General features: G+C 71.9%; 54 protein-coding genes and 7 tRNA genes (2 of these 61 running past the window's edge). 44 read left to right on the top strand and 17 right to left on the bottom strand.

Annotation, left to right across the window (positions count from 1 at the left end; genetic code table 11):
- The 4 genes in view from argH to ACI2L3_RS30370 are tightly spaced (at most 57 nt apart) and all read left to right on the top strand, a layout consistent with a single transcriptional unit that may run on beyond the window.
- Positions 1-557, top strand: partial view of an argininosuccinate lyase gene (gene argH / locus ACI2L3_RS30385; protein ID WP_404755573.1) — the 3' portion only. Its footprint begins 874 nt before the window's first position; 557 of the gene's 1,431 nt are visible here — the last part of the coding sequence; the start codon falls outside the window, past its left edge; the stop codon is at positions 555-557.
- Positions 558-614: 57 nt separating this feature from the next.
- Positions 615-1,589 (top strand): aldo/keto reductase, encoded by a 975-nt coding sequence (locus ACI2L3_RS30380; RefSeq protein ID WP_404755572.1) that lies wholly within the window; start codon positions 615-617, stop codon positions 1,587-1,589.
- 56 nt (positions 1,590-1,645) lie between these two features.
- Complete coding sequence (locus ACI2L3_RS30375; RefSeq protein WP_404755571.1) at positions 1,646-2,197, top strand: TetR/AcrR family transcriptional regulator; 552 nt, start codon at positions 1,646-1,648, stop codon at positions 2,195-2,197.
- Positions 2,194-3,744, top strand: coding sequence for an MFS transporter (locus tag ACI2L3_RS30370; protein WP_404755570.1), 1,551 nt, complete (start codon positions 2,194-2,196; stop codon positions 3,742-3,744). The genes ACI2L3_RS30375 and ACI2L3_RS30370 overlap by 4 nt, the downstream gene beginning before the upstream one ends.
- A gap of 580 nt (positions 3,745-4,324) precedes the next feature.
- On the opposite strand, the gene ACI2L3_RS30365 is transcribed toward ACI2L3_RS30370, so the two are convergent.
- On the bottom strand, positions 4,325-4,945 hold the full coding sequence (locus tag ACI2L3_RS30365) for a lysophospholipid acyltransferase family protein (protein ID WP_365358127.1): 621 nt from the start codon (positions 4,943-4,945) through the stop codon (positions 4,325-4,327).
- Between the two features lie 436 nt (positions 4,946-5,381).
- On the opposite strand from ACI2L3_RS30365, the gene ACI2L3_RS30360 reads away from it, so the two are divergent.
- From ACI2L3_RS30360 to ACI2L3_RS30350, 3 genes are all read left to right on the top strand, one after another.
- Positions 5,382-6,575 carry a glycerophosphodiester phosphodiesterase gene (locus ACI2L3_RS30360; RefSeq protein WP_404755569.1) on the top strand — a complete coding sequence of 398 codons (1,194 nt, stop codon included), beginning with the start codon at positions 5,382-5,384 and terminating at the stop codon, positions 6,573-6,575.
- Positions 6,576-6,649: 74 nt separating this feature from the next.
- Complete coding sequence (locus ACI2L3_RS30355; RefSeq protein ID WP_404755568.1) at positions 6,650-7,177, top strand: RNA polymerase sigma factor; 528 nt, start codon at positions 6,650-6,652, stop codon at positions 7,175-7,177.
- A 37-nt stretch (positions 7,178-7,214) separates the two neighbouring features.
- Positions 7,215-7,727: a GNAT family N-acetyltransferase gene (locus tag ACI2L3_RS30350; protein WP_404755567.1), complete on the top strand. Its 513-nt coding sequence runs from the start codon at positions 7,215-7,217 to the stop codon at positions 7,725-7,727.
- Positions 7,728-7,872: 145 nt separating this feature from the next.
- Here ACI2L3_RS30350 and ACI2L3_RS30345 read toward each other — a convergent pair whose 3' ends face one another.
- Both ACI2L3_RS30345 and ACI2L3_RS30340 read right to left on the bottom strand, forming a co-directional pair.
- Complete coding sequence (locus tag ACI2L3_RS30345; RefSeq protein ID WP_404755601.1) at positions 7,873-8,319, bottom strand: hypothetical protein; 447 nt, start codon at positions 8,317-8,319, stop codon at positions 7,873-7,875.
- Between the two features lie 46 nt (positions 8,320-8,365).
- On the bottom strand, positions 8,366-8,725 hold the full coding sequence (locus ACI2L3_RS30340; protein WP_404755566.1) for a hypothetical protein: 360 nt from the start codon (positions 8,723-8,725) through the stop codon (positions 8,366-8,368).
- Between the two features lie 92 nt (positions 8,726-8,817).
- On the opposite strand from ACI2L3_RS30340, the gene ACI2L3_RS30335 reads away from it, so the two are divergent.
- The 10 genes from ACI2L3_RS30335 to ACI2L3_RS30290 all read left to right on the top strand — a co-directional run bounded on the left by ACI2L3_RS30335 (position 8,818) and on the right by ACI2L3_RS30290 (position 22,173).
- Positions 8,818-9,465, top strand: coding sequence for an HAD family hydrolase (locus tag ACI2L3_RS30335; RefSeq protein ID WP_404755565.1), 648 nt, complete (start codon positions 8,818-8,820; stop codon positions 9,463-9,465).
- Between the two features lie 453 nt (positions 9,466-9,918).
- Positions 9,919-10,977: a methionine ABC transporter ATP-binding protein gene (locus ACI2L3_RS30330; protein WP_404755564.1), complete on the top strand. Its 1,059-nt coding sequence runs from the start codon at positions 9,919-9,921 to the stop codon at positions 10,975-10,977.
- Entirely contained in the window at positions 10,974-11,720 is a 747-nt protein-coding gene (locus tag ACI2L3_RS30325; protein ID WP_404755563.1) for a methionine ABC transporter permease, read from the top strand. Before ACI2L3_RS30330 ends, ACI2L3_RS30325 begins: the two co-directional genes overlap by 4 nt.
- A gap of 86 nt (positions 11,721-11,806) precedes the next feature.
- Positions 11,807-12,640 carry a MetQ/NlpA family ABC transporter substrate-binding protein gene (locus ACI2L3_RS30320; protein WP_404755562.1) on the top strand — a complete coding sequence of 278 codons (834 nt, stop codon included), beginning with the start codon at positions 11,807-11,809 and terminating at the stop codon, positions 12,638-12,640.
- A gap of 2 nt (positions 12,641-12,642) precedes the next feature.
- Positions 12,643-13,461 carry a MetQ/NlpA family ABC transporter substrate-binding protein gene (locus ACI2L3_RS30315; RefSeq protein ID WP_404755561.1) on the top strand — a complete coding sequence of 273 codons (819 nt, stop codon included), beginning with the start codon at positions 12,643-12,645 and terminating at the stop codon, positions 13,459-13,461.
- Positions 13,462-13,614: 153 nt separating this feature from the next.
- Positions 13,615-14,295, top strand: a complete 681-nt coding sequence (locus tag ACI2L3_RS30310) for a GNAT family N-acetyltransferase (protein ID WP_404755560.1) — start codon at positions 13,615-13,617, stop codon at positions 14,293-14,295.
- A 106-nt stretch (positions 14,296-14,401) separates the two neighbouring features.
- The gene (cbiE, locus tag ACI2L3_RS30305) at positions 14,402-15,610 is read left to right on the top strand and encodes a precorrin-6y C5,15-methyltransferase (decarboxylating) subunit CbiE (RefSeq protein ID WP_404755559.1); all 1,209 of its coding nucleotides are present in this window, start codon (positions 14,402-14,404) and stop codon (positions 15,608-15,610) included.
- A gap of 355 nt (positions 15,611-15,965) precedes the next feature.
- On the top strand, positions 15,966-19,862 hold the full coding sequence (cobT, locus tag ACI2L3_RS30300; protein WP_404755558.1) for a nicotinate-nucleotide--dimethylbenzimidazole phosphoribosyltransferase: 3,897 nt from the start codon (positions 15,966-15,968) through the stop codon (positions 19,860-19,862).
- Between the two features lie 171 nt (positions 19,863-20,033).
- Positions 20,034-21,266, top strand: a complete 1,233-nt coding sequence (cobA, locus tag ACI2L3_RS30295; RefSeq protein ID WP_404755557.1) for a uroporphyrinogen-III C-methyltransferase — start codon at positions 20,034-20,036, stop codon at positions 21,264-21,266.
- Positions 21,267-21,354: 88 nt separating this feature from the next.
- Positions 21,355-22,173 (top strand): TrmH family RNA methyltransferase, encoded by an 819-nt coding sequence (locus ACI2L3_RS30290; RefSeq protein ID WP_404755556.1) that lies wholly within the window; start codon positions 21,355-21,357, stop codon positions 22,171-22,173.
- A gap of 14 nt (positions 22,174-22,187) precedes the next feature.
- Here ACI2L3_RS30290 and ACI2L3_RS30285 read toward each other — a convergent pair whose 3' ends face one another.
- On the bottom strand, positions 22,188-23,534 hold the full coding sequence (locus tag ACI2L3_RS30285; protein WP_404755600.1) for a protein kinase: 1,347 nt from the start codon (positions 23,532-23,534) through the stop codon (positions 22,188-22,190).
- Between the two features lie 196 nt (positions 23,535-23,730).
- Between ACI2L3_RS30285 and ACI2L3_RS30280 the strand changes: the two genes are divergently transcribed.
- The 4 genes from ACI2L3_RS30280 to ACI2L3_RS30265 all read left to right on the top strand — a co-directional run bounded on the left by ACI2L3_RS30280 (position 23,731) and on the right by ACI2L3_RS30265 (position 26,487).
- Positions 23,731-23,997, top strand: coding sequence for a hypothetical protein (locus tag ACI2L3_RS30280; RefSeq protein WP_404755555.1), 267 nt, complete (start codon positions 23,731-23,733; stop codon positions 23,995-23,997).
- Positions 23,998-24,207: 210 nt separating this feature from the next.
- Positions 24,208-24,411: a hypothetical protein gene (locus ACI2L3_RS30275; RefSeq protein ID WP_055569527.1), complete on the top strand. Its 204-nt coding sequence runs from the start codon at positions 24,208-24,210 to the stop codon at positions 24,409-24,411.
- 735 nt (positions 24,412-25,146) lie between these two features.
- Positions 25,147-26,103, top strand: a complete 957-nt coding sequence (locus ACI2L3_RS30270; RefSeq protein ID WP_404755554.1) for an aminoglycoside phosphotransferase family protein — start codon at positions 25,147-25,149, stop codon at positions 26,101-26,103.
- Positions 26,104-26,172: 69 nt separating this feature from the next.
- Positions 26,173-26,487, top strand: a complete 315-nt coding sequence (locus ACI2L3_RS30265; RefSeq protein WP_404755553.1) for a zf-TFIIB domain-containing protein — start codon at positions 26,173-26,175, stop codon at positions 26,485-26,487.
- A 59-nt stretch (positions 26,488-26,546) separates the two neighbouring features.
- Here the strand turns inward: ACI2L3_RS30265 and ACI2L3_RS30260 are convergent.
- From ACI2L3_RS30260 to ACI2L3_RS30240, 5 genes are all read right to left on the bottom strand, one after another.
- Positions 26,547-26,621 (bottom strand) — tRNA-Val (locus ACI2L3_RS30260).
- 45 nt (positions 26,622-26,666) lie between these two features.
- Positions 26,667-26,738, bottom strand: a tRNA-Val gene (locus ACI2L3_RS30255).
- Between the two features lie 49 nt (positions 26,739-26,787).
- Positions 26,788-26,859 (bottom strand) — tRNA-Val (locus ACI2L3_RS30250).
- A gap of 1 nt (position 26,860) precedes the next feature.
- Positions 26,861-26,934, bottom strand: a tRNA-Cys gene (locus ACI2L3_RS30245).
- A gap of 40 nt (positions 26,935-26,974) precedes the next feature.
- Positions 26,975-27,047 (bottom strand) — tRNA-Gly (locus tag ACI2L3_RS30240).
- A 187-nt stretch (positions 27,048-27,234) separates the two neighbouring features.
- Between ACI2L3_RS30240 and ACI2L3_RS30235 the strand changes: the two genes are divergently transcribed.
- From ACI2L3_RS30235 to ACI2L3_RS30225, 3 genes are all read left to right on the top strand, one after another.
- Positions 27,235-28,260, top strand: a complete 1,026-nt coding sequence (locus ACI2L3_RS30235; protein WP_404755552.1) for a chorismate-binding protein — start codon at positions 27,235-27,237, stop codon at positions 28,258-28,260.
- Complete coding sequence (locus ACI2L3_RS30230) at positions 28,257-29,078, top strand: aminotransferase class IV (RefSeq protein ID WP_404755551.1); 822 nt, start codon at positions 28,257-28,259, stop codon at positions 29,076-29,078. The genes ACI2L3_RS30235 and ACI2L3_RS30230 overlap by 4 nt, the downstream gene beginning before the upstream one ends.
- A 62-nt stretch (positions 29,079-29,140) precedes the next feature.
- Positions 29,141-29,965 (top strand): GNAT family N-acetyltransferase, encoded by an 825-nt coding sequence (locus tag ACI2L3_RS30225; protein ID WP_404755550.1) that lies wholly within the window; start codon positions 29,141-29,143, stop codon positions 29,963-29,965.
- On the opposite strand, the gene ACI2L3_RS30220 is transcribed toward ACI2L3_RS30225, so the two are convergent.
- The gene (locus ACI2L3_RS30220) at positions 29,962-30,489 is read right to left on the bottom strand and encodes a DsbA family protein (protein WP_404755549.1); all 528 of its coding nucleotides are present in this window, start codon (positions 30,487-30,489) and stop codon (positions 29,962-29,964) included. The two genes, ACI2L3_RS30225 and ACI2L3_RS30220, sit on opposite strands and share 4 nt — an antisense overlap.
- Before the next feature lie 207 nt (positions 30,490-30,696).
- Here ACI2L3_RS30220 and ACI2L3_RS30215 point away from each other — a divergent pair, with 207 nt between their 5' ends.
- Both ACI2L3_RS30215 and ACI2L3_RS30210 read left to right on the top strand, forming a co-directional pair.
- Positions 30,697-31,143, top strand: coding sequence for a hypothetical protein (locus tag ACI2L3_RS30215; protein ID WP_404755548.1), 447 nt, complete (start codon positions 30,697-30,699; stop codon positions 31,141-31,143).
- 256 nt (positions 31,144-31,399) lie between these two features.
- Complete coding sequence (locus ACI2L3_RS30210; RefSeq protein WP_404755602.1) at positions 31,400-31,651, top strand: hypothetical protein; 252 nt, start codon at positions 31,400-31,402, stop codon at positions 31,649-31,651.
- Here the strand turns inward: ACI2L3_RS30210 and ACI2L3_RS30205 are convergent.
- Both ACI2L3_RS30205 and ACI2L3_RS30200 read right to left on the bottom strand, forming a co-directional pair.
- Entirely contained in the window at positions 31,640-32,200 is a 561-nt protein-coding gene (locus ACI2L3_RS30205) for a CGNR zinc finger domain-containing protein (protein ID WP_404755547.1), read from the bottom strand. The two genes, ACI2L3_RS30210 and ACI2L3_RS30205, sit on opposite strands and share 12 nt — an antisense overlap.
- Positions 32,201-32,417: 217 nt before the next feature.
- Positions 32,418-32,831 (bottom strand): SsgA family sporulation/cell division regulator, encoded by a 414-nt coding sequence (locus ACI2L3_RS30200; RefSeq protein WP_003959770.1) that lies wholly within the window; start codon positions 32,829-32,831, stop codon positions 32,418-32,420.
- 191 nt (positions 32,832-33,022) lie between these two features.
- On the opposite strand from ACI2L3_RS30200, the gene ACI2L3_RS30195 reads away from it, so the two are divergent.
- Together ACI2L3_RS30195 and ACI2L3_RS30190 are read left to right on the top strand one after the other, a co-directional pair.
- The gene (locus tag ACI2L3_RS30195; RefSeq protein ID WP_404755546.1) at positions 33,023-33,457 is read left to right on the top strand and encodes a TIGR02611 family protein; all 435 of its coding nucleotides are present in this window, start codon (positions 33,023-33,025) and stop codon (positions 33,455-33,457) included.
- Positions 33,458-33,523: 66 nt separating this feature from the next.
- Positions 33,524-33,595 (top strand) — tRNA-Val (locus tag ACI2L3_RS30190).
- 140 nt (positions 33,596-33,735) lie between these two features.
- On the opposite strand, the gene ACI2L3_RS30185 is transcribed toward ACI2L3_RS30190, so the two are convergent.
- Entirely contained in the window at positions 33,736-36,207 is a 2,472-nt protein-coding gene (locus ACI2L3_RS30185; protein ID WP_404755545.1) for an SCO7613 C-terminal domain-containing membrane protein, read from the bottom strand.
- A gap of 94 nt (positions 36,208-36,301) precedes the next feature.
- On the opposite strand from ACI2L3_RS30185, the gene ACI2L3_RS30180 reads away from it, so the two are divergent.
- Positions 36,302-36,748, top strand: a complete 447-nt coding sequence (locus ACI2L3_RS30180; RefSeq protein WP_404755544.1) for an SRPBCC family protein — start codon at positions 36,302-36,304, stop codon at positions 36,746-36,748.
- A gap of 39 nt (positions 36,749-36,787) precedes the next feature.
- Positions 36,788-36,859: transfer RNA gene (locus ACI2L3_RS30175), tRNA-Val, on the top strand.
- 62 nt (positions 36,860-36,921) lie between these two features.
- Here the strand turns inward: ACI2L3_RS30175 and ACI2L3_RS30170 are convergent.
- Positions 36,922-37,647, bottom strand: coding sequence for a 3'-5' exonuclease (locus tag ACI2L3_RS30170; protein ID WP_404755543.1), 726 nt, complete (start codon positions 37,645-37,647; stop codon positions 36,922-36,924).
- A gap of 168 nt (positions 37,648-37,815) precedes the next feature.
- Between ACI2L3_RS30170 and ACI2L3_RS30165 the strand changes: the two genes are divergently transcribed.
- From ACI2L3_RS30165 to thrS, 3 genes are all read left to right on the top strand, one after another.
- The gene (locus tag ACI2L3_RS30165) at positions 37,816-38,382 is read left to right on the top strand and encodes a DUF4365 domain-containing protein (RefSeq protein WP_404755542.1); all 567 of its coding nucleotides are present in this window, start codon (positions 37,816-37,818) and stop codon (positions 38,380-38,382) included.
- On the top strand, positions 38,379-39,623 hold the full coding sequence (locus tag ACI2L3_RS30160; RefSeq protein WP_404755599.1) for a hypothetical protein: 1,245 nt from the start codon (positions 38,379-38,381) through the stop codon (positions 39,621-39,623). The genes ACI2L3_RS30165 and ACI2L3_RS30160 overlap by 4 nt, the downstream gene beginning before the upstream one ends.
- A gap of 111 nt (positions 39,624-39,734) precedes the next feature.
- Complete coding sequence (thrS, locus tag ACI2L3_RS30155; RefSeq protein ID WP_404755541.1) at positions 39,735-41,714, top strand: threonine--tRNA ligase; 1,980 nt, start codon at positions 39,735-39,737, stop codon at positions 41,712-41,714.
- Between the two features lie 2 nt (positions 41,715-41,716).
- Here thrS and ACI2L3_RS30150 read toward each other — a convergent pair whose 3' ends face one another.
- Positions 41,717-42,451, bottom strand: coding sequence for a potassium channel family protein (locus ACI2L3_RS30150; RefSeq protein ID WP_404755540.1), 735 nt, complete (start codon positions 42,449-42,451; stop codon positions 41,717-41,719).
- 67 nt (positions 42,452-42,518) lie between these two features.
- Between ACI2L3_RS30150 and ACI2L3_RS30145 the strand changes: the two genes are divergently transcribed.
- The gene (locus ACI2L3_RS30145; RefSeq protein WP_398310906.1) at positions 42,519-43,082 is read left to right on the top strand and encodes an HIT family protein; all 564 of its coding nucleotides are present in this window, start codon (positions 42,519-42,521) and stop codon (positions 43,080-43,082) included.
- Between the two features lie 50 nt (positions 43,083-43,132).
- Here ACI2L3_RS30145 and ACI2L3_RS30140 read toward each other — a convergent pair whose 3' ends face one another.
- Positions 43,133-44,800, bottom strand: a complete 1,668-nt coding sequence (locus ACI2L3_RS30140; RefSeq protein ID WP_404755598.1) for a hypothetical protein — start codon at positions 44,798-44,800, stop codon at positions 43,133-43,135.
- A gap of 169 nt (positions 44,801-44,969) precedes the next feature.
- The gene (locus tag ACI2L3_RS30135; RefSeq protein ID WP_404755539.1) at positions 44,970-47,177 is read right to left on the bottom strand and encodes an elongation factor G-like protein EF-G2; all 2,208 of its coding nucleotides are present in this window, start codon (positions 47,175-47,177) and stop codon (positions 44,970-44,972) included.
- Between the two features lie 258 nt (positions 47,178-47,435).
- Between ACI2L3_RS30135 and pgsA the strand changes: the two genes are divergently transcribed.
- From pgsA to ruvB, 10 genes are all read left to right on the top strand, one after another.
- Positions 47,436-48,119 (top strand): phosphatidylinositol phosphate synthase, encoded by a 684-nt coding sequence (pgsA, locus tag ACI2L3_RS30130; RefSeq protein WP_404755538.1) that lies wholly within the window; start codon positions 47,436-47,438, stop codon positions 48,117-48,119.
- A complete protein-coding gene (locus tag ACI2L3_RS30125; protein ID WP_404755537.1) occupies positions 48,116-49,042 on the top strand; it encodes a phosphatidylinositol mannoside acyltransferase in 927 nt (308 codons plus the stop codon). The genes pgsA and ACI2L3_RS30125 overlap by 4 nt, the downstream gene beginning before the upstream one ends.
- Complete coding sequence (locus tag ACI2L3_RS30120) at positions 49,039-50,199, top strand: glycosyltransferase family 4 protein (RefSeq protein ID WP_404755536.1); 1,161 nt, start codon at positions 49,039-49,041, stop codon at positions 50,197-50,199. The genes ACI2L3_RS30125 and ACI2L3_RS30120 overlap by 4 nt, the downstream gene beginning before the upstream one ends.
- An 86-nt stretch (positions 50,200-50,285) precedes the next feature.
- Positions 50,286-50,831: a hypothetical protein gene (locus ACI2L3_RS30115; RefSeq protein WP_398310893.1), complete on the top strand. Its 546-nt coding sequence runs from the start codon at positions 50,286-50,288 to the stop codon at positions 50,829-50,831.
- A 146-nt stretch (positions 50,832-50,977) separates the two neighbouring features.
- Complete coding sequence (gene pdxS / locus ACI2L3_RS30110) at positions 50,978-51,892, top strand: pyridoxal 5'-phosphate synthase lyase subunit PdxS (RefSeq protein ID WP_362999327.1); 915 nt, start codon at positions 50,978-50,980, stop codon at positions 51,890-51,892.
- Positions 51,892-52,497: a pyridoxal 5'-phosphate synthase glutaminase subunit PdxT gene (gene pdxT, locus ACI2L3_RS30105; protein ID WP_404755535.1), complete on the top strand. Its 606-nt coding sequence runs from the start codon at positions 51,892-51,894 to the stop codon at positions 52,495-52,497. Before pdxS ends, pdxT begins: the two co-directional genes overlap by 1 nt.
- Positions 52,498-52,585: 88 nt before the next feature.
- The gene (locus ACI2L3_RS30100) at positions 52,586-53,338 is read left to right on the top strand and encodes a YebC/PmpR family DNA-binding transcriptional regulator (RefSeq protein WP_362999325.1); all 753 of its coding nucleotides are present in this window, start codon (positions 52,586-52,588) and stop codon (positions 53,336-53,338) included.
- A 130-nt stretch (positions 53,339-53,468) separates the two neighbouring features.
- Complete coding sequence (ruvC, locus tag ACI2L3_RS30095; protein WP_404755534.1) at positions 53,469-54,044, top strand: crossover junction endodeoxyribonuclease RuvC; 576 nt, start codon at positions 53,469-53,471, stop codon at positions 54,042-54,044.
- The gene (ruvA, locus tag ACI2L3_RS30090; protein ID WP_398310878.1) at positions 54,041-54,652 is read left to right on the top strand and encodes a Holliday junction branch migration protein RuvA; all 612 of its coding nucleotides are present in this window, start codon (positions 54,041-54,043) and stop codon (positions 54,650-54,652) included. Before ruvC ends, ruvA begins: the two co-directional genes overlap by 4 nt.
- Before the next feature lie 54 nt (positions 54,653-54,706).
- Positions 54,707-55,312: the 5' portion of a Holliday junction branch migration DNA helicase RuvB gene (gene ruvB / locus ACI2L3_RS30085; protein ID WP_404755533.1), read on the top strand. 492 nt of this gene lie beyond the right edge of the window; only the first 606 of its 1,098 coding nucleotides appear in the window; the start codon lies at positions 54,707-54,709; its stop codon lies beyond the right edge, outside the window.

Raw genomic sequence — 55,312 nt, 5'->3', positions numbered from 1 at the left:
AGAAGAACCCGGACATCGCCGAGCTGGCGCGCGGCAAGTCGGGCCGCCTCATCGGCAACCTGACGGGCCTGCTGGCGACGCTCAAGGCCCTCCCGCTCGCGTACAACCGCGACCTCCAGGAGGACAAGGAGCCGGTCTTCGACTCCTGCGACCAGCTGGAGATCCTGCTCCCCGCCTTCACCGGCATGATGGCGACGCTCACCGTCCACCGCGAGCGCATGGAGGAGCTCGCCCCGGCAGGCTTCTCGCTCGCCACCGACATCGCCGAGTGGCTGGTCAAGCAGGGCGTGCCGTTCCGCGTCGCGCACGAGGTCGCGGGCGAGTGCGTGAAGGTCGCCGAGGCCGAGGGCAAGGAGCTCGACGACCTGACCGACGACCAGTTCGCCGCGATCTCCGAGCACCTCACCCCCGAGGTGCGCACCGTCCTCAACGTGCCGGGCGCGCTGGCCTCCCGCAACGGCCGCGGCGGCACCGCCCCTTCGGCCGTCGCCGACCAGCTCGCCGACGTCAAGGCGGACCTGTCGGTGCAGAAGGAGTGGGTCAACGCCCGGAAGTGACAAAGGGGCGTCGCGGGTTACGTTGACGGGGAGATCCCCAACGACAAGGAGCCCGCGATGCCCTTCGCCCGGCTGGCCGAAGCCACGTCCCCGACCGCGCACCTGGGGCTCGGCCTCGCCGCCGTCGGCAGGCCCGGCTACATCACCCTCGGCCGCGACACCGACCTGCCGCCGTCCCGCAGCGTCGAGGCGCTGCGCGAACGCACCTTCGAACTCCTCGACGCGGCGTACGCCTCGGGCGTCCGCTACCTCGACGTCGCGCGGTCGTACGGCCGCTCCGAGGAGTTCCTCGGCGACTGGCTGCGCGCCAGGCCCGACATCCGCGACGTCGTCGTCGGCAGCAAGTGGGGCTACACGTACACGGCCGGCTGGCGCACCGAGGTCGAGGGCCCGCACGAGGTCAAGGACCACAGCGTGGCGGCGTACGACCGCCAGCGCGCCGAGACCGCCGAACTCCTCGGCGACCGGCTCGACCTCTACCAGATCCACTCCGTGACACCGGAGAGCCCGGCGCTCACCGACAAGGAACTGCACGCCCGCCTCGCCGGGCTCGCGGCCGAAGGCGTCACGGTCGGCCTCTCGGTGAGCGGCCCCGAACAGGCGGCGGCGATCCGGGCCGCCCTCGCCGTGACCGTCGACGGGGAGCCGCTCTTCCGGACCGTCCAGGCGACGTACAACATCCTGGAGACCTCCGCGGGGCCCGCGCTCGCCGAGGCGCACGACGCGGGGCTCACCGTGCTCGTCAAGGAAGGCCTGGCCAACGGCCGCCTCGCCGGTCCGTACGCGCCACCCGCGCTGCGTGAGGTCGCCGAGGAGACGGGGCTCGGCTGCGACGCGGTGGCGCTGGCCGTCCTGCTGGCCGAGCCCTGGGCGGGCGTGGTCCTGTCCGGCGCGGCCACCTCGGTCCAGCTCGTCTCCAACCTGCACGCCGCCGCCGTCGACCTCGACGCCGGGCAGGTGGAGCGGCTCGTGGGACTCACCCAGGACCCCGCCGCGTACTGGGAGGGCCGCGCGCGGCTGCCCTGGAACTGACGGCACGCCGAACGGCGCTTGAGACGCCTCTGTCTCAGTAGGCTTATGGTTGTCTCATGTCTGTCGATCGCGACCAGGTCCTGCGCACCGCCGCGGCCCTGCTCACCCGCAAAGCCACCGCCACCATGGACGAGGTCGCCCGCGCAGCCGGCATCAGCAGGGCGACCCTCCACCGCCACTTCGCCGGCCGCGACGCGCTCGTACTCGCCCTGGAAGAGCTGGGCCTCCAGGAGTGCGAGGCCGCCCTCGACCGCGCCGCGCTCGGCGAAGGCAGCGCCGGTGACGCCCTGCGGCGCCTGGTGAAGGAGATCGAACCGGCCGCCGGGCTCCTCGCCTTCCTCTACACGGAGAACCAGCTCTTCGAGGGCGACGCGCAGCACGAGGGCTGGTCCCGCATCGACGACCGGCTCGCCGCGCTCTTCCGGCGCGGCCAGGAGAGCGGCGAGTTCCGCATCGACCTGACCCCCGCCTGGCTGACCGAGGCGCTGTACGGCCTCATCGGCTCCGGAGCCTGGGCCGTGCAGGACGGCCGGGTGGCCGCCAACGACTTCTCGTACATGATCGCCGAGCTGCTGATCGGCGGCGTACAGCGGAGAGTGGAATCATGACCAGCACCCACCGGCCGACAGCGGCACCGGAGGCGGAGCGCAGCCCCGGCCGCTGGCTCGCCCTCGCCGTCCTCGCCCTGGCCGTACTCCTGGTCGCCGTCGACGCGACCGTGCTCGGCCTGGCGACGCCGTACATCAGCGAGGACCTGAAACCGTCCGGCACCCAGCTGCTCTGGATCGGTGACGTCTACTCCTTCGTCATCGCGGGCCTGCTCGTCTCCATGGGCAGCCTCGGCGACCGCATCGGCCGCAAGAAGCTGCTGCTCACCGGAGCCGTCGCCTTCGGCGCGGTGTCGGTCCTCAACTCCTACGCCACCAGTCCCGAGCTGATGATCCTGGCCCGCGCGCTGCTCGGCGTCGCGGGCGCGACACTGATGCCGTCGACGCTGGCGCTGATCCGGAACATCTTCCACGACCCGCGCGAGCGCAGCCTCGCCGTCGGCATCTGGGGCGCCATGGCCTCCGCGGGCGCGGCCGTCGGGCCCGTCGTCGGCGGCTTCCTGCTCGAACACTTCTGGTGGGGCTCGGTCTTCCTCATCAACCTGCCGGTGATGGCCGTGCTCGTCCTCGTCGGCATCAAGTTCCTGCCCGAGTCCAAGAACCCGGCGCCGGGCCCCTGGGACCTGACCAGTGTCGCGCTGTCCCTCATCGGCATGATCGCGGTCGTGTACGCCATCAAGGAGGCGGCCGCGCACGGACTGCGCTGGGACGCCGTGGCGGCCGCCGTCGTGGGTGTCGCCGCGCTCTTCTGGTTCGTACGCCGCCAGCTCACGCTTCCCGCGCCGCTCCTGGACATGCGGCTGTTCCGCAACCGCGGGTTCTCCGGGGCGGTCCTCGCCGACCTGCTGACCGTCCTCGGCCTCTCCGGCCTGGTCTTCTTCCTCTCCCAGTTCCTGCAACTCGTGCAGGGGAGGCGGCCGTTCGAGGCGGGCCTCGCGGAACTGCCCGCCGCGGTGGGCGCGGTAGGGGCGGGCCTCATCGCGGGCATGGTGGCCCGGCGGTTCTCGGTACGGATCGTGGTCGCCGGCGGCCTCGCGGCGGTCGGCCTCTCGCTCGCCGCGCTCACGGGGCTGAGCCAGCACACGGGCTACCCCCTCCTCGGCGCGTCGCTCCTCGTCGTCGGCATCGGCGCGGGCTTCTCGTTCACCGTGACCGCCGACGTCATCCTCTCCAGCGTCCCCAAGGAGCAGGCCGGCGCGGCCTCCGCGGTCTCCGAGACGGCGTACGAACTGGGCGCGGCGCTCGGCATCGCCCTGCTCGGCTCCATCGTCACCGGTGTCTACCGCGACTTCACCGCCCCACCCGGCACGCCGCCCGAGGTGGCCTCAGCCGCGCACGAATCGCTGGGCGGTGCGGTGGAGTCCTCGGCGGCGCTTCCGTCCGCCCAGGCGGATGTGCTCCTCTCCGCCGCGCAGTCCGCCTTCGTGGACGGGTTGCGGCTTGCGGCGGGTGTCGGGGCGGGGGTTCTCCTTGCGACGGCGGCGGTGGCCTGGTTCCTCCTGAAGGACCAAAAACTGGAAGAGGGCCCCGCCCTTACCGAGCACTGACCGCTGCGCGGGGCCGGGTTCCTTACGTGCGGGCCGGTGGGGGCGGGGCGCGCAGTTCCCCGCGCCCCTGGGGTGGCTGGTCCTCGTCGCTTGCTGCGGGCTGAGTGTGGCCGTTCGCGCAGTTCCCCGCGCCCCTGAGGGAGTGGCTGTTCGTCGTCTGTTGCGGGCCGGTGGGGGTTGGTTGCGCAGTTCCCCGCGCCCCTGAAGGGGTGGCTGTTCGTCGTTTGCTGCGGGCCGGTGGGGGCTGATCGCGCAGTTCCCCGCGCCCCCTGGTGGGGCCTGCTCGGCGTTGTCTGTTGCGGGTTGTGTGTGGCTGGTCGCGCGGTTCCTCGCGCCCCTGGTGGGGGCGTTCGCCGTTGTCCGCTGTGGGGGACGGCTCTCTCCCGAACCCTGACGGGGGGCGTGGGCTTTTAAGGGGCGCGGGGAACTGCGCGACCAGCCCCCACCGGGCCGCAGGCGAGGGACAGGTCGCCCCGCCGGTGCCGGGCAACGGAAAAGCAGAACGCCCGCCCCGGCGCGCCGGGGAAAAACCCTCGGCACCGGTGCGGGCGCACAGACGAACCGCTCAAGCCCCGCAGGGCTACGCCGCCTTCGCCTTAGTCGCGTACATATCCACATACTCCTGCCCCGACAGCAACATGACCTCCGTCATCACGGAGTCCGTCACCGCCCGCAGAACGTACCGGTCGCGGTCCATCCCGTCGTAGCGGGAGAACTCCATCGCCTCGCCGAAGCGGACCGTGACCTTGCCGGGCCGCGGCAGCCCCTTGCCGCCCGGCTGGAGCTTGTCCGTGCCGATCATCGCGAAGGGGACGACGGGCGCGCCGGTCATCAGGGTGAGGCGGGCGATGCCCGTACGGCCCCGGTACAGCCGCCCGTCGGGAGACCGCGTGCCCTCGGGGTAGATGCCGAACACCTTGCCGTCGTCGAGAACGCGCCGACCGGTCATCAGCGCGGCGACACCCCCGCGGCCACCGTCACGGTCGACGGGAATCATGCCGACGCCCGTGAAGAACCACGCCATGAGGCGGCCCTTGAGGCCCTTGCCGGTGACGTACTCGTCCTTGCCGATGAAGAACACCGGCCGGTTGGCCACGAGCGGCAGGATCATCGAGTCGATGAACGTCAGGTGGTTTCCGGCCAGGATGACGGGCCCGGTCCCCGGGATGTTCTCGGCGCCTTCTACCCGTGGGCGGAACATCAGGCGCAAGATCGGTCCGAGCACTGCCTTGATGAGCGCTAGACGGGACAACAGGCCCTCCGGTGTCAACGGGTCGACGACGAGTAAGTGCAGGTGAGTACGGTACTCGCGGGCCACTGCCGTTTGCACATCGGGTTCTTGCCCCCGATACGCGCTGTTGACCTGATTTCGTGCGGTGTCGCCCGGGGTCGTCACGTGTGGGACGACCGTATCCGGGCGGGGACGCTGTGGCCCGAATCAGTGGTTCTTGTCACGCACGCCGTTCGCTCTGCGTGGTGGCCGCGCGGCACGCACCACCCACCCCCATGGTGCGCCCACTCGCCACACCCCGTCACCCCGCCGTTCCTTCCAGGGTCTCCCACAGGTCACTTGCGGCCACCTACGATCAGTCCCGCTTTGTCAGGTGCAAGGCAGCGGTACATCGGGAGGAGCGCCAATGGCGACGCAGGAGTCGGGTCAGCAGCAGTCGGGGACGAGCCGGGGGCGTCGGGCGGTACTGGGGGCGGCGATCCTCGGCGCGGGCACCGCCGCGGTAGGACTGCCCGGCGTGGCGAGAGCCGACGAGCGGGACGGCGGCAGGCACGGCGGCAAGCACGGCGGACATGGCGGATACAAGTCGCTTCCCGTGCCGACGGTCGTGGCCCACCGGGGCGCCAGCGGCTACCGGCCGGAGCACACACTCGGCTCGTATCAGCTGGCTCTCGACATGGGCGCGCACGTCATCGAGCAGGACGTCGTGCCCACCAAGGACGGCCACCTCGTGTGCCGTCACGAGAACGACATCACCGGGACGACGGACGTCGCCGCGCACCCCGAGTTCGCGTCCCGCAAGACCACCAAGTCCGTCGACGGCGCCAAGCTCACCGGCTGGTTCACCGAGGACTTCACGCTCGCCGAGCTGAAGACGCTGCGCGCCAAGGAGCGCATCCCCGGCACCCGTCAGCACAACACGCTCTACGACGGCCGCTGGGACGTCCCCACCCTCGAAGAGGTCTTCCGGTGGGCCGAGAAGGAGGGCCGCAAGCGCGGCCGCCCGGTCTGGCTGCACATCGAGACCAAGCACCCCACGTACTTCCGCAAGCTGGGCCTCGGCCTGGAGGAGCCGCTCGCCAAGCTCCTGCGCCGCTACGGCCGCCACCAGAAGAACTCGCCGAACTTCCTGCAGTCCTTCGAGCCCAGCAGCATCCAGCGCCTGGCCAAGCTGGTCTCCGCGCCGCGCGTCGTGCTGCTCTCCGGCGCGAGCTCCCGCCCCTGGGACTTCGTCGAGGCGGGCGACCCGCGCACCGTCGCCGACCTGATCAAGCCCGAGGGGCTGCGGTGGATGGCGCGCTTCGCGCAGGGCATCGGCCCGACCCTCGACCTGATCATCCCGAGGAAGGCCGACGGCAGCCTCGGCACGCCGACCACGCTCGTCGAGGACGCGCACGCGGCGGACCTGATCCTGCACCCGTACACGATGCGCAACGAGAACACCTTCCTGCCCGCGAACTTCAGGAAGGGCACCGACCCCGCCGCCTACGGGGACGCCTTCGGAGCCTTCAAGACCTACTTCGAGACGGGCATCGACGGCATCTTCTCCGACAACCCGGACACCGCCCTGCTCGCCGCCGCCGACTTCGTCAACCGGTGAGGTTCAGGCCCCGGTTGGGGTGAGAGGCGGCCGCTCCGGAAACCCGGCACCGGAGCGGCCGCGTCCCGCCGTGCATGACGTACGACCTCATCCCCACGCTCATCCCGACCCTGGGCCCCCTGCTCGCCGCCGAGGCGTCCGCGGCGGCGCTCGGCTCCGGCACCGACCCCGGCGACCTCGAACAGGCCGTGTGGCTGCGCCTGTTGGAGCGCCTGGAGTCCGACGGGCCGCCCGCCGACCCGGCGCTGTGGCTGCGCGGCGCCGTCCAGGCCGAGGCGCGCCGCACCCGGCGCACGAGCCGCCGGGAAGCGGCGTACGCGACCGAACCCGCCGACGACACCGAGCGCGGGCCCGAACAGCGCGCCCTGACCGCCGACCGGGACCGCACCCTGCACGCCGCGGTGCGCAGACTGCCCGGCCGCTGCCCCCGCCTCATGGCCGCGCTGTTGTCCCCCAAGGACCTCACTTACCGGGAAATCGCAGGAGAGTTGGGAATGTCACAGGGGAGTCTGGGGCCGGAACGTTCCCGATGCCTGGGATGCCTGCGCAGAATGCTGGCGGCGGAGGTTGCGGCTCCAGCCCCGTGGGGAATGGAGCGTTAGACAACCGGTGGAGCAGGTGAGCGGGAGGCATGCACACATGGGCATGAGCGTGACCATCTCGGCGGCGGCGGCCGACGACCAGGACGCCGCCGAACAGATCCTCAAACTGCAGTACCTCTGCTACCAGAGCGAGGCCGAGCTCTACGGCGACTACTCGATCGAACCCCTGACCCAGTCCCTCGACTCCATCAGGGCGGAACTGGCTGCGGGCACCGTCCTGGTGGCCCGGCTCGGCGGCGAGGTGGTGGCCTCCGTGCGTGGCACGGTCGACACCGACGGCACGGCGCGGATCGGCAAGCTCATCGTCCACCCCAGGATGCAGCGGCACGGCCTCGGCGGCCGGCTCCTCGACGCGATCGAGCAGCGGCTCGGCGAGGGCGGCACCGCGAAGTGCTTCCAGCTCTTCACCGGCCACCGCAGCGAACAGAACCTCCAGCTCTACCGCAAGCACGGCTACGCCCCCGTGAAGACCCAGCGAATCAACGACCGCCTCACCGTCGTCACCCTCGCCAAGGACGCCGACACACGCGCGTACGTAGCGAGCGCCTAGCGACGCCACTGCCCCACGCCATCGGCCGGCCGGCACGAACACCCTCGAACAAGGGGGTGTGCGCGCCGGCCGGTGGCATGTGTGCGCCGCCTCGAATCGCTGCCGCCACGCGCGGCGTAGGGCCGCTATGCGCGGCCCTACCTGCTCAGCGCCCCGCCCGCCGCGCCTTCAGCAACCAGAAGATCGCCGTCACCGGCAGAAGCACCGGGATGAAGAGGTAGCCCATCCCGAAGTCCGACCACACCGTGGAGTCGGGGAAGGCGGACGGTTCCACCAGCGTCCAGGTGCCCACGCCGAGTACGCCGACGAGCTCGGCGGCGCAGCACACCAGCGCCGCCGTGCGGGCCGCGGCCCCGCCCCGCACCAGCGAGTACGTGATGAAGCCGTAGACGAGGCCCGCGAGCGCGGAGAGTGAGTACGCGAGGGGGGCCTTGCCGAAGTCCGTGGAGATCTGCACCGCCGAGCGGGACACGGCGCCGACGACCATCACGCCGTACAGCCACACCAGCAGGATGCCCGGGCCGGTGATCCGCTTCTGGCGGGTGTCGTTTCGGGTGTCGTTCCGGGGGTCGTTCGGGGTCTCGTCCCGGATGTCGTTCCGGGTGTCGCGGGGCTCGTTCTCTTCCGTCACCGTCACCTCAGCCTCCCCAGATGTCGTAGAGCCGTACTTCGAGGACCGCGAGCACCACGCCGCCCGCGGCGACCGTCACGGAACCCCAGCGGCTGCGCTCGGCGAGGGACATGAAGGCCGCGGCGGGGACGCACGCGAAGGCGCCGATCAGATACGCCACGAAGATCACCGTGCCCTGATCCGCCTGCTCGCCGCGGGCGAGCTGGACGATGCCGGCGACCAGCTGGACGGCGGCCAGCAGGGTCACCACACCCATGCCGATGAAGTGCCAGTCCTTGGTCGGCTGGTCGCGGTACGCGGCGAAACCGCACCAGGCGGCGAGCGCGAGCGCGGCCACGGAGGTCGCGATCGTCAGGGCAACAAGCATGCTCGTGACTTTATTACGGGCCCTCCGGCCCACCGCGCGCGGCCCTCGGCCCCCTGCACCGCCCGGGGGAGCGCCCCGTAGGCTCGGTGATTATGAAGATCCATGCTGACGCGCTCCTGTTCGACAACGACGGCACCCTCATCTCCTCCATGGAGTCGGTGTACCGCTGCTGGACGCGGTGGGCGCGGGAGTATGGGATCACCGCCGAGGAATTCGCCCGGGTCGAGCTGCACGGGCGTCCCGCCGCCGACATCGCCGCCGACCTGCTGCCGCCGGAGAAGGTCGCCGAGGCCGTCGCCCGCATCGAGGAGCTGGAGGTCTCCGACGTCGCGGGCGGTGTCGTGCTGCTGCCCGGCACGCGTGAGCTCCTGGACTCGCTGCCGATGGACCGCTGGGCCGTGGTGACCTCCGCGACCCGTGTCCTCGCCGAGGCCCGGCTCGCCGAGGTCGGCATCCGCCCCGGCCTCGTCATAGCCGCCGACGACATCACGCGCGGCAAGCCCGACCCGGAGCCCTTCCTCCTCGCGGCCGAGAAGCTCGGCGCCGACCCCGCGCGCTGCGTCGTCTTCGAGGACGCGCCCGCCGGACTCCAGGCGGGCCGGGCCGCGGGCATGACGACCGTGGCGTTGGCCACAACGCACGACGCCTCCGAGCTCTCCGCCGACGTGGTCGTCAAGGACCTCTCCGCCGTGTCCGCGCAGGCCACGGCGGGGGGCGTGGAGATCGTGGCCGCGAGCTGAATCGTTCGGACAGGACGTCCGGCGCCGTCCCACTGCTGTCCGCAATGCGGACAGCAGTGGTGGACGCCGAGCTCACGCGTGTTTTACTTGGGCCCATGACCACGACGAGCAGCCGCACCCTTGCGACCGAGGCGATCACGACGCCCGGTGCTCGTTGTATGTGTCGAATGTGCGCCTTCTGAGGGCCCCCGCACCACCTCTGAGCCTCGCGCCCCGAAGCGAAGCCGCTGTGCCGCACTCCTGATCGACATACTCGATTGATCGACATACTCCATGAACTCCATCTCGATGAACTTCATGGAGTCGACAAGTCGACGTAGGAGGCGAGCCGGCCCCGCGCACACGTCCTCCGGTTCCCCCGCACCACCACCGCGAGAACCGTGCCGCGTTCCGAACGAATGCCCCGTGCCCGGCGAATCCCGCGCCGCGCACTCGACAGTGACGGAAACCCCTGTGATCACCACTTCCGGCCTCACCAAGGTCTACCGCTCACGCGGTCGTGAAGTAACCGCCCTCGACGGAGTCGACCTGCACGTCCGCGAGGGCGAGGTGTACGGCGTCATCGGCCAGTCCGGCGCCGGCAAGTCCTCCCTGATCCGCTGCGTCAACCTCCTGGAGCGCCCCACCTCCGGCACCGTGACCGTCGCCGGCCAGGACCTCACCGCCCTGGCGGGACGCGGTCCGCGCGCGGGCAAGGAACTGCGCCGGGCCCGCAGCCGCATCGGCATGGTCTTCCAGCACTTCAACCTGCTGTCCTCCCGGACCGTGCAGGACAACGTCGAGCTGCCCCTGGAGATCCTCGGACTCAGCGGCGCCGAGCGCTCCCGCAAGGCGCTCGAACTGCTCGACCTGGTCGGCCTCGCCGACAAGGCGAAGTCCTACCCCGCGCAGCTCTCCGGCGGCCAGAAGCAGCGCGTCGGCATCGCCCGCGCCCTGGCCGGCGACCCGAAGGTGCTGCTCTCCGACGAGGCGACCAGCGCCCTCGACCCGGAGACCACCCGCTCCATCCTCCAGCTGCTGCGCGACCTCAACCAGCAGCTCGGCCTGACCGTCCTGCTCATCACGCACGAGATGGACGTCGTCAAGAGCGTCTGCGACTCCGCCGCCCTCATGGAGCGCGGGCAGATCATCGAGTCCGGCACCGTCAGTGAGCTCCTCGCGACGCCCGGCTCCGAGCTCGCCGCCGCACTCTTCCCGGTCAGCGGCGACGCCACGGGCGACGACCGCACCGTCGTCGACGTGACCTTCCACGGCGAGGCCGCGACCCGGCCGGTCATCTCCCAGCTGTCGCGCACGTACAACATCGACATCTCGATCCTCGGTGCCGCGATGGACACCGTCGCGGGCAGGCAGGTCGGCCGTATGCGCATCGAGCTGCCCGGCCGCTTCGAGGAGAACGTTGTCCCGATCGGCTTCCTGCGCGAGCAGGGCCTCCAGGTCGACATCGCGGGCGAAGACGCCGTGTCCACGCCGAAGGGCGAGACGCTGCTGGTCAAGGAAGGTGCCAAGTGACCTGGTCGGAGATGCAGCCCCTGCTGGAGCAGGCCTGTTGGGACACCCTCTACATGGTGGGCTGGTCGACGCTGATAGCCGTCGTCGCCGGACTGCCGCTCGGCGTCCTGCTCGTCCTCACCGAGCGCGGGGGGCTGCTGCAGAACGCCCTCCTCAACAAGGTGATCGGGCAGGTCGTGAACATCGCGCGCTCGATGCCCTTCATCATCCTGATGGTCGCCCTGATGGGCTTCACCCGCTGGATCACCGGCACCACGATCGGCCGCGAGGCCGCCCTCGTGCCGCTGGCCATCGGCGCCATCCCGTTCTTCGCACGCCTGGTGGAGACCTCCATCCGTGAGGTCGACGGCGGGCTCGTCGAGGCCGTGCAGTCGATGGGCGGCTCCACCTGGACCGTCGTGCGCAAGGTCCTCGTCCCGGAGTCGCTGCCCTCGCTGATCTCCGGCGCCACCACCACGATCGTCGCGCTCATCGGCTACTCCGCGATGGCGGGCACGGTCGGCGGCGGCGGCCTCGGCGACCTCGCCCTGCGCTACGGCTACCAGCGCTTCGAGACCGAGCTGATGTGGATCACCGTGGCGATCCTCGCCGTGGTCATCTCGATCATCCAGTTCGCCGGCGACTACGCGGCCCGCAGGCTGCACAAGCGCGGCGGCGGCTCCGGCCGGCTGACGCTCTTCCGGCCGCTGCGGGGCGCGGTGCCCTCCGCCGTCACCGCCGAGTCGACCACGAAGACCGGCTGACCGGGAAAACCGGCCGCCGGGCGCCACCGCAGACTTCCCCGCGCACCACCGCGGGGCTGCACCACCCATGGAGAAAGGCACTTTTCGTGCGTAACACCGCCAAGATCACCACCGCTGTCCTCGCCGCCGGAGCCCTCACGCTCGGGCTCTCCGGCTGCGGCGCCGACAAGGGCTCCGACAAGGACGGCCCGCTCGTCGTCGCCGCGACCCCGACGCCGCAGGGCGAGATCCTGGACTACGTCCAGAAGAACCTCGCCAAGAAGGCAGGACTCGACCTCGAGGTGAAGGAATTCACCGACTACATCACGCCGAACACCGCCGTGGAACAGGGCGAGGTCTTCGCCAACTACTTCCAGCACAAGCCGTACCTGGACGACTTCAACAAGAAGCGCGGCACCGACATCGTGCCCGTCCCGGGAGCCACGGTTCACCTGGAGCCGCTCGGCGTCTACTCGAAGAAGGTCAAGAAGCTCGGTGAACTGAAGAACGGCGCCACCGTCGCCATTCCGAACGACACCACCAACGAGGCCCGCGCGCTCAAGCTCCTCGAGGACAACGGCGTCATCGAGCTCAAGAAGGGCGTGGGCTACGAGGCCACCCCCAAGGACGTCGCCAAGAACCCCAAGAACATCAAGTTCAAGGAGCTCGAGGCCCCCGCGGTCCCCCGCACCCTGGACGACGTCGACGCCGCGGTGATCAACGGCAACTACGCGCTGGAGGCCAAGCCCGCGCTCAGCCCCGCCAAGGACGCCATCGTCGCCGAGCCCGCCAAGGGCAACCCCTACGGCAACTTCCTCGCCGTGAAGAAGGGCGACGAGAACGACCCGCGCGTGAAGAAGCTCGCCAAGCTCCTCACCTCGCCCGAGGTCAAGAAGTTCATCGACGACAAGTACGACGGCGCCGTCGTCGCGGCGTTCTGACCGTGCGTACGTCCGCCATCGCCGCCGCGGCGGGGACCCTGACCCTCGCGCTGGGCCTCACCGCGTGCGGCGCGGACACCGCAGGGAACGACGGTGAACTCGTGGTCGGCGCCACCCCGACGCCGGCCGGCGAGGTCCTCGCGTACATCGAGCGGAACCTCGCGAAGAAGGAGGGCCTCGACCTCCGGATCACCGAGTTCACGGACTACGTCACGCCGAACACCGCGCTCCAGGAGGGCTCCCTCGACGCCAACCTGTACCAGCACACCCCGTACCTCGAGAACTTCAACAAGTCGAAGAACGCGGACCTGGTACCGGTCACCGAGGTGTACCTGCCTCCGATGGGCGTGTACGCGAGGAAGATCAAGGACATCGCGAAGCTCCCCGCCGGAGCGACCGTGGGCGTCCCGAACGACACGACCAACGAGGGCCGGGCGCTCCAACTGCTCGCCTCCGAGGGCCTCATCGGGCTCAAGAAGGGCGTCGGCGGCACCGCGACACCCGAGGACATCACGTCCAACCCGAAGAAGCTCACCGTCAAGCCACTCGAACCGGCGCAGCTGCCGCGCTCCCTCGACGACCTCGACGCGGCGGTCATCAACAACAACTACGCGCTCGACGCGAAGCTCAGCCCCAAGAAGGACGCCATCGTCCTCGAGTCCCCGAAGAGCAACCCCTACAACAACGTCCTCGCCGTCAGGAAGGGCGACGAGGACGACCCGCGGGTGAAGAAGCTCGCCAGACTCCTCACCTCACCCGAGGTGAAGAAGTTCATCGAGGACAAGTACAAGGGGTCCGTCCTGCCCGTCGAGGCGCGCTGAACGGCCTCACGCGCGCGTGCCACCCACGGGGTCCTCCTCCACACCGGGAGAGGACCCCGTGGTGCGTCTGCGCCCGCGCATGCTGCATGCTGGGCACTTCAGAAGGCCGAAAGGTGAAGGTCCTTCAGGTCTATGAAGGTTACGGAGCGGCGCATGACTACAGCCTCCTCGGGCACATCGGGCACGTCGGGCCCGGCCGGGTTCCCCGACGTCTCCATCAGCACGGAGCGGCTGGTGCTGCGCCCCCTCGAAGAGGCCGACGTCCCCGCGTACGCGGAGATGATGAACGACGAGCAGGTCACCGCCTGGACCTCCGTGCCCCAGCCCTTCACCGAGGCCGACGCCCACGACTGGATCACCCGGCTCGCCCCCGCCGAGCGCGCCGAGGCCCGCGGCATCGTCCTGGCCGTCACCGAATTCCTCACCCAGCGTCTCGTCGGCATCGTCCAACTCAAGTGCACCGACTGGCGCGTGCGCTCCACCGAACTGAACTACGTCGTCGCCCCCTGGGCCCGCGGCGAGGGCTACGCCTCGGAGGCGGCACTCGCCACCGCCCAATGGCTGTTCCACGACCAGAAGTTCGAACGCATCGAGCTGCGCACCGCCGCCGACAACACCGCCGCACAGCAGGTCGCGCAGAAGATCGGCTGCATCAGCGAGGGCGTCCTGCGCGGCGCCTGGATAGCGCGCACACGCAACGGCGGCGACCCCTTCGGCGGCTGGCTGCAGGTCCGCACCGACCTCATCGTCTGGAGCCTCCTCCCCGAAGACCTCGAAGGCGTCTCCGAGAGCCTCGCCGACAGCGGCTTCTCGGCCTTCTCCGACTGGAACTGAACCCGATTCCAGCAGGTACGCTCGCCCATGGCCCCGTGCCCGGCTGCTCCCTCCGCAGCCGCCGCCCCGCACTGACGACCCGCGAGAACCCAGGAGACAGACCAAGATGGCCGACCGGGTCACGGTGATCGGCTGGGACGGCACGCCGCTGACCGCGGCGGCGCGCTCCGCGCTCGGCGCGGCGACACTCGTGGCGGGCGCCGCCCACCACCTGGCGCTCGACGAGGTCCCCGCCCGCGCCGAACGGATCCGCCTCGGCAGCGTCGCCCTCGCCGCCCGCCGCATCGCCGGCCACCGCGGCACCGCCGTCGTCCTCGCCGACGGGGACCCCGGCTTCTTCGGTGTCGTACGCACCCTGCGCGCCCCGGAATTCGGCCTCGAAGTCGAAGTGGTGCCCGCCGTCTCCTCCGTCGCCCAGGCCTTCGCCCGCGCGGGCATGCCGTGGGACGACGCCGAGGTCGTCGTCGCCCACCGCCGCACCCTGCGCCGCGCCGTCAACGTCTGCCGCGCCCACCCCAAGGTCGCCGTCCTCACCTCGCCCGGCGCGGGCCCCGCCGAGCTCGGCCTGCTGCTCCAGGGCGTCCACCGCACCTTCGTGATCTGCGAGGAGCTCGGCACCGAGCGCGAGCAGGTCTCCGTCGTCACCTCCGACAAGGCCGCCGACCACAGCTGGCGCGACCCGAACGTCGTCATCGTCATCGGCGGCGCCGCCGCGGCCGCCGACACCGGCTGGATCATGGGGCGCGAGCCGGGCCCGCGCGGCTGGGCGCTGCCCGCCGCGGAGTACGGCGGCGACATCTGGCTCGGCGAGGGCGAGAACGACCGGCTGCGGGCCGCTCAACTCGCGCGTCTGGGGCCGCGCATGGGGGACCTCGTCTGGGACATCGGCTCCGGCAGCGGCGCCTTCACCGCGGAGGCCGCGCGCTTCGGCGCCGCCGTGATCGCCGTCGACCGCGACCCCGACGCCCTCGGCCGCACCACGGCGGCCGTCCGCCGCTTCGGCGTGCAGGCGCAGCTGGTGCACGGCGTCGCCCCGCACATCCTCGAGGACCTGCCGGAACCCGATGTCGTACGCGTCGGGGGCGGGGGAGTCACGGTCGTCTCGGCGGTCGCCGACCGCCGCCCGGAGCGCATCGTGACGCACGCCGCGACACGCGACGCGGCCGAACTCATCGGCAGGGACCTGAGCGAGCACGGGTACGCCGTCGAATGCGCCCTCCTGCAGTCCGTGGAGCTCGACACACGGGCCTGGCGCGAGGAGAAGCGGACCGTGGCGTTCCTGCTCTCGGGGCGGCTGCCCGACCGCTCCCCGTGACTCCGCCGACACAGAGCGCGGGGTAGGCTGGCCGATTGTTGTACTGCACCCGGACACCCTGCAGTTCGTTGGTCGATGTCCGGAAAGCTCGCCCGATTTTGGGGGGTGTGTGGTACGGCATGACCGGAGGACGCGCAACGTGGCGCAGTCCACAGCGGGCCGTGGCCGATCAAGCTGCCACGGTGGCGGACCGACAGGGACAATGCCTGTTGTCCGGCGCGCGGTTCGTGCCGCGGGGCGCGCACGCTCGTTGAGGATGACGGGCGGTCGGTGCGCCGCTCCGGGCGATGGGGCCGCCCCGGCGAAGGCCGCGGGGCGGTCGAAGAAGCACTAACCGATGGGCGAGGGGTTACGCATGACCGACACCGGCCAGGTCCCGGGTGAGGGACTGCCGGAGGGCGCAGGCAACGGTGTACCTTCCGGGCTCGTGCAGGGCATGGAGGCACAGCAGCCGGGCGTTTCCGCTCAGGATGCGCGTCCCTTCGCCGATGCGGTCGTCCCGGCCGGCCCCGCCGCCCCCTCCGAGGCTCCCGCCGACGATGACGACCTGCTGCTGATGCCGGGCGCCCAGGGCGCGTGGAGCGAGGGGCAGGCGGCGGGTCCGGGACCGGGGCACGTCGGGGCCGCGCACGCCGCCCATCAGCCGGGGCCGCACGAGACCTCCGGCCGGGACAGCGGTTCGGTCGACCTGACCGGCGTCCGCCTGCCCGGCGGCATGCCCGCCGCGTCCCACCCGAGCTCTCCCCGTCGTCCGCTGCACCACGGCCCGGCAGGACCGGTCGTACCGGACGGCACGGGCAGCCCCGTGCGTTCGCTCGCCGACCGGGGCCCGGCAGGCGCGACGCCCCCGCAGCAGCACCCGGCACCCGTACGCCACGCGGGACCGCCGACGACCGGGCCCGAGTACCTCGACATCCCGCGTGAGGCGCAGCCGCAGGGTGCCGCGCCGTGGACGCCGTCAGCAGAAACGGTCGTCCCAGAAGCCGCACAGGTCACACAGGCTCCACAGGCCCAACAAGCACCGGAAGTCGCGCAGGCCCCAGGGGCTGCGCAGGCCCCGGAGACCTCAGACGTTCCGGCGGACGCTGTTCCCTTCGGGCTGCCCGCCGAGGCGCAGCCGCAACCGGTAGCGGCCGCTCCGGCTCCGGAAGCCTCCGCGTTCCCGCAGGCCGCGGATGCGGCGGAGGACGCGGGTGCGGATGCGGGTGCGGATGCGGACCAGGCCGTTCCCGTGGCGCAGCACGCCGCCGACCTCGGTCAGGTCCCGGCGGAGGAACAGCAGTTCCCCGTGGCGCAGCAGCAGTTCCCGGTGGAGGAACAGCAGTTCCCGGCGGAGGGGCAGCAGTTCCCGATGGAGGGGCAGCCCGCGTTCGCGCAGGCCGTGCCCGCCGCCGTCGGCCAGTCGACGTTCGCCGTCGCCTCCGCCCAGCCGTGGGACGGCGCGCAGGTCCCGCACGCCGACGACGCCGACCAGTCCGGTTTCGCCCCCGAGGCACGGCACGCCGCGCCGGAACCGCAAAACCCCGAGCCGCAGCCGCAGCAGGCGCCGTACGCTCCGCAGGAGCCCGCGCCCATCGGCCAGTTCGTGCCCGTCGAAGGCACGGTCCCGACCACGCCCCATCTGGCCCCGACGCCGCCGCACCCCTTCGTCGTCCCGGCGGAGGCCACCGCTCCGGAGGCCCCCGCGGACCCGGCGAACGGCGCCCCCGTCGTCGTACCGCCCGTACCGCCCATAGAGGTCACGGAGCCCGCGGCGCCTGAGGAGACGACGGCCGCTGAAGAGCCGGTAGCCACCGCAGAGCCGGTAGCCGCCGCAGAACCAGTAGTCACCGAAGATCCGGCGGTCGCCGAGGGGAGACCCGAAGCAGCGCAGCCACAGCCGCAGCCAGAGTCACAGCCGCAGCCGCAGCCGCAGCAGCCCGTCGTCACCGTGCCCGGCCCGCGTGACGGCGCCGAGCCCACGCCGCTGTCCACCGCCGCACCGGCCGCCGAACCGGAAGCCGCCGTTCAGCAGAGCGGCGAGGACATGACGGACGAGGCGCCGGCCGAGCCCGCGGCTGAGCCCGTGGCCGAGACCGTCGCCGAGCCCGTGCAGACCCCCCAGGTCCCGCCCGCCCCCACTGTGCCCCGTATTGTCTCCTCTGCGGCGGCTCCGACCGAGTTCCCGGCCGCGCCCGAGACGGCCGACCCGGCCGACGAGTTGGACGAGGCCGACGAAGTCATCTCGTTCGAACCGATCGAAGCGAACGAAGTGACCGAAGTGGCCGAAGCACCCGAGATGGCCGAAGCGCCTGAAGCACCCGCACCCGCCCCCGTGCCCGAGGCGGTCGAGGCCCCCGAGGCCCTCGCGCCCCTCGCCGCGCAGGAGGCCCCCGCGGGCCCCGAAGCGGCCGAGACGCACGTCGCCCCGGCTCCGGAGCCGCTGGTCGTGGCAGAGGCCGCGGCCGCAGAGACACCGGAGCCCCTGGCCGTCGTGGCCGAGGAGCCCGCCGACCCGGCCGAGCCCGTGATGTCGCCCGGCACCGCCGCTCCCGGCTACGCCGACGCCGAGCGCGAGGCCGTCCTGCGCGTCATGCGCGAGCGCCGCGACATCCGCAACGGCTTCCGTTCGGACCCGATCCCGCACGAGGTGCTGCTGCGCGTTCTGGAGGCGGCCCACACGGCGCCCTCCGTGGGCCACTCCCAGCCCTGGGACTTCGTCGTCATCAAGTCCGCCGAGACCCGGCGCAGCATGCACGAACTGGCCGCGCGCCAGCGCGACGCGTACGCCAAGTCGCTGCCCAAGGGCCGCGCGAAGCAGTTCAAGGAACTGAAGATCGAGGCCATCCTCGACACCCCGGTGAACATCGTGGTCACCGCCGACCCCACCCGCGGCGGCCGGCACACCCTCGGCCGGCACACCCAGCCGCAGATGGCCCCGTATTCCTCCGCGCTCGCCGTCGAGAACCTCTGGCTCGCCGCCCGCGCCGAGGGCCTCGGCGTCGGCTGGGTCAGCTTCTTCGACGAGCGCGAGATGGTCCGCGCCCTCGGCCTGCCCGAGCACCTCGAAGTCGTCGCGTACCTCTGCGTGGGTTACGTCGACGAGTTCCCGGACGAGCCCGAGCTGATGCAGGCAGGCTGGTCCAAGCGCCGCCCGCTCTCCTGGGTCGTCCACGAGGAGACGTACGGCCGCCGCGCCCTGCCCGGCGAGGACCCGCACGACCTGCTCGCCGAGACCGTGGCCAACATCCGCCCGCTGGACGCCAAGGCGCTCGGCGAGGCGTGGGAACGGCAGAAGCGGATGACCAAGCCGCCGGGCGCGCTCGGCATGCTGGAGATCATCTCCGCGCAGCTCTCGGGCCTGTCCCGGATGTGCCCGCCGCCGATCCCGGAGCCCGCGGCCGTCGCGATCTTCGCGGGCGACCACGGCGTGCACGCGCAGGGCGTCACCGCCTGGCCCCAGGAGGTGACCGCGCAGATGGTCGCCAACTTCCTCGGCGGCGGCGCGGTCTGCAACGCCTTCGCCAACCAGGTGGGCGCCGAGGTCTGCGTCATCGACGTGGGCGTGGCGAGCGAGCTCCCGGCCACCCCGGGCCTGCTCCCGCGCAAGGTCCGTGCGGGCACGGCCGACATGACGACCGGCCCCGCCCTGACCCGCGAAGAGGTCAAGGCGGCCATCGAGGTCGGCATCGAGACGGCCCGCGACCTGGTGGCCGCCGGCAACAAGGCGCTCCTCACCGGCGAGATGGGCATCGCGAACACGACCGCGTCCGCGGCCCTGATCTCCGTCTACACGGACACGGACCCCGCGGAGGTCACAGGACGCGGCACGGGCATCAACGACGAGATGCACTCCCGCAAGGTCGAGGTGGTCCGCCGCGCCCTGGACCTCCACCGGCCCGACCCGGCGGACCCCGTCGGCGTCCTCGCGGCGGTCGGCGGCCTGGAGCACGCCGCCATGGTGGGCCTCCTGCTGGGCGGCGCTTCGCTGCGTACGCCCGTCATCCTGGACGGCGTGAGCGCCGGCGCGGCGGCCCTGGTCGCCCGCGCCATCGCCCCCGAGGTCCTCGCGGCCTGCATCGCGGGCCACCGCAGCGCTGAGCCCGGCCATGTCGCCGCGCTCAACAAGCTGGGCCTGCGCCCCCTGGTCGACCTGGACCTCCGCCTCGGCGAGGGCACGGGCGCGCTCCTCGCGCTGCCGGTCGTGCAGAGCGCGGCCCGCGCGATGCACGAGGTGGCCACGTTCGACTCGGCCGGCGTCACCGAGAAGTAGCCGCCGGGCAGGTCCTAGGGGCGAAGCCCCCGTTTTCGGTATCGGGGCGGGGCTGGGGGAGACCCCCGGCCCCGCCCCAAGCCATACTGAACCCGCACGTCAAGCAGCCGCTCCAGCGCAGCAGCGGTAGCGCACCACGAAGACTCCGCCCGCACGAGGAGCCCCAGAGCCATGGCCGAAAACCCCGCCTACCCCGTAGGTCTCCGCCTCGCGGGACGCCGCGTCGTCGTCCTCGGCGGCGGCCAGGTGGCCCAGCGCCGCCTCCCGGCGCTGATCAAGGCAGGCGCCGACATCGTCCTCGTATCCCCGTCGGCGACGCCCTCGGTGGAGGCGATGGCCGACGCGGGCGAGCTCACGTGGGAGCGCCGCCGCTACGAGGACGGCGACCTCCGCGACGCCTGGTACGCCCTGATCGCCACCAGCGACGCCGAGGCGAACACCAGTGCCTCCGCCGAGGCCGAGCGGCACCGCGTCTGGTGCGTGCGCTCCGACGACGCGGAGGCGGCCACCGCCTGGACCCCGGCCACCGGCCGCTCCGAGGGCGTCACCGTCGCGGTCCTCTCCAGCGACGTCCAGGACCGCGACCCGCGCCGCACTGCCGCCATCCGCGACGCCGTCGTCGAGGGCCTGCGCGACGGCAGCCTCGTCGCCCCGCACCTGCGCACCAGGACCCCCGGCGTCGCCCTGGTCGGCGGCGGCCCCGGCGACCCCGACCTGATCACCGTCCGCGGCCGCCGCCTGCTCGCCGCCGCGGACGTCGTCATCGCCGACCGCCTCGGCCCCCGCGACCTCCTCGACGAGCTGCCGCCGCACGTCGAGATCATCGACGCCGCGAAGATCCCGTACGGCCGTTTCATGGCCCAGGAGGCGATCAACAACGCCCTGATCGAGCACGCCAAGCAGGGCAAGGCCGTCGTCCGCCTCAAGGGCGGCGACCCCTACGTCTACGGCCGCGGCATGGAGGAGCTCCAGGCGCTCGCCGAGGCGGGCATCACCTGCACCGTCGTACCCGGCATCTCCAGCTCGATCTCCGTCCCCTCGGCCGCCGGCATCCCGGTCACCCACCGCGGCGTCGCCCACGAGTTCACGGTGGTCAGCGGCCACGTGGCCCCGGACGACGAGCGCTCCCTGGTCGACTGGCAGTCCCTGGCCAAGCTGCGTGGCACCCTCGTGATCCTCATGGGCGTCGACAAGATCGGCAGGATCGCCGAGGCCCTGATCGCCCACGGCAAGGCCGCCGACACCCCGCTCGCCCTGATCCAGGAGGGCACGACGGCCGCCCAGCGCCGCGTCGACGCGACACTCGGCACGGTCGCCGACGCGGTCCGCACCCACGAGGTGAAGCCCCCCGCGGTCATCGTCATCGGCGACGTCGTGAAGGTCGGCCCCGAGCCCCTCCCGTAGCACCCCGCACCCACCCTCAAGTAACCAGCGGTAACGGAACCCGTCCGCAGCCGTTGGCACCACACCCAGGACAAGGCAGTATCACCCTGTGGCTGATCTCATCACCGTCGACGACCCCGACGACCCGCGCCTGCGCGACTACACAGGCCTGACCGACGTCGAGCTGCGCCGCAGGCGCGAACCGGCAGAGGGCCTGTTCATCGCGGAGGGCGAGAAGGTCATCAGACGGGCCAAGGACGCCGGTTACGAGATGCGTTCGATGCTGCTCTCGGCCAAGTGGGTCGACGTCATGCGCGACGTCATCGACGAACTCCCCGCGCCGGTGTACGCGGTCAGCCCCGACCTCGCCGAGCGGGTCACCGGCTACCACGTGCACCGCGGAGCCCTCGCCTCCATGCAGCGCAAACCGCTGCCCACGGCCGACGAACTGCTCGCGACCACCCGCCGCGTGGTCATCATGGAGGCGGTCAACGACCACACCAACATCGGCGCCATCTTCCGCTCGGCGGCGGCGCTCGGCATGGACGCCGTCCTGCTCTCCCCGGACTGTGCGGACCCGCTCTACCGACGCTCGGTCAAGGTCTCGATGGGCGCCGTCTTCTCGGTCCCGTACGCCCGTCTGGAGTCCTGGCCCAAGGGCCTGGAAGGCGTGCGTGAGGCGGGCTTCAACCTCCTCGCCCTCACCCCCGACGAGAAGGCCAAGTCGCTGGACGAGGCGGCACCCCACCGCATGGACCGCGTCGCGCTGATGCTCGGCGCGGAGGGCGAAGGACTCTCCACCCAGGCGCTGGTCGCCGCCGACGAATGGGTGCGCATCCCGATGGCCCACGGCGTGGACTCGCTCAACGTGGGAGCGGCGGCGGCGGTCGCGTTCTACGCGGTGGCGACGGGCCGCCCGCAGCTCTGACGAGGCGGGCGCGCTCAGCTCCGGACGCCGGACCCCGGCCCGGCCTGCGGACGGTATGTCTGCGTCTGCGTCTGCGTGTATGTCTGTGTCTGTGTCTGTGTCTGCTGCGGGTGTACGTCCGTGTCGCCGAGGCTCCGCGCGGGCCCCTGGCACCCCTGGGCCGCCGCGATGCCGAGCGCGACCAGCAGCGTCACGATGACGAACACGGTGAGCCGCTGCCGCAGCAGCCGCGGGTTGGCGGGCATCCGACGGCCCGTGCCCGTGGTGCGCGGGCCCTGCCGTCCGGTGCCGCTGCGCGGGGCGGGTCTGCCGCCGCCGGAGCGGGTGGTGTTGCGGGGCCCGGCGGGCCGGGAGCCGGACCGCGGCGCGGCCGGGCGGGACGAGCCGGTCCGTGCCGGACCCGGGCGCGGCGGGGGAGTGGCGCCCGGCGCGGGCCGCCGCTGGGTGCGCTCGTCCACGTAACTCTCGGCGAGCCGGCCCGTCGGCCGGTCGTGGTCCTGACGGGGGGCAGGCGGCCGTGCGTCGCCGATGCCCTGGGCCTCGCGGGCGGCGATCTCCTTCAGCCGCAGCGACAGTTGGAGCGTGCTGGGCCGCTCCTCCGGGTCCTTGGCGAGGCAGGCCCTGATGAGCGGCGCGAGCGCGTCGGGCACGCCGTGCAGCTGCGCCTCCTCGTGCACCACGCGGTAGAGCATGACCTCGGAACTGCCGTGTCCGAAGGGGGAGTCCGCCATGCCCGCGTAGGCGAGCGTGGCGCCGAGCGCGAAGACGTCGGTGGCGGGGGTGACGGCCGCGCCGCGCACCTGTTCGGGCGCGAGGAAGCCGGGGGATCCTACGGCGGTCCCGACATGCGTCAGCGTCGAGGCGCCGGTGGCCCACGCGATCCCGAAGTCGATGATCCGCGGCCCCTTGGGGGACAGCAGGATGTTCGACGGCTTGAGGTCCCGGTGCACGACCCCGGCCTCGTGCACCGCCACGAGCCCTTCGGCGAGCGCCGAGCCGACCACCGCGACGTCGGCCGCGGAGAGCGGTCCCTCGGCGGCGACCTTGTCGTGCAGGGAGGGCCCGGGAACGTACTGCGTGGCGAACCACGGCCGGTCGGCGTCGAGATCGGCGGCGACGAGCCGCGCGGTACAGCCGCCACGGATGCGGCGGGCCGCCGACACTTCCCGCGCGAACCGCGACCGGAACTCCTGATCCTCCGCCAGGTCGGGCCGGATCACCTTCAGGGCGACGCGCTGCCCCCTCCGGTCCGACCCCAGATAGACGACCCCCATGCCGCCGGCGCCCAGGCGCCTGTGCAGCCTGAACGAGCCGACGACACGCGGGTCCTCGCGCCGGAGCCGCATCATCGCCATGTCCATCCCCGCTACCCGGTCCGTCTGACGAGCCACAGCTTACGTTTCCGCGGCCGGGCACGTGCAGAGGCCGCGCCCTCGCGGGGCGATCGATTGTCAGTGCCGGGTGGGAAACTTGAAGAGTGGTCAGGGGACGGGGGCCGGGCGGCGGTTGCCTGCACCCCGTGCTCCAACCAACCGTCACTGAAGGGGGATTGATCCCGTGAAGGGTGATCGTGTGGAGATAGTCGTGGATGCCGGTGACACGACTCGGACGTACGAAGTGGTGGCGAGCAGGGCCGGTCGGCGGGTGGAGACGGCGGTGCGCAGGGGAGTGGTCGAAGTGAGCGAAGTCACCCGTACCGGCTCCGTCGTGCGTACGGCGAGGTTCATGGCGAGCCGGGTCCTGGCCCTGGTGGAACAGCCCGTCCCCAGGGAGGACGCCTCCGAGGCCACGGCCCGCCCCCTCAGGGAAGACCCTGAGTCCTAGGGCCCCGTCGTAGGACCCCGTCTCCACCCACGGGAGTACGCGCACCTGGACCGCTCATCCTCCGGGAGGCCCGGCAATCGGTACGAGGGCATGACGCCCGGGGCTCCCCGCGCGCCTAAATTTGAGGTCAAGCGGCGGGTGTAGCACTCGTCCCCCGAGGTCAGACACTCGCCGCTCCAAATCCACATCGAAGCGGTCAGGAGAGGAATCATGGCGGACACGGCACCGCGGACCATGATCCGCACGCAAGGGCGCAGGTTCTCCGCGTTCGGCGTACGCCCGTCCGGCACGCGCCATCCCTTGGTGGCGACGGCCATGGTCCTCCCCCTGGCAGCCCTGCTCGTGGTCGTCTTCGGCGGCTGGGAAGCAGTGGTCACACAAGCGTCGTCCGTAGGCGTGATGCTGGGGCGCTGAGCGGCGCCCCGGGCCCGGAAGAGCGGTCCGGGCGGGGACATCCGGCCTTGAAACCCCGTGGGGACGGGGGTGCGGCGGACGGCAAAATGCCCGCGCAGCTGGGGAGCTGCGCGGGCATTGCCATGCCTGGGGCGGGGCCCGGCGCGGGGGTGGCGAGCCGGCCGCCCACGTTCCGCACGACGGGCGCCCCTCGACCTACGGGCGTTCTGCCCCGGCCAACGCGGCGCCTCCGGGCGCCTGGTCCCCTGTCCCTGGGCCACGGGGTGCCCAGGCGTCTGCTTCCTGGGCCGCATCGCTCCGGGTTTCCGGCCCCCAGCCGGAAAGAGCCCGGCGTCAGGCCCCCTGGCTATGGGCCACGGAGCCTAGGCACCTGCCTTCCGGGCCGCAGGGCCCCGGCCCTCGACCCCCAGCCGGAAGGAGCCCATCCAAGACACCCCCACACCCCCGATCACCCATACGAGGCAGAGGCCCCCGCAGGGCCCCTCGGCCCCCCCGGGCACGCGGGCCCCTCGCCCCCCGGGCACCGCGGCGCAGAAGCCCCCGCAGGTCCCTCCGCCCCCCCGGGCACCCAGACGGCGCAGCACCCCCCGAAGGGGAGCCAGACACCCGACCACCCCCACGGCGCAAAGCCCCCACCCACAGGGCCCCCGGCCCCCGGGACACCCACGCGGCGTCAAAGCCCCCCGAAGGGGAGCCGTACGCTTCGGCGACGAACACATCGACCTACGGAAGCCCGTGACCCCCGCGATTCTCAGTGCCCTCGCCGCAAAAGCCCGCGCCGCCGCCCACCCCCGGCCCAGTGGGGCCTGTGTCTGTGGGGGTGGGGACGCGGTTCTCGCGGACCGGGTGGATGCCACGGTCGTCCGGCACGGGGAGCTCGTCGCGAAGGCCCATGCCCCCGGCACGGACGTTGCCGAGTTGGCCGTACGTCTGGACGTGGCCGCCCGTCTCCCCGACGCCCTGCTCGCTCCGGCGCGGGCCACCGCGACCGGGCTGCACGGGCGGCTCGTCACCTTCTGGCCGTACGGCACCCCGGTCGACCGCGACGACCCCGACGCCGCCCCCTGGGAGGCCGCCGCCACCCTCCTCGCGCGCCTGCACGCCACGCCCGTGACCGGGCTGCCGCACCCGCTGCCGCCGATGCGCGGCCCGGTCAAGGCGGCGCGGGCCGTCGAGCGGCTCCGCGCCGCGGGGCCGCACCCCGCGGCGCCCCCGGTCCTGCGCGCCTGGGCGGGCCTGCCGACCTGGGCCCGCGCCGAGGCCCCCGCACCCGGCACCCCGCACCTGTGTCACGGCGACTTCCACCTGGGCCAGCTCGTACGCGCCGCAGACGGGCGCTGGCGGCTCATCGACGTGGACGACCTCGGCGGTGGCGACCCCGCCTGGGACCTGGCGCGCCCCGCCGCCTGGTACGCGTGCGGCCTGCTCGCTCCGGGGGAGTGGACCCGCTTTCTGGACGCCTACAGGAGCGCCGGAGGCAGAGCGGTTCCCGTGGACGGGTCCGACCCCTGGCCCGCCCTGGACGTCCCGGCCCGCGCCCTGACCGTGCAGACCGCCGCCCTGGCGATCGCCAAGTCGGTCGCCGCCGGCCGGCCACTGGACGAGGTGGAGCAGGCCCTGGTGGACGCCTGTGCCCGGATGGCCGGAGTGGCCGCGAGCCCGCCGGAGTTGACCCCGGACCCGACGAAGTAGGGTGCAACGCACCGAAGCCGGGCAGTCTTCCGGCGAAGCAGTCACCACCGGCGAGGAGTTGAGCCGTCCATGCAGTGCCCCAAGTGCCATGCACCGATGCACACGTACAACCGAAATGGCGTCCAGATCGAGCAGTGCAACAACTGCCGAGGCATATTCCTGGACTACGGGGAGCTGGAGTCGCTGACGCGGCTGGAGTCCCAGTGGGGCGGCCAGCAGGTCCCGCCGCCGCCCGCGCCGCCGGCCGCTCCTCAGGCCTACCCCGCCGCCCCGGCCCCGGCCTGGGGCGCCCCGCACGGCGGTCACGGCGGTCACCACGGCCACGGTGACCACTACGGCCACAAGCGTCACAAGAGCTTCGGGCACATGCTCTTCTCGTCCTGAACGAACGACGAAGTGAACGACGAAGCCCCCGGTCGTGGAGACGACCGGGGGCTTCTGTGTGGTGCGCGATACTGGGATTGAACCAGTGACCTCTTCCGTGTCAGGGAAGCGCTCTCCCGCTGAGCTAATCGCGCGGGTCAACCTGCGTGTGCTGCGTGCAGCGTGTGCTGCGTACTGCGTGCGCGATACTGGGATTGAACCAGTGACCTCTTCCGTGTCAGGGAAGCGCTCTCCCGCTGAGCTAATCGCGCGGGACGATCTCCATGAAACCGATCCTCATCGGCCTTCACCAAGATCCAGTGGACGATACTGGGATTGAACCAGTGACCTCTTCCGTGTCAGGGAAGCGCTCTCCCGCTGAGCTAATCGTCCTTGGAGGTGGAGACGGGATTTGAACCCGTGTAGACGGCTTTGCAGGCCGTTGCCTCGCCTCTCGGCCACTCCACCAGGAGCGTAGGGGTTCGGGAAGATCCCCCACTTTCCTGCGAGCGGACGACCAGGTTCGAACTGGCGACCTCAACCTTGGCAAGGTTGCGCTCTACCAACTGAGCTACGTCCGCTTGTCTTTCCCGGTCCGCTTGCGCGTCCCGGCGACGTGTTGAACTCTAGCGGATTCCTGGGCCAGTACAAAAACGCGTTTGCGCAGCGTGCTGCGCTGTCGTCGGCCCGAGGCGCGGCCGGGACACCGGTCATAGACTCACAGCCGTGCACAGCCCCCCTCTGACGTCCCCTTCCACGCTCCCTCCCATGGCGCGCTTCGGCGGTCTCGTGGCCACCGGTCTGCGCGACGTGACCAGCGACCCCGCGGCCCTGGACTCCACCGGCTTCTGGGCGGTCTCCACGGACTTCGAAGGGGGCATGGTCTGCGCCCGCTTCGACGACGTGCGCCCCGAGCCCGTGCCCGCACCCGTCCCGGGGAAGTGGCACGGCCCGGCCGCCGACGACTGGACGTCGTCCCTCGACCGCGCTGCGTACACGGAGGGCGTACGGCGCGTACGCGCGTACATAGCCGCCGGCGAGGTCTACCAGGCCAACCTCTGCCGCGTCCTGTCCGCGCCCGTCCCCGCCGACGCCGACGTGGACGCCCTGACGTCCCTCCTCGCGCGCGGGAACCCCGCTCCGTACGCCGGAACGATCCGGCTGCCGGAGCACGGCGTGGAGGTGGCCACCGCCTCACCCGAGCTCTTCCTGCGCCGGGAGGGACGTTTCGTGGAGTCGGGCCCCATCAAGGGCACCGGGCGGACCGAGGCGGACCTCCTGGAGAAGGACTACGCCGAGAACGTCATGATCGTGGACCTCGTCCGCAACGACCTCGGACGCGTCTGCGCCACCGGATCGGTGACCGTCCCCGACCTCTGCGTCGTCGAGAAGCACCCCGGACTCGTCCACCTCGTCTCCACCGTCGGCGGCGAGCTGCGCCCCGGAGCGGGCTGGCCCGAACTGTTCGACGCCGCGTTCCCGCCCGGCTCCGTCACCGGCGCCCCGAAGTCCAGCGCCCTGCGGATCATCGACGAACTGGAGACCGCGCCCCGCGGCCCCTACTGCGGCGGCATCGGCTGGGTCGACGCCGACCGCGGCACCGGAGAGCTCGCCGTCGGCATCCGCACCTTCTGGATCGACCGGGCGGAGGGCGTCCTGCGCTTCGGCACCGGAGCGGGCATCACCTGGGGCTCGGACCCCGAGGGGGAGTGGCGGGAGACCGAGCTGAAGGCCGCGCGGCTGCTGGCGGTAGCGTCGGGGACCTACGAAGCGAGCGGAGGGACCACAACGTGAAGATCTGGCTCAACGGCGGGCTGCAGGACCTCGATGACGCCCGCGTCTCCGTCCTCGACCACGGGCTGACGGTCGGCGACGGCATCTTCGAGACGGTGAAGTCGGTCGAGGGCCGCCCCTTCGCCCTCACCCGCCACCTGGCCCGGCTCGCGCAGTCGGCGCGCGGCCTCGGGCTGCCCGAGCCGGACCTCGACGAGGTACGCCGGGCCTGCGCCGCCGTCCTGGAGGCCAACCCCCTCCCGCTCGGCCGGCTGCGGATCACCTACACCGGGGGCCTCTCGCCGCTCGGCTCCGACCGCGGCGACCAGGGCACCACGCTTGTCGTGGCTCTCGGCGAGGCCTCGCGGCGGCCCGACACCACCGCGGTGGTCACGGTGCCGTGGACCCGTAACGAACGCGGCGCGCTGACCGGCCTGAAGACCACCTCGTACGCGGAGAACGTCGTGGCGCTGGCCCGCGCGCGCGAACAGGGCGCCACGGAGGCACTGTTCGCGAACACCGTCGGACAGCTCTGCGAGGGCACGGGCTCGAACGTCTTCGTCGTGCTCGACGGCGAGATCCACACCCCGCCCGTCGCCTCCGGGTGCTTGGCGGGCATCACGCGCGCGCTGGCCGTCGAGTGGACGGGCGCACGCGAGACCGACCTGCCCCTGGACGTCCTCGACCGCGCCGACGAGGTCTTCCTGACGTCGACGCTGCGCGATGTGCAGGCCGTGCACCGGGTCGACGGACGCCAACTCCCCGGCGCCCCGGGACCGGTGACCACCAAGGCGATGCGGGTGTTCGACGAGCGGGCGGCGGACGACCTGGACCCGTAAGTCCCGTAAGTCCAGGGAAACCCCGGTGACGGTGCGGGCCCCAGGCGGGTAGAACGAGAGGGATGACCACGACCCTGCGGCCGACCGGGCCGCTTCAGCAGGGCGCCGACGGCGCCAAGGCGCGCACGTACGACGTCTGCGTCAACAGCCGTCCCGTGGGGTCGATAGGCCTCGCCACGCACGAGGTCTTCGGCCCCCGTGTCTGCCGGCTCCACGGCCTGCGGATCGCGGAGCCGGACCGCAGGCGCGGCCGCGGGACGGTGGCCGCCCTGGCGGCGGAGGAGGTGGCGCGCGGCTGGGGCTGCGCGCGCATCGAGACGGCCGTCCCCGCCGACGCGGCGGCCGCGCTGCGGCTCGTCACGGCGCTCGGCTACGTCGAGCGGAGCCGCCGGCTGACGAAGCCGCTCACGGACAGCGCGCCCCCACTGCCCGCGGGCACCGAGGGGCGCCCGATGACGGAGGCCGAGTACGAGCCGTGGCTGGTGCGCGCGAAGGAGCTCTACGCGAGCACCTGGACGGACCGCGGCGTGCCCGAGTCCGAGGCACGCGCCAAGTCCGAGGCCGACCACGCCCGCAGCCTGCCGCGCGGTCTGGCGACGCCCCACACGTGGCTGAGCGTCCTCACCCACCACGGCGTCCGGGTGGGCACGCTGTGGCTCTCCGTGCTCGACGGCGACGCGTTCGTCTACGACGTCGCGGTCGACCCCGAGCACCGCGGGCACGGGCACGGCCGGTCCCTGATGCACCTCGCGGAGGCGCAGGGCCGCGCGGCGGACCGGGACCGCATCGGCCTCAACGTCCTCGCCGACAACGACCGGGCCCTGTGCCTGTACGAGTCGCTCGGCTACGAACCGGCCTCGTACTACTTCTACAAGCCGCTGTTCTAGCCGCCGTCCGCCGCGAGGAGACGGTCGGCGATCTCCTCGACGCGCTCGCGCAGGCCCTCCTGGCTCTTGCCGCCGTCCAGACGCTCGCCGCCGATGACGTACGTGGGCGTGCCGGTGACGCCGATCGCCTTGCCCTCGGCCTGGTCGGCGTCGACCATCAGGATGTGCCGCCCGTCGATCAGCGCGGTGTCGAACTCCTCGACGTCGAGGCCGAGTCCGCGGGCGGTGTCCAGGAGGTACTTCTCGCCCTCGCGGTCGAGGTTCTCCACCCCGGCGAGCACCGCCTCGACGTACGGCCACCCCTTGCCCTGCTCGAAGGCCTCCTCGGCGGCCTGGGCGGCGGCGAAGGAGTGCTTGTGCTTCTCGAGGGGGAAGTGCCTCAGGCGCAGCTCGACGCGGTCGCCGTAGCGGGCGCGCAGGGCGCGCACGTCGTCGAGGGCGGTACGGCAGTCGGGGCACTGCAGCTCGCACCAGACGTCGAGGACGAGGGGGCGGGCAGGGCGGTCGGAAGGGGAGTCGCTCATGCGCACAGTCTTCCAGCCCGCGGGCCGCCTCCCAACCGGGAGGGGGCGCCGCCGACCGGCACCTGGGGAGGAGGCCGGACCCCGAGATGACCCGGAAATGTCCCTGAGGTCCGACCGGGGCCATGGCTACGCGGCGCCCGGCCGGTGCAGGATGGAAGGGACGACAGAGTCTTTTCCCGACGTACACCTGCATGCCTGGAGGACCGGATGATTGCCGAGACCGTCTGTTCCGCCGTATCCGCGGCCGGGCTCGGCATCGCCGCGGTCTCGGCCTACCGCAAGCGTTTCCTCTCCGCGGCCCGGCTCGCCGCGTACTCGTTGGTGCCGATCGGCCTGGTGCTGACGGGAGTCGTCGGCTGGGCCGCCGACACGGCGTTCAGCCTCAAGGCGTGGGTCGGCTTCGGCGTGCTCGGCGTGGCCTGGCTCATGTTCCTGGGCACGCGCGCGGTCGAGCGGCGCTCGGGCGGCACCCGCAAGGAGCGCAGGGCGGCGAAGGCCGCGCAGCGGGAGGCGGTGGCTCCCGCCGCGTCGGCGCCCTCGCTCGGCGCGACCGCCGGTCCGGCCGCGGGCAGGCCCGCGGCCAAGCCGCGGAAGGCCGCGCCCGCGGAGGACTTCAGCGACATCGAGGCGATCCTGAAGAAGCACGGCATATGAAGAAGCACGGCATATAACGGCGGCCGCGCGGTGCCGGGCGCGGTCGTCAACAGCCGTCTGCGTTCCATGGGCATGAGCGGCTACCTCGTTCGAGTGCGGACGGTGCCGCCGAGTCCCGAGGCAGGGCGCCCGTGAGCCGGGGACGGAACGCGCCGGGCACTGGACTTCCGCCCGTTCACGGGATCCGGCGAACTGCCGCTTCGACCGGGCGTGTTGGTAGGCGACCACCCGGCGGCTGCGTCATCATCACCGCGAGATGCTTGACACCACCACAGAGGGCGATGCGGCCCCGCCGGAAAACGGCGGAAACGCGGCACCGGCCCATGAGCGACGACCTGCCGCCGCAGAGCGGCACGCCACCGACGGCGAAGCGGAGCGGCCCACCGGCGACGGGGAGGAGCGGCAGGGCTGTCTCTTCGCTCTCTCCCAGCCACCTTTGATGATCTTCCTGGCGGTGATCAGTACCTTGATCCTGGTGGCCACGCTGCACGACCTGCTACTGCTCTAGGGCCTCTTTGCGGCGGGCGCGGTAGGCGGCGACGTGCAGCCGGTTTCCGCAGGTGCGGCTGTCGCAGTAGCGGCGCGAGCGATTGCGGGAGAGGTCGACGAAGGCGTGCCGGCAGTCCGGAGCCTCGCAGCGTCGCAGCCGTTCCTGCTCCCCGGCGACGACGAAGAAGGACAGCGCCATCCCGCAGTCGGCCGCCAGGTGGTCGGCGACGGAGGCGCCGGGCGCGAAGTAGTGGATGTGCCAGTCGTAGCCGTCGTGGTCGGTGAGCCGGGGCGTGGTGCCCGCCGTCGCGATCAGCTCGTTGAGGATCGCGGACGCGGCCTGCGGTTCGGGGTTCGCGAAGACCTCCCCGAAGCGGGCGCGGATGCGGTGGACGCCGGCGAGGTCGGTCTCGGAGAGCGTGCCGACATCGCTGACGTCGTGGGTTCGTACGAACTCACCGAGCGACGCCACATCCGCGAGCCCGTCCGCGCCGTTCGTCTCCGGTGCGGTGTTCACCAGATCGACCACGGCGTCGAGAGAACACCGGGTGTCGTGGGTGATCAGCACGATTCGCTCCCTGGCCTGGAGGTCGGGCTGTGGTGCCCGCCGATGCTGGCCGATGCTAGCGGCTCCGCCACAGGACGCACCGGCGCCGTCACCGCGGGAATCCGCGGCGACGGCGCCGGTGTCTGCATCTGTTCGCCTTGTGTCGTTGTGTCGTGACTGCTTGCGCCGTCGCCCCGAGTCGGACGGCGTGGCGGTTCTCGACGCGCCCTTGTGGCGCTTAGCTCTCGGCCAGGATGTGTGAGAGCTCCGTGTCGAGATCGAAATGGCGGTGTTCCGTGCCGGGTGGCACGGCTGCGTCCGTTCGCTTCAGGAAGGACTCCAGGGCCCGCGCCGGGGCCTCGAGCAGAGCCTCGCCCTCCGGGGAACTCAGGGCGATGCAGACAACGCCCTGACCGTGGCTCCGGGACGGCCAGACTCGGACGTCGCCGGTACCGGTGGGCCGGTGCAGGCCCTCGGCGAGGAGGTCGCGGGCGAACACCCACTCGACGGTTTCCTCGGCTCCGGTGTGGAAGGTGGCGTGCACGGCATAGGGATCGGCCGTGTCATACCGCAGTCCTGCGGGTACAGGCAGTGAGGACTCGCTCGACACAACGAGGCGCAGGTGCAGCTCGCAGCTGACCGTGGTGTTCATAAGCGCCAGGGCCTTTCGCTCAGTGTGCGCTCGGGGATTCGCACGTCGGCGAAATCGACATGCCACCTACGGTGCCGTTGTAAACCCCTCTGAGGGCTTTGCGTGTCTTTAGACGCCTCGTATGGCGGGTTGTCCCGTCTCTTCGTGCACCCATTCCGGTGACGGGTTTCCGTCCGGTAAGGTTTGGCCGCATGAATACGGGGAGTAACGAGTCGGCGGGGGTCACGGATCCCATCGCCGGAGTCAAGTCCGACCAGCCGCTCGGCTCGCGGGCGCCGGGGTTCATCCAGGCCCGCCGGGCGCTGCACCTGAGCTGGCAGGTCGGCGTCTTCATCGTCGGTCTCGCGGTCGTCGTCGCGGGCATCATCATGCTGCCCCTGCCGGGGCCGGGCTGGCTGGTGATCTTCGGCGGCATGGCGATCTGGGCCACCGAGTTCGTCTGGGCCCAGCTGGTGCTCCGCTGGACGAAGCGCAAGGTCACCGAGGCGGCACAGCGTGCGCTCGACCCGAAGGTGCGCCGCCGGAACATCATCCTGACGACGATCGGGCTCGTGATCGTCGCGGTGCTCGTCGCCGTCTACGTGTGGAAGTTCGGCATCGCGATGCCGTGGAAGATCAAGGAGTGACCCTCGGGTGCCTCCGGGGCGGTCCGGAGCACCCGCTGACATGCGGTAATGTTCTCCGTGCGCCCGGGGCGATTAGCTCAGTGGGAGAGCGCTTCGTTCACACCGAAGAGGTCACTGGTTCGAACCCAGTATCGCCCACCCCGGATTACGGCCCGGAGGCTTTTGAGCCTCCGGGCCGTTCTCGTATTCCCGTTTTCCCGCTTCCCTCTTCTCACTTGCCGCTTCCCGTGCCGCACAAGGGAATTGACGGGTCCACATGTCGTGGCGGCGTCCGGAAATCAGTGCATTCGGTCGAGCGCATTCCGCAACCGCCGTGCGTCCCGCAGACGTTGTTCGTACGTCGCGCCGACGACGAGGAGCAGCAGGCCCGCCAGCGCGGGCGGCAGCCAGCGGGGCAGGGCGCCGACGACCTGCACGATGTACGGGGCCAGTTCGTGCAGCGCGACCAGGGCCAGGACCGTGCCGCCCAGGACGAGCGGGGCGCGCAGCCGGCGGTGGGCACCGGCCAGCGTCAGGGCGAGGGCCGCGGTGCCGAGGAGCAGCGGACGCGGCCAGTACGGGTCGCTCCAGGCGGCGGCGAGGCTCGGCAGCAGCGTCATCGCGAGGCCGGGACCGTAGGCCGTCCAGGAGGAGGCCTCGGGGTCGCGGCGGCGCCGCAGCACCCCGATGAGCAGCGCGGGGACGGTCACCGGCAGGGTGTACGCCTCCGGGGCCGACACCTCCCACGAGGCGAGGCGGACCCAGCTCGCCAGGACGAAGAGCGCCCCGGCCGCGTACCCGACGTGGTGGCGGTCCGGACGCAGCGCGGTGGCCGACGCGATGAGCCCGCCGAGCGCGAGGGCGAGGGCCAGCGTGGGCGCGGTGCCCGCGGCGAGCGCGACGGCGACGGCCCCTGACGCTGCCGCCATGATCTCGACGGGCGGCGCCAGAGGATGCCGGCCGAGGCGCGCCGCGGCGAGTGCGGCAAGGGCCGGGACCGTGAGGGTGAGCAGCCCGGTGTGGTCCGGACGCAGACCCCAGGCGGCACCCGCGGCGCAGACCAGCGCGGTGGCGTGGGCGATGACGGCACACCCGGCGAGCACCGCCGTACCCGGCGCGGGCGCCGCGCCCCGCACCATGCGCACGCAGACGGCGAGGTGGAGCGCCGTGAGCACGCCCAGCGTGGTGAGGGTGGCCGTACTCGTGGCCAACGAGAGGAACGCGACGCTCACCGAGGACACCAGCGCCAGGACGGAGGCGATCAGCGCGGGCGCGGTGGCCGCGTCGAAAGCGGTGGACGTGAGTGGAGTGGCAGAGGTGGTGGACGTGTCAGATATGTCGGATGTGTGCGGTGCGGCGGGCGTGCTCCGTGTCGCGGCGACGAGCAGGGCCGCGGTCACCAGGATCTGCGCCGACACCCCGGCCGCGTACGGCAGCTGGAGGGCGGCCGGCAGTGCGATCGCCGCCGACCAGGCGAGCAGCGGCGCACCGTACCTGGCCGCACGCCGGGCCGTCCCGCCCAGCGAACCGCTCGCCGCGACCAGCACGGCGGCGACCACCGCGAGCACCAGCGGGGCCGGCAGCGGGTGCGGGAGCGGGAGTTCGAGCAGGAGGGCGTCGCGGGCGTCCGAGGGGGCGCCCGACCAGGGCCGGGTCGCCCAGCGGAAAGGACCGAGCAGGGCGATCCCGGCGACCGGCAGCGCCCACAGCACCGCGAGGCCCTGCACCACGGCCGACGCCGTGGCGGTCCCGCGCCGCAGCGGACTCGGCAGGGCGGTGCGGACGGCTGCCAGCAGCGCGATGCCGCAGGCCAGGTAGGCCGGCACGGTCCACGCGGCGGGCAGCACGGTGCGCAGCACGCCGCCGGACGCGGCCACCACGAGCAGGCCGCCGGCGGCCGCCGCGCCGGTGGCGACCTCCGCACCCTTCGCCCGCCACGCGGCCGCCAGCGCGATCAGGGCGGCGAACAGCAGCAGCATGCCCGCCTGCGCGGCCGCGGCCGGATCCGTGGCCCGCACGGACAGCCAGCCGGCGCCCGCGGCACCCCACAGACCCAGCACGCAGGCGCCGGCCGCGGCGACGACCCGTACCGAACGGACGCCGGACCGCAGCGCGAGCGCGGTGTCGAAGGCCGCGGTCGCGAGCAGCGCGGCCGTCATCGTGTGGTCACCGGCGTGCGCGGCGCCCGCCCACAGCACCATCGGCAGTTGGGCCGTCACGACCGCCGTCGGCAGCGGCGAGCGCAACCCGCCGAGCAGCAGGCCGTACCCGGCCCACAGCGCGGCGAGAACCGCCGAGGCCCACGCCGCGTAACCGAGGACGTCCGTGTCGGAGAGGGCCAGATGGCGCACCGCGTACACGTCCAGGACGGTCAGCGCGAGCCCCAGGCCCGCCACCGCCTCCGCCGTCGAACGCAGCGAGCGGCGCAGCAGGAGCGCGGGAGCGGCGAGCGCCGCCAGCGTCACCGCGCCGAGTGCCGCGCTGCGGCCACCGATGCCCAAGTGGCCCCAGCTCACCACGGTGAAGGCGATCGCCGCGATGGTCAGGAGCACCCCGCCCAGCGTGAGCAGGACGTTCTGCGCGCTCGGCGGCGCGGCTCCGGGGGCGGGCGGGCCGGCCGGGCGAGGGGGTCGCCCGGCCGGGCCCGCCGCGCGCAGGACGCCGAGCAGCCAGGCCCGGCGCTGCAGCAACAGCGTCCTGCGCGCCTCCAGTTGGCGCAGCTCCCGGTCGAGGAGGCGGAGCTCCTCGGCGGGTGGCGGAATGTTCGTCATGCCTCGGAGTGTGGTGCGTGCCACATCATGCGGCATGGGCGCGCATACTCAGGCACGTACTCAGATTCGGCGCGCGATTGGGCAGACTCGGTCCATGGACTGGTGTCATTACCGATTCCGCAGCGTCTGGCACGTACCCGGCGCCCCCGCCGACGCCTACGCGGCGCTGGAGCGAGCCGAGGACTATCCACTGTGGTGGCCACAGGTGCGCGAGGTGAAACCCATCGACGACCGCAGCGGCGTCATCCGCTTCCGGTCCTTCCTCCCGTACGACCTGGTCGTCACCGCGGAGGAGCGGCGCCGCGACCCCGCGGCCGGGGTCCTGGAGATCGGCATGACCGGGGACCTGGACGGCTGGGCGCGCTGGACCCTGACGGCCACGCCCGCCGGCACGCGCGCCCGCTACGACCAGGAGGTCGACGTGCGCAGTCCCCTGATGCGGCGGCTCGCCGTACCCGGACGCCCGCTGTTCCTGCTCAACCACGCCCTGATGATGCGAGCCGGACGCCGCGGCCTCGCGGCCCGGCTGGCAGCGGTTTGAAGGAAGGGCGCCCGGACCTGTATTGTTCAGTCCGTTCCCGGGCGATTAGCTCAGTGGGAGAGCGCTTCGTTCACACCGAAGAGGTCACTGGTTCGAACCCAGTATCGCCCACCCGGAGAATGCCGGTCCGTCAGCAGACGGACCGGTTTTTTCTTGCCCGCCGAGGCCTCGCCTCAGGCCGCCGCCCGGAGTTCGGGACGCAGCGGCCACGCCGGGTCCACCGTCTCCGGTGTGCCGCTCTTCGCGAACCACGCCTGCAGACCACGCGCCTGCGCCGCGTGCCAGACGGCCTGCAGCGTGTGCAGCTCGGCCGGCGAGAGGCGCTCGAGGCGGGCCGCGAAACGGCGCCCCACCGCGCGTACGACATCCATCGCGGCCTGCGCGTCCGCCGCCGCGTCGTGGGCCTCGGCCAGCTCCACCTCGTAGTGCGCGCACAGGTCGGTGAGCGTGCGGCGGCCCTTGCGGTACCGGTCCAGCTGCTTGTCCAGGACCCGGGGGTCGATCACGCACAACGACGAACCCTCCATGTACCGGCTGAGCGACGAGGCGCGGTGCCTGCGCAACTCGCGGTCCAGGATGGTCAGATCGAACGGCGCGTTCATCACCACGATCGGCCGGCCCGCGGCGCCCTGCTCGGCCAGATCCCGCGCTATCTCCTCCATCACCGGCGCCGGCCAGCGGCCGGTGCGCTGCAGGTGATCCTCCGTCAGTCCGTGCACCGCGGTGGCGGCCTCGGGCACGGGTACGCCCGGGTTCACCAGCCAGCGGGTGATGCGCGGTCGGGTTCCCGCGCCCTGCTGGACGACGACGGCGGCCGACACGATCCGGTCGGTCTCGACGTCGACGCCCGTGGTCTCCGTGTCGAATGCGGCCAAGGGGCCCTCGTACCAGCACGTCATGGTCGTGCAACTCCTCGTTCGGTCCCGGCAGATGACGTTCGGTCCCCTGCCCACGCTGGTGATACCCGGGCCGTTTGCGCTGTACGCGGCCCGGAGACAACAGAGGTACGGGGCCACGGAATTGACGGCCCGAGCTGGTAACCACCGGGTCCGGAAGGTTAGTTGACCATGGCGCTCGCGCAGCCCGAACAGGGTGGGCTGCTGCCCGAGCGGATCGCACCGCCGCGCGGCACACTCGCCACCACCGCCTGTATGGAGACGCTTCAGGTGGGCTATCTGCACGCCGTCGCGGCGGCCGCCGGATGCTCGCTCTCCCAGCCGTTCCCGGACAACGGCATCGACTGGCACGTCAGCCACAGCGCGCCCGGGCACACGGTCGACGACGAGGTGACCATCAAGGTCCAGCTGAAGTGCACGTACCAGATACCGCCGAATCCGGCGGGGCCCGCCTTCTCCTTCACGCTCGACAACGCGCACCTGGAGAAGCTCGCCCGCACCCCGGTCTCGGTCCACAAGATCCTCGTCGTGATGCTCGTGCCCCGGTCGCGGGACGACTGGCTGCGCGCCGGTCACGACCGGCTCGACCTGCGGCACTGCTGCTACTGGACCAACCTCGCCGGGCACCCCGTGACCGGCCGGCGCAGGACCACCGTGCGCGTCCCGACCTCGCGGATCTTCGACGACCGGGCCCTCTGCGAGATCATGACGCGCGTCGGGACGGGAGGGAGACCCTGATGCACCGCCCCTTCGACCAGCCCTTCGGCCACGACGAGTCCCTGCCTCCCGTCCGCCCGCACCCCGCCCCGGCCGCGGGCCAGTGGGCGCAGCCACCGCCCGAACCCTCCGCCGTCGACCCCACCGTGCTCGGCGCGCTCCTCGCCCGGCACGGCTGGCAGCGACGCGGCGGCGCCCCCGGCCGCTACGCCCGGTGGACCCCGCCGGGCCCCGGCGGCGCCGGCACCAGCCTGCTCGTGCCCGAGAGCCGCGCCTTCCCCGACTGCGAGGACCTGATCGGTGAGGCGCTCGTCGCGCTGTCCCGCAGCGGCTCGCCCGCCGCCCGCGAGGTGCTCGTCGGGCTCACCGTGCCCAGCGACGAGATCCACTGGTGGCGCGACGTACCGGTGGGGCCCGCGGGCACCGCGACCTGGCCGGCGGAGGAACAACTGCGCTCCGCCGCGCGCCGGATGCTGCTCGCCGGGGCGCTCGCCGCGCGCGGCCGCGCCGGGTACTACGGCGCGCGGCACCGCGGGCCCGCCGCCGCGTCCCTGGAGAACGTCCTGGTCGGGCCCGCCACGGGTGGGCGCAGGCTCACCGCATTCGTCCCGGTCGTGACGGGTCGGCCGCTCGCGGTCCGGCTGCACCAGGCGCTGTACGCGGCCCGGGAGGCCGTCGACTTCCAGCGCGCCACCGGCGGCATGGACGCCTTCGACGGCGCGATCGAGGCGGGCGTCAGCCACGAGCTGACCGAGGCGATCGTCGCGCTGGTGCGCGGCACGGAGGGGGCGCGCGTCGCGATGGAGTGGGCGCCGGGGGCGGGGGTGCCCGAGGGGTGCGCGGCAGGTGCCGAGCCCGTCGAGTTCTCGCCCGGTGACCTGGCGGCGCTGCGCGAGGCGGGCGCCCGGTACCTGCGCGCCGAGCCGTCGGTGCCGGTGCGGATCACGGGGGCCGTGGTGCGGATGCGGCGGGCGGCGCCGCGCGGGGACGGCACGGTGCGGATCCGGGTGATCGCGGGCGCCGAGGTCCCGCACGTGCGGATGGTCCTCGACGAGGAGTCGTACCGCATCGCCGGCCACGCGCACCTGGTCGGGCTGCCGATCCGGGTGCACGGCCGCCTGGAGAGCCGGGGCGGCTTCCGCAGGCTCACCGGGGCGAGTGGGGTGGCGCCCGTGCAGGTGGACGAGGCGGAGCGGGACCGGCTCATGAAGTCGCTCCAGGAGAACCTCGACTTCTTCGAGGAGGCGTGCGGCACGGACTGAAGGGGTGCGGGGAGATCCGTTTCGCGGCGGGGGCCCCGGGCTCGGTACCCTCTCTTCTATTGCACGCGCAATAGAAGAGCGGGTGCATTCCCTTTCAGGTAGGAGAGACCGGTGTCAGACGTCCGTGTGATCATCCAACGCGATTCCGAGCGGGAAGAGCGCGTGGTGACGACGGGCACTACGGCCGCCGAGCTCTTCCCCGGTGAGCGCACCGTCGTCGCCGCGCGCGTGGCCGGCGAGCTGAAGGACCTGGCGTACGCCGTGGCCGACGGCGACGAGATCGAGCCCGTCGAGATCTCCTCCGAGGACGGCCTGAACATCCTGCGCCACTCGACCGCGCACGTCATGGCGCAGGCCGTGCAGGAGCTCTTCCCCGACGCCAAGCTGGGCATCGGCCCGCCCATCCGGGACGGCTTCTACTACGACTTCGACGTCAAGGAGCCCTTCACCCCCGAGGACCTCAAGCGCATCGAGAAGAAGATGCAGGAGATCCAGAAGCGGGGGCAGAAGTTCTCGCGCCGCGTCACGACCGATGACGACGCCCGCGTCGAGCTGGCCGACGAGCCGTACAAGCTGGAGCTCATCGGCCTCAAGGGCAACGCCGCGCAGGCCGCGGACGGCGCCGACGCCGAGGTGGGCGCCGGCGAGCTGACCATCTACGACAACCTCGACGCGAAGACCGGCGAGCTGTGCTGGAAGGACCTCTGCCGAGGCCCGCACCTGCCCACCACCCGTGTCATCCCCGCCTTCAAGCTGATGCGCTCCGCCGCCGCCTACTGGCGCGGCAGCGAGAAGAACCCGCAGCTCCAGCGCATCTACGGCACCGCGTGGCCGTCGAAGGACGAGCTGAAGGCGCACCTGGAGTTCCTCGCCGAGGCCGAGAAGCGCGACCACCGCAAGCTCGGCTCCGAGCTGGACCTCTTCTCCTTCCCGGAGGAGCTCGGCCCGGGCCTCGCGGTCTTCCACCCCAAGGGCGGCGTGATCCGCAAGGTCATGGAGGACTACTCGCGGCGCCGCCACGAGGTCTCCGGCTACGAGTTCGTGAACACCCCGCACATCTCGAAGGAGAAGCTCTTCGAGATCTCGGGTCACCTGCCGCACTACGCGGAGGGCATGTTCCCGCCCATCGAGTTCGACGAGCAGAACTACCGCCTCAAGGCGATGAACTGCCCGATGCACAACCTCATCTTCAAGTCGCGCGGCCGCTCCTACCGCGAACTGCCGCTGCGCCTCTTCGAGTTCGGCACCGTGTACCGGTACGAGAAGTCGGGCGTCGTGCACGGCCTGACCCGCTCGCGCGGCTTCACGCAGGACGACTCGCACATCTACTGCACCAAGGAGCAGATGCCGCAGGAGCTCGACACGCTCCTGACCTTCGTGCTCGACCTGCTGCGCGACTACGGCCTGAACGAGTTCGAGCTGGAGCTGTCCACCCGCGACGACTCCGACAAGTTCATCGGTGAGGACGCGGACTGGGCGGAGGCCACCGAGGCGCTGCGGCTCGCCGCCGAGAAGCAGAACCTGCCGCTGGTGCCGGACCCGGGCGGCGCCGCGTACTACGGCCCGAAGATCTCCGTGCAGGCCAAGGACGCCATCGGCCGGTCCTGGCAGATGTCGACCATCCAGGTCGACTTCAACCAGCCCAAGCGGTTCAACCTGGAGTACACGGCCGCGGACGGCTCGCGCCAGCAGCCCGTCATGATCCACCGTGCCCTCTTCGGCTCCATCGAGCGGTTCTTCGGAGTGCTCCTGGAGCACTACGCGGGCGCGTTCCCGGCGTGGCTGGCGCCCGTGCAGGCCGTCGGCATCCCGATCGGCGACGCGCACGTCACGTACCTCCAGGAGTTCGCCGAGAAGGCGCGCGCCCAGGGGCTGCGGGTCGAGGTCGACGCGTCGTCCGACCGGATGCAGAAGAAGATCCGCAACCAGCAGAAGGCCAAGGTGCCCTTCATGGTCATCGCGGGCGACGAGGACATGAACAACGGTTCCGTGTCCTTCCGCTACCGCGACGGCTCGCAGGAGAACGGCATCCCCGTCGACGAGGCCATCGCGAAGATCGCGAAGGTCGTCGAGGAGCGCACGCAGGTCTGACGTCAGGCGTCGTCGCCGGCTACGTTGTCGCTGTCTGACGAGGCCCCCGGGGTGTTCCCCGGGGGCCTCGTGCCGTGTCCTGGGTCCCCGGCCTCCCGTGTGTCGCCCTCGCGCGCGAAGACCTGCAGCAGCCACGACGAGAACGAGCCGGTCACCGCGCCGAGCAGCGCCAGACCGCAGCCCATCAGGCCGACGGCGACGAGCCGGCCGAGGGGCGTCACCGGTGCCACGTCCCCGTATCCGACGGTGGCCAGCGTGGCGCACGTCCACCACACCGCGTCTCCAAAGGTACGGATCGTCGCGCCGGGCGCCTCGTGTTCCTGCTGGTAGACGGCGAGCGCCCCGGCGAAGCCGAGCAGGACGGTGGACAGGCCCGCGTAGGCGATCACGCGCGCGTGCAGGGCGAGACGGGGCCGTGCGCGCCGCCGCTGGACCGCCTCGTAGGTGCGGACGATCCGCAGCGGACGCAGCAGCGGCAGGACGAGGACGACCGTGTCCAGCCAGTGGGCGCGGACGAACCGCAGCCGCTGTCCGCTGAGGCGCCACCGCACCGCGTAGTCCACGGCGAACGCGGCCCAGGCGGCCACGGCCGCCGCCAGGCACGCGGTGCGCCACGCCGGGGAAAGCCCGTGGACGAGGACCCGTGCCGCGTACGCCGCCAGGAACAGCGCCGACGCGACGGCCAGCGGGATCTCCGTGCGGTTCTCCCAGCGCGCCCGCCGGCTGTCGTCGATCATCGGCCAAGCTTCACCGCGCGGCCGCGGGTATCCGCCCCGCCGACACGCTCCGAACGGGCGAAGTCATATGCTGCACCTCATGACGAGTGAGCCGGAGCAGCAGATCGGAGTCGGGTCGCAGGACGCGTTCCAGCGCCTGTGGACGCCCCACCGGATGGCGTACATCCAGGGCGAGAACAAGCCCACGGGCCCGGGGGCCGACGACGGCTGTCCCTTCTGCTCCATCCCGGCCAAGTCCGACGAGGACGGTCTCGTCATCGCGCGCGGCGAGCAGGTGTACGCGGTCCTCAACCTGTACCCGTACAACGGCGGCCACCTGATGGTCGTGCCCTACCGCCACGTCGCCGACTACACGGACCTGACGGGCCCGGAGACGGCCGAGCTCGGCGAGCTCACCAAGCAGGCGATGAAGGCGCTGCGCACCGCGTCCGGCGCGCACGGCTTCAACATCGGCATGAACCAGGGAGCCGTGGCGGGCGCGGGGATCGCCGCGCACCTGCACCAGCACGTCGTCCCGCGCTGGGGCGGCGACACCAACTTCATGCCGGTGGTGGGCCACACGAAGGTGCTGCCGCAGCTGCTCGCCGACACCCGCAAGATGCTCGCGGACGCCTGGCCCGCGGCTCTCTAGTCCGCGGACCGGCCCCGTTCGTACCGCAGGCCTTTCCGTTCGTACGCTCCCTACGCGTCGTACACGTCCGCCTTCCTCGGCATCGGGTCCTGGATCGCACCGCTGAGGAAGCCGGAGCGGGCACCGAACTTGGTCGTGTCCACGCCGTTCTCGTCGAGGACCCTGATCGCCGCCGAGTGCACCACGCGCAGCACGGGCGTGGCGGCGCGCAGCGCGTCGTCGGCCATGAAGCGGTGCCGCCACGGCTTGTCCGCCCAGGCGTGCCGCAGCCCGAAGGGCTCGGGCAGGACCAGCTTGCCGCCGAGGTAGTCCAGGAGCGGCGGGTACCAGGTGAAGGGGGCGCGCACCGCGAGGCGCACGACCTCGTCCGCGTCGATCAGCGGCAGGTTGCGAGTGGTGGTCTCCCAGAACCTGATCGCCTTGGCGACCGTCTTCGTCTTGGGCGAGGGCTTCGTGGTGAACAGCGAGTGCACCGGGCCGAGGGCATGGCCCGTGACCTCGATGCGCAGCGTCTCGTGCAGCACGGTCACCGTGATCAGCATCGTGATGACCAACTGGCCGTCCCAGAGCGTGAACTGCACGCCCAGGTAGTGGCGGTTGCCGCTGCCGAACTGCTGCTCGTTGCAGATCCGCTGTATCTCGTGGCCGCGGATCTGGAAGGCCTCGACGTCCGTGCCGGTGGGGCGGGACACCGCCTTGGCGTTCTCCCCGATGGGGGAGACGATCCAGTGCTTTATGTCCGGGGTGGGGAAGCCGCCGGTGTGCAGGGGCCCCCGCTCCAGCATGCGCAGCTGGTCGTGCACCGCGCGTATGACATCCCAGCTGCGGAAGGGGTGGATCTCCTTGCTCGGGTCGGCGGGCACCAGCTCCTCGGCCAGCTGCCAGCTGCCCCAGCGGGTGCCCATGCCCAATATGCCCTTGGGCCCGGCGTAGAACACGGAGTTGCTCTGCTGCTCCGCGGAGAGTCTCGCCAGGCCCTGGCGGAGCCGCTCGGCGGCCGTCTCGCCGGGGCTGCCGGGCACCGCCTCGGGGATCTTGGCCCCGATGCCGCCGCCCGCGAGCAGGCTCGACCAGCGGTCGCGCAGGTCATGGGCGGTGCGCTCGGCGATCTGCTTGGCCCAGAACCAGCCCACCACGGGCAGCACGATCGCCGCGCGCAGATACCAGGCCCAGAAGCCGCCGAACGGCAGCTTGAGCAGGGCGATGGCGGCCAGCACGCCCACGGCGACCAGGACGGCCGTCGCGAGGGCGCCCGCGCGCTTGTCCTCGCTCTTGGCGACCTGCCTGCGGATGGTGAAGACGAGCAGCCAGACGAGCAGGCCCGGCAGGAAGAGCACCCCGCACAGCACCATCACGGCGGTCAGCCAGCTGTCGCGCTCCTTGCGGATGCGGTTCGCCGCGAGGCAGTGCTCGACGACCGCCTGCGGCTCCGTCCCGAAGGACTGGATGAGCGGGCTGCGGCCGCCGCCCAGCATCCGCACCTGCACGGTCCGCGCGAACGCCTCGCCCAGGTTCGGCTTGAAGAGGGAGAAGAGGCCGGGCTTCACCTCCGACTTGTGCCACTCGCTGTTGGCCGCCAGGAGCCCCTCGACGTCGCCGTCGCGGTACGCCGCCGAGGCCAGGGCATGCGTCGCCGCCGTCTGTCCCGCGGCGCCCGAGAGAGGAACCTGGGCCCCGGGCCTGAAGTCGAATACATCGTCCGCCACTGCCGCCCCCATCGCCGCGACGCCTTCGCTGCTGCGGCTCTTCCCGACTTCCCTGTCCGGCACACCTCTTGCCGCCGGACACACCGTTGATCAGGTCATCAGCGTATCGGGCAGCACCGACATCCGTCAGGGGGCGGCGGAATGCCGCCCGCCGGGAGGGGACGGCGGGCGGAGGGTTCAACTACGAAGCGCCCCGCGCCTGTTCGCGGATCCTCTCGGAGAGCTGCGGAGGCATCGGTTCGTGACGTGCGTACGTACGGTTGAAGCGCGCGGTGCCCTGGGAGAGGGACCGCAGATCCACCGCGTACCGGCCGATCTCGATCTCTGGGACCTCGGCCCGCACCAGGGTCCGCCCGCCGGCCGCCTGCTCGGTGCCGACGACCCGGCCGCGGCGGCCCGACAGGTCGCTCATCACCGCGCCCACGTAGTCGTCGCCGACCAGGACCGTCACCTCCGCGACCGGTTCGAGCAGATGGATCCGGGCTTCGGCGGCGGCCTCGCGCAGCGCGAGCGCGCCCGCCGTCTGGAACGCGGCGTCGGAGGAATCCACCGAGTGCGCCTTGCCGTCGAGGAGCGTGATGCGCACGTCGATCAGCGCGTACCCGGCGGCGACGCCCTTCGCCGCCTGGGCGCGCACGCCCTTCTCGACGGACGGGATGAACTGGCGCGGGATCGCGCCGCCCACGACCTTGTCGACGAACTCGATGCCGCTGCCGCCGGGCAGCGGTTCGACCTCGATCTCGCAGATCGCGTACTGGCCGTGCCCGCCCGACTGCTTCACATGCCGGCCCCGGCCATGGGACTTGTCGGCGAAGGTCTCCCGAAGGGAGACCTTGTGCGGTACGACGTCGACCTGGACGCCGTACCGGCTGCGCAGCCGCTCCAGGGCCACGTCGGCGTGCGCCTCGCCCAGGCACCACAGGACCACCTGATGCGTGTCCTGGTTCTGTTCGAGCCGCATCGTCGGGTCCTCGGCGACGAGCCGTGAGAGGCCCTGCGAGAGCTTGTCCTCGTCGGCCTTGCTGTGCGCCTGGATGGCGAGCGGCAGGAGCGGGTCGGGCATGTCCCAGGGCGCCATCAGGAGCGGGTCGTCCTTGGCGGAGAGGGTGTCGCCGGTCTCGGCCCGGTTCAGCTTGGCCACGCACGCCAGGTCGCCCGCGACGCACCGGGTGAGCGTGCGCTGCTGTTTGCCGAAGGGGGAGGAGAGCGCGCCGACGCGCTCGTCGACATCGTGGTCCTCGTGGCCGCGGTCGGCCAGGCCGTGCCCGGAGACGTGCACGGTCTCGTCGGGGCGCAGGGTTCCGGAGAAGACGCGGACGAGTGAGATCCGACCCACGTACGGGTCGGACGCGGTCTTCACGACCTCCGCCGCGAGCGGCCCTTCCGGGTCGCAGGTGAGCGCGGGCCGCGGCTTGCCGTTCGGGGTGGTCACGGCCGGTGCCGGGTGTTCGAGCGGGGTCGGGAAGCCGCCGGTGATGAGCTCCAGGAGCTCGACCGTGCCGATGCCCTGGCGCGCGCCCTCCGCGGCGGGCGCGGCCGCGAGCACCGGATGGAAGATGCCGCGCGCGACGGCCCGCTCCAGGTCGTCCACGAGCGTCTTGAAGTCGATGTCCTCACCGCTGAGATAGCGGTCCATGAGGGACTCGTCCTCGCTCTCGGAGATGATCCCCTCGATCAGGGTGTTGCGCGCCCGCTCGATCAGCGGCAGCTGGTCCTCGCCGGGCTCGGACTCCTTTCGCTCCCCGGAGGCGTAGTCGAAGATCCGCTGCGAGAGCAGCCCGATCAGGCCGGTCACCGGGGCGTGGCCGTCCGGTCCCTGCTCTCCGTAGAGGGGCAGGTACAGCGGCAGTACGGCATCGGGGTCGTCGGCGCCGAACGCCTCGGCGCAGGTGCGGGTCATCCCGGCGAAGTCCGCGCGGGCCGACTCCAGGTGCGTGACGACGATGGCCCGCGGCATGCCGACGGCCGCGCACTCCTCCCACACCATGCGGGTCGCGCCGGTGATGCCTTCGGTGCCCTCCGCCGCCGAGACGACGAAGAGGGCCGCGTCCGCGGCGCGCAGACCGGCCCTCAGCTCACCGACGAAGTCGGCGTATCCAGGGGTGTCCAATAGGTTGATCTTGTAGCCGCCCCACTCGACGGGGACGAGGGACAGTTGGACCGAGCGCTGTTGCCGGTGCTCGATCTCGTCGTAGTCGGAGACGGTGCCGCCGTCCTCCACGCGGCCCGCCCGGTTCACCGCCCCCGCGGTCAGCGCGAGAGCCTCCACCAGAGTCGTCTTGCCCGAGCCGCTGTGGCCGACCAGCACCACATTCCGTACGGACGCGGGGTGGTCGGCCGATGCTGCCCTGCCGGCGGCTCCGGGGTGTGCACTTGCCTTGTCGCCCATGCCTTGGCCTCCCGGTTACGTGCACGGTGAGGAGGCTCAGCCCCCTCGGGGATGCTGGCTGCTCGCGGACGCGCGGGGCCGACTGCGGGGCGGCTCCGGCGGCGCCCGTCATGGTTTCGAGCTTTCCACTCGGGTCACTCTGCGTCCATACGTCGTACGCGATCGTGAGGGGGCGAGCCGGTCCGTCAAGGGCGTGACTACGATGGGCCGGTCGGTGGCCAACGGGGCCGCACGGCGCACCGAACCCTCGGGAAGGCCATGCTGAACAAGTACGCGCGTGCATTCTTCACGCGTGTCCTCACGCCGTTCGCCGCGTTTCTCATCCGCCGCGGGGTCAGCCCCGACGCGGTCACCTTCATCGGCACGGCCGGTGTGGTGGCGGGAGCGCTGGTCTTCTTCCCGCGGGGAGAGTTCTTCTGGGGAACGATCGTCATCACCCTGTTCGTCTTCTCGGACCTCGTCGACGGCAACATGGCCCGTCAGCTGGGCCGCTCCAGCCGCTGGGGCGCCTTCCTGGACTCGACGCTCGACCGGGTGGCCGACAGCGCGATCTTCGGCGGCCTCGCCCTCTGGTACGCCGGATCCGGCGACGACAACATCCTCTGCGCCGTCTCCATCTTCTGTCTGGCGAGCGGCCAGGTGGTCTCGTACACGAAGGCACGCGGTGAGGCCATCGGCCTGCCCGTCGCCGTCAACGGCCTGGTGGAGCGCGCCGAGCGCCTGGTGATCTCGCTGGTCGCCGCGGGCCTCGCGGGCCTCCACAAGTTCGGTGTCCCCGGCATTCAGATCCTGCTGCCCATCGCCCTGTGGATCGTCGCGGCCGGCAGCATGGTCACCCTCGTCCAGCGTGTCGTGACCGTGCGCCGGGAGTCCGCGGAGGCGGACGCCGCGACCGCGTCCGGGGCGGGCTCCGGGGCGCAGGAGAGTGAGGCCGCGCAGTGAAGGACCGACTCACCGACGGGCTGTACGGGCTCGGCTGGAGCACCGTCAAGAAGCTCCCCGAACCCGTCGCCGAACGGCTCGGCAGGACCATCGCCGACACGGTCTGGAAGCGCCGCGGCAAGGGAGTGCTGCGCCTGGAGTCCAACCTCGCGCGCGTGGTGCCCGACGCGAGCCCGCAGCGGCTCGCCGAGCTCTCCAAGGCGGGCATGCGCTCCTACCTGCGCTACTGGATGGAGTCCTTCCGGCTGCCGTCCTGGAGCAGGGAACGCATCGCTGATGGCATCGACGTCAAGGACGTCCACCACCTCACCGACGGGCTCGCCGCCGGCAAGGGCGTCGTCCTCGCACTGCCCCACCTGGGCAACTGGGACCTCGCCGGCGCCTGGGTCACCACCAAGCTGGAGACCCCCTTCACGACGGTCGCCGAGCGCCTGAAGCCCGAGACGCTGTACGACCGCTTCGTCGCCTACCGCGAGAGCCTCGGCATGGAGGTCCTGCCGCACGAGGGCGGCGCCGCCTTCGGCACGCTGGCACGGCGGCTGCGCGCGGGCGGTCTCGTCTGTCTCGTCGCCGACCGCGACCTGTCGGCCTCCGGAGTCCCGGTCAAGTTCTTCGGAGACACCGCCCGGATGCCCGCCGGGCCCGCGCTGCTCGCCCAGCAGACCGGCGCCCTGTTGCTGCCCGTCACCCTCTGGTATGACGAGTCGCCCGTCATGAAGGGCCGTGTCCACCCCCCTGTCGAGGTCCCCGAGACAGGTACCCGGATCGAAAAGACGTCTGCCATGACACAGGCGCTGGCCGACGCCTTCGCCACCGGTATCGCCGACCATCCGGAGGACTGGCACATGCTGCAGCGACTGTGGCTCGCCGACCTGGAGCCCCGCCCCGACGCCGCGACCCGCCGGGCGGGGGAGCCCTCGTGAAGATCGGCATCGTCTGCCCCTACTCGTGGGACGTGCCGGGCGGCGTCCAGTTCCACATCCGCGATCTGGCGGAGCACCTCATCCGCCTCGGACACGAGGTCTCTGTACTGGCCCCGGCCGACGACGAGACACCGCTCCCGTCGTACGTCGTGTCGGCGGGACGCGCCGTTCCCGTGCCGTACAACGGCTCCGTCGCGCGGCTCAACTTCGGCTTCCTGTCCGCCGCGCGGGTGCGCCGCTGGCTGCACGACGGCACCTTCGACGTCATCCACATCCACGAGCCCACATCGCCCTCGCTGGGGCTGCTCACCTGCTGGGCCGCGCAGGGCCCGATCGTCGCGACGTTCCACACGTCCAACCCGCGCTCCCGGGCGATGATCGCCGCGTACCCGATCCTGCAGCCCGCCCTGGAGAAGATCAGCGCGCGCATCGCCGTGAGCGAGTACGCGCGCCGCACGCTCGTCGAACACCTCGGCGGCGACGCCGTCGTCATCCCGAACGGCGTCGACGTCGACTTCTTCGCCGAGGCCGAGCCCAAGCCCGAGTGGCAGGGGGAGACGATCGGCTTCATCGGCCGCATCGACGAGCCCCGCAAGGGCCTCCCCGTGCTGATGAAGGCGCTCCCGCAGATCTTCGCCGAGCGGCCGAACGCCCGCCTGCTGGTCGCGGGCCGCGGCGACGAGGAGGAGGCGGTGGCCCCGCTCCCCGCCGAACTCCGCTCCCGGGTGGAGTTCCTCGGCATGGTCAGCGACGAGGACAAGGCGCGGCTGCTGCGCAGCGTCGACCTGTACGTCGCGCCCAACACCGGCGGCGAGAGCTTCGGGATCATCCTCGTCGAGGCGATGTCCGCGGGCGCGCCCGTGCTCGCCAGCGACCTGGACGCCTTCGCGCAGGTCCTCGGCCAGGGCGCGGCGGGCGACCTGTTCAGCAACGAGGACGCGGAGTCCCTCGCCAAGTCGGCGGTACGTCTCCTCGCCGACCCCGAGCGCCGCGAGGGCCTGCGCGAGCGCGGCAGCGCGCACGTGCGGCGCTTCGACTGGTCGACGGTCGGCTCCGACATCCTCGCGGTGTACGAGACGGTCACGGACGGCGCGACGTCGGTCGCCGAGGACGAACGGGTGGGGCTGCGGGCGCGGTTCGGGCTCACGCGTACGTGACGTTCAGCGGCCACCCGGCGCGCTGCGGCGGTCCGCGGGTGCCCGGTGGCGGACCGCCGACCGTGGGGCGACTAGCCTGAACGTCCGTGACCTCCACTTTGATCTGGATCGCGGTAGCCCTCTTCGCGATCGGCCTCTACCTGAGCTGGACCGCCGGACGGCTCGACCGGCTGCACGCGCGCATCGACGCGTCCCGGGCCGCCCTCGACGCCCAACTGCTGCGCCGCGCCTCGGTCGCCCAGGAACTGGCCACCTCCGGAGTGCTCGACCCCGCCGCCTCGATCGTGCTCTACGAAGCGGCGCACGCGGCCCGGCAGGCCGAGGAGGAACAGCGCGAGGTCGCCGAGAGCGAGCTCAGCCAGGCGCTGCGGGCGATCTTCGGCGAGGTCCAGCAGGTCGAGGCCGTGCGTGAGGCTCCGGGCGGCGACGAGGCGGCCACCGAGCTCGCCGCGTCCGTACGCCGGGTGCCGATGGCCCGGCGCTTCCACAACGACTCCGTGCGCGCCGCCCGCGCCCTGCGCCGCCACCGCAAGGTCCGTTGGTTCCGCCTTGCCGGGCACGCGCCCTTCCCGATGGCCTTCGAGATGGACGACGAGCCGCCCACCGCGCTGGCCGACCGGGCGACTACGTAGAGACACAAAGTGCTGGTCACGCGGCTCTGACCTGGCACGTCCGGGAAAAATGAGCCACCGGTCATCCATTGGCCCTTGCTGTGGCCTGGTCGCCGGGCGTTTCCTCGGAGCTGTAGAAACCTTCTTCAGCGAGTGAGGTCAACTCCGTGTCCAGCACCCCTGACAGCACCAACCCGACGCCCGAGACCGGCACCGCGCGCGTGAAGCGCGGCATGGCCGAGCAGCTCAAGGGCGGCGTGATCATGGACGTCGTCAACGCCGAGCAGGCGAAGATAGCCGAGGACGCCGGCGCCGTGGCCGTCATGGCGCTGGAGCGGGTGCCCGCCGACATCCGCAAGGACGGCGGCGTGGCGCGGATGTCCGACCCGAACATGATCGAAGAGATCATCGAGGCCGTCTCGATCCCGGTCATGGCCAAGTCCCGCATCGGCCACTTCGTCGAGGCGCAGGTCCTGCAGTCGCTGGGTGTCGACTACATCGACGAGTCCGAGGTCCTCACCCCGGCCGACGAGGTCAACCACAGCGACAAGTTCGCCTTCACCACCCCGTTCGTGTGTGGTGCCACCAACCTGGGCGAGGCCCTGCGCCGCATCGCCGAGGGCGCGGCCATGATCCGCTCCAAGGGCGAGGCCGGCACCGGCAACGTGGTGGAGGCCGTCCGCCACCTGCGCCAGATCAAGAACGAGATCGCCAAGCTGCGCGGCTTCGACAACAACGAGCTGTACGCCGCCGCCAAGGACCTCCGCGCCCCCTACGAGCTGGTCAAGGAGACCGCCGAGCTCGGCAAGCTCCCGGTGGTCCTCTTCTCCGCCGGTGGCGTCGCCACCCCGGCCGACGCCGCCCTGATGCGCCAGCTCGGCGCCGAGGGCGTCTTCGTCGGCTCCGGCATCTTCAAGTCCGGCGACCCGGCCAAGCGCGCCGCCGCCATCGTGAAGGCCACCACCTTCTTCGACGACCCGAAGATCATCGCCGACGCCTCCCGCAACCTGGGCGAGGCCATGGTCGGCATCAACTGCGACACCCTGCCGGAGACCGAGCGCTACGCGAACCGAGGCTGGTAATGACCACTCCCGTAGTGGGCGTCCTCGCCCTTCAGGGGGACGTACGGGAGCACCTGATCGCCCTGGCCTCGGCGGACGCCGTGGCCAGGCCGGTCCGGCGCCCCGAAGAGCTCGCCGAGGTCGACGGCCTGGTCATCCCCGGCGGCGAGTCCACCACCATCTCCAAGCTGGCCACCCTCTTCGGCCTGATGGAGCCCCTCCGCGCGCGCGTGCGTGACGGTCTGCCCGTCTACGGCAGCTGCGCGGGCATGATCATGCTCGCCGACAAGATCCTCGACCCGCGCTCGGGCCAGGAGACGGTGGGCGGCATCGACATGATCGTGCGGCGCAACGCGTTCGGACGGCAGAACGAGTCGTTCGAGGCCGCCGTCGACGTCAAGGGTGTCGAAGGCGCCCCGGTCGAGGGCGTCTTCATCCGGGCTCCCTGGGTGGAGTCGATCGGCGCCGAGGTCGAGGTGCTCGCCGAGCACGAGGGCCACATCGTCGCCGTGCGCCAGGGCAACGCGCTCGCCACGTCCTTCCACCCCGAGCTGACGGGCGACCACCGCATCCACGCGCTGTTCGTGGAGATGGCGCGGGGTAACCCCCGCGCGGGATCCTTGTAGGATCTCCGGGGATCCCACCGGGGCCTTAAGGTCTGAAGGTCTGGGAGAGTTCGTACTGGTTGTTGGGTAACGCGAAGGAGACAGGCAGATGTCCGGCCACTCTAAATGGGCTACGACGAAGCACAAGAAGGCCGTGATCGACGCCAAGCGCGGCAAGCTCTTCGCGAAGATGATCAAGAACATCGAGGTCGCGGCCCGCACGGGCGGCGCCGACGTGTCCGGTAACCCGACCCTCTTCGACGCCATCCAGAAGGCCAAGAAGAGCTCGGTCCCGAACAAGAACATCGACTCCGCGGTCAAGCGCGGCGCCGGTCTCGAAGCCGGTGGCGCCGACTACGAGACGATCATGTACGAGGGCTACGGCCCGAACGGTGTCGCGGTGCTCATCGAGTGCCTCACCGACAACCGCAACCGCGCCGCCTCCGACGTGCGCGTCGCCATGACGCGCAACGGCGGCTCGATGGCCGACCCGGGCTCCGTGTCGTACCTCTTCAACCGCAAGGGCGTCGTCATCGTCCCCAAGGGCGAGCTGAGCGAGGACGACGTCCTCGGCGCCGTCCTCGACGCGGGCGCCGAAGAGGTCAACGACCTCGGCGAGACCTTCGAGGTGCTCAGCGAGGCCACCGATCTGGTCGCGGTCCGCACCGCGCTCCAGGAGGCCGGCATCGACTACGACTCGGCCGACGCCAACTTCGTCCCCACCATGCAGGTCGAGCTGGACGAGGACGGCGCCCGGAAGATCTTCAAGCTGATCGACGCCCTGGAGGACAGCGACGACGTGCAGAACGTCTTCGCCAACTTCGACGTCTCGGACGAGGTCATGGCGAAGGTCGACGCGTAAGCGGCAGCTCGCGCAGTTCCCCGCGCCCCCTATGGGGCGCGCATGGGCCGACGGGACACGCCCCGTCGGCCCATCGCGTTGTCAGAGGGACCCGATAGCCTGCACGGACAGGCAAAAGGGGAGGGCTTACGTGCGCGTGCTGGGAGTCGACCCGGGACTCACCCGGTGCGGTGTCGGTGTCGTCGAGGGCGTCGCCGGACGACCGTTGACCATGCGCGGCGTCGGAGTCGTGCGGACCCCGGCCGACGCCGAGTTGGGCCACCGCCTCGTCGCCATCGAGCAGGGCATCGAGCAGTGGCTCGACGAGTACGTCCCCGAAGTCCTCGCCGTGGAGCGGGTGTTCAGCCAGCACAACGTACGCACGGTCATGGGCACCGCCCAGGCCAGCGCCGTCGCCATGCTCTGCGCGTCGCGCCGCGGCATCCCCGTCGCCCTGCACACCCCCAGCGAGGTCAAGGCCGCCGTCACCGGCAGCGGCCGCGCGGACAAGGCCCAGGTCGGGGCGATGGTCACCCGCCTCCTGCGGCTCGACGCACCCCCGAAGCCCGCCGACGCCGCGGACGCCCTGGCCCTCGCCATCTGCCACATCTGGCGCGCCCCGGCGCAGAACCGCCTCCAACAGGCCGTCGCCCAGAACCGCCTGCAACAGGCAGCGGCCCTGCACGCCACGAGAAACCCCGCACCCCAGAAAGGCCGTACCGCATGATCGCCTTCGTCAGCGGCCCCGTCGCCGCCCTCGCCCCCGATACCGCGGTGGTCGAGGTCGGCGGCATCGGCATGGCCGTCCAGTGCACGCCCAACACGCTCTCCACGCTCCGGGTGGGCCAGCAGACCAAGCTCGCCACCTCCCTGGTCGTACGAGAGGACTCCCTCACCCTGTACGGCTTCGCGGACGACGACGAGCGCCAGACCTTCGAGCTGCTCCAGACCGCGAGCGGCGTCGGCCCGCGCCTCGCCCAGGCCATGCTCGCCGTGCACACCCCCGACGCCCTGCGCCGCGCGGTCTCCACCGGTGACGAGAAGGCGCTCACCGCCGTCCCCGGCATCGGCAAGAAGGGCGCCCAGAAGCTCCTCCTCGAGTACAAGGACCGCCTCGGCGAGCCCCTCGGCACCGGCGGCCCCGCGATCGGCAAGGCCGTCACCGCGGGCTGGCGCGACCAGCTGCACGCCGCGCTCATCGGCCTCGGGTACGCCACGCGCGAGGCCGACGAGGCCGTCGCCGCCGTCACCCCGCAGGCCGAGGCCACCGAGGGCACACCGCAGGTCGGCCAGCTCCTCAAGGCCGCACTCCAGACCCTGAACCGCACCCGCTAGCCCCACCCGTAAGCACCCGCCGCCCCCCTTGAACCGCATCGCGAGGCACACCGCATGAACTGGGACGACACGACCGACGACGCTGCCGGCGCGGCCGAGCGGCTCGTCGGGCCCGCCGAGGAGCGGCTGGTGGACTCCGTCGCCGACGGCGAGGACCAGGCGGTCGAGGCCGCCCTGCGCCCCAAGGACCTGGGCGAGTTCATCGGCCAGGAGAAGGTCCGCGAGCAGCTCGACCTGGTGCTGCGGGCGGCCCGCGCGCGGGGCGCCACCGCCGACCACGTGCTGCTCTCCGGAGCCCCCGGCCTCGGCAAGACCACCCTCTCGATGATCATCGCCGCCGAGATGGGCGCCCCGATCCGCATCACCAGCGGCCCCGCCATCCAGCACGCGGGCGACCTCGCCGCGATCCTCTCCTCCCTCCAGGAGGGCGAGGTCCTCTTCCTCGACGAGATCCACCGGATGTCGCGGCCCGCCGAGGAAATGCTCTACATGGCCATGGAGGACTTCCGTGTCGACGTCATCGTCGGCAAGGGCCCCGGCGCCACCGCCATCCCCCTCGAACTGCCGCCCTTCACCCTCGTCGGCGCCACCACGCGCGCGGGCCTGCTGCCCCCGCCGCTGCGCGACCGCTTCGGCTTCACCGCGCACATGGAGTTCTAC

Source organism: Streptomyces sp. NPDC029674, assembly GCF_044903205.1.
Classification (GTDB): domain Bacteria; phylum Actinomycetota; class Actinomycetes; order Streptomycetales; family Streptomycetaceae; genus Streptomyces.
Note: the sequence above shows the minus strand (reverse complement) of the source record. Positions and strands in the feature narration are given on the sequence as shown.

Bases quoted from the DNA above. Each gene is read 5' to 3' on its own strand.
- pgsA (WP_404755538.1), top strand. From the start codon at position 47,436: ATGCTGAACAAGTACGCGCGTGCATTCTTCACGCGTGTCCTCACGCCG.
- ACI2L3_RS30220 (WP_404755549.1), bottom strand. From the start codon at position 30,489: ATGAGCGACTCCCCTTCCGACCGCCCTGCCCGCCCCCTCGTCCTCGAC.
- ACI2L3_RS30145 (WP_398310906.1), top strand. From the start codon at position 42,519: ATGCTGCACCTCATGACGAGTGAGCCGGAGCAGCAGATCGGAGTCGGG.
- ACI2L3_RS30165 (WP_404755542.1), top strand. From the start codon at position 37,816: ATGGCGCTCGCGCAGCCCGAACAGGGTGGGCTGCTGCCCGAGCGGATC.
- ACI2L3_RS30380 (WP_404755572.1), top strand. From the start codon at position 615: ATGCCCTTCGCCCGGCTGGCCGAAGCCACGTCCCCGACCGCGCACCTG.
- ACI2L3_RS30335 (WP_404755565.1), top strand. From the start codon at position 8,818: ATGAAGATCCATGCTGACGCGCTCCTGTTCGACAACGACGGCACCCTC.
- ACI2L3_RS30265 (WP_404755553.1), top strand. From the start codon at position 26,173: ATGCAGTGCCCCAAGTGCCATGCACCGATGCACACGTACAACCGAAAT.
- ACI2L3_RS30135 (WP_404755539.1), bottom strand. From the start codon at position 47,177: ATGGGCGACAAGGCAAGTGCACACCCCGGAGCCGCCGGCAGGGCAGCA.
- ACI2L3_RS30140 (WP_404755598.1), bottom strand. From the start codon at position 44,800: ATGGGGGCGGCAGTGGCGGACGATGTATTCGACTTCAGGCCCGGGGCC.
- ACI2L3_RS30370 (WP_404755570.1), top strand. From the start codon at position 2,194: ATGACCAGCACCCACCGGCCGACAGCGGCACCGGAGGCGGAGCGCAGC.
- ACI2L3_RS30310 (WP_404755560.1), top strand. From the start codon at position 13,615: ATGACTACAGCCTCCTCGGGCACATCGGGCACGTCGGGCCCGGCCGGG.
- ACI2L3_RS30200 (WP_003959770.1), bottom strand. From the start codon at position 32,831: ATGAACACCACGGTCAGCTGCGAGCTGCACCTGCGCCTCGTTGTGTCG.
- cobA (WP_404755557.1), top strand. From the start codon at position 20,034: ATGGCCGAAAACCCCGCCTACCCCGTAGGTCTCCGCCTCGCGGGACGC.
- ACI2L3_RS30275 (WP_055569527.1), top strand. From the start codon at position 24,208: ATGGCGGACACGGCACCGCGGACCATGATCCGCACGCAAGGGCGCAGG.
- ACI2L3_RS30350 (WP_404755567.1), top strand. From the start codon at position 7,215: ATGGGCATGAGCGTGACCATCTCGGCGGCGGCGGCCGACGACCAGGAC.
- ACI2L3_RS30185 (WP_404755545.1), bottom strand. From the start codon at position 36,207: ATGACGAACATTCCGCCACCCGCCGAGGAGCTCCGCCTCCTCGACCGG.
- pdxT (WP_404755535.1), top strand. From the start codon at position 51,892: ATGACCACTCCCGTAGTGGGCGTCCTCGCCCTTCAGGGGGACGTACGG.
- ACI2L3_RS30215 (WP_404755548.1), top strand. From the start codon at position 30,697: ATGATTGCCGAGACCGTCTGTTCCGCCGTATCCGCGGCCGGGCTCGGC.
- ACI2L3_RS30150 (WP_404755540.1), bottom strand. From the start codon at position 42,451: ATGATCGACGACAGCCGGCGGGCGCGCTGGGAGAACCGCACGGAGATC.
- ACI2L3_RS30195 (WP_404755546.1), top strand. From the start codon at position 33,023: ATGAATACGGGGAGTAACGAGTCGGCGGGGGTCACGGATCCCATCGCC.
- ruvA (WP_398310878.1), top strand. From the start codon at position 54,041: ATGATCGCCTTCGTCAGCGGCCCCGTCGCCGCCCTCGCCCCCGATACC.
- ACI2L3_RS30375 (WP_404755571.1), top strand. From the start codon at position 1,646: ATGTCTGTCGATCGCGACCAGGTCCTGCGCACCGCCGCGGCCCTGCTC.
- ACI2L3_RS30210 (WP_404755602.1), top strand. From the start codon at position 31,400: ATGCTTGACACCACCACAGAGGGCGATGCGGCCCCGCCGGAAAACGGC.
- ACI2L3_RS30365 (WP_365358127.1), bottom strand. From the start codon at position 4,945: ATGTTCCGCCCACGGGTAGAAGGCGCCGAGAACATCCCGGGGACCGGG.
- cobT (WP_404755558.1), top strand. From the start codon at position 15,966: ATGACCGACACCGGCCAGGTCCCGGGTGAGGGACTGCCGGAGGGCGCA.
- ACI2L3_RS30225 (WP_404755550.1), top strand. From the start codon at position 29,141: ATGACCACGACCCTGCGGCCGACCGGGCCGCTTCAGCAGGGCGCCGAC.
- cbiE (WP_404755559.1), top strand. From the start codon at position 14,402: ATGGCCGACCGGGTCACGGTGATCGGCTGGGACGGCACGCCGCTGACC.
- ACI2L3_RS30355 (WP_404755568.1), top strand. From the start codon at position 6,650: ATGACGTACGACCTCATCCCCACGCTCATCCCGACCCTGGGCCCCCTG.
- ACI2L3_RS30180 (WP_404755544.1), top strand. From the start codon at position 36,302: ATGGACTGGTGTCATTACCGATTCCGCAGCGTCTGGCACGTACCCGGC.
- ACI2L3_RS30340 (WP_404755566.1), bottom strand. From the start codon at position 8,725: ATGCTTGTTGCCCTGACGATCGCGACCTCCGTGGCCGCGCTCGCGCTC.
- ACI2L3_RS30360 (WP_404755569.1), top strand. From the start codon at position 5,382: ATGGCGACGCAGGAGTCGGGTCAGCAGCAGTCGGGGACGAGCCGGGGG.
- ACI2L3_RS30100 (WP_362999325.1), top strand. From the start codon at position 52,586: ATGTCCGGCCACTCTAAATGGGCTACGACGAAGCACAAGAAGGCCGTG.
- ACI2L3_RS30170 (WP_404755543.1), bottom strand. From the start codon at position 37,647: ATGACGTGCTGGTACGAGGGCCCCTTGGCCGCATTCGACACGGAGACC.
- ACI2L3_RS30285 (WP_404755600.1), bottom strand. From the start codon at position 23,534: ATGGACATGGCGATGATGCGGCTCCGGCGCGAGGACCCGCGTGTCGTC.
- ACI2L3_RS30235 (WP_404755552.1), top strand. From the start codon at position 27,235: ATGGCGCGCTTCGGCGGTCTCGTGGCCACCGGTCTGCGCGACGTGACC.